This window comes from Mycobacterium sp. NGS40 (assembly GCF_059812735.1).
Genome location: NZ_JCALDG010000022.1, coordinates 1 through 56484, shown reverse-complemented (window position 1 = coordinate 56484; position 56484 = coordinate 1). Strand labels below are relative to the sequence as shown.

Below are 56484 nucleotides of genomic sequence, written 5' to 3'. Positions count from 1 at the left end.
GGGCGGGAAGCCGACCTCCTCGGTCAGGATCCGGTAGGCACGCCCGCAGATCTCCTTGCGGCGCTCCAGGTTGTCGGCCTGCCCCTGCTCGTCGAAGGCCATCACGACGACGGCGGCACCATACTTGCGGCACAGCCGTGCTTCGCGGATAAACTTCTCCTCGCCCTCCTTCATGGAGATCGAGTTGACGATCGGCTTGCCCTGCACGTTCTTCAGGCCCGCCTCGATGACCTCCCACTTGGAGGAGTCGATCATCACCGGGACGCGGCTGATGTCGGGCTCGGCCGCGATCAACTTGGTGAACCGGTCCATCGCGGCGACGCCGTCGATCATGCCCTCGTCCATGTTGATGTCGATGACCTGCGCGCCGACCTCGACCTGCTGCAGGGCGACCGACAGCGCGGTGTCGTAGTCCTCGGCCTTGATCAGGTTGCGGAATCGCGCCGACCCGGTGATGTTGGTGCGCTCACCGATGTTGACGAACAGGGAGTCGTCGGTGATGTTGAGCGGCTCCAGCCCCGAGAGCCGGGTGGCCACCGGGATCTCCGGCAACTCGCGCGGCGCTTTGCCCTCGACGACCTTGGCGATTTCGGCGATGTGCGGCGGCGCCGTTCCGCAGCAGCCGCCGACCAGGTTGACCAGGCCGGCCTCGGCGAAGTCGGCGATGTAGGAGGCCTGCCGCTCCGGGGACTCGTCGTACTCGCCAAAGGCGTTGGGCAGACCGGCATTCGGGTAGCAGGACACGAAGGTGTCCGCGATCCGCGACACCTCGGCGATGTAGGGCCTCATCTCCGGTGCACCCAGTGCGCAGTTGAGGCCCACCGCGATCGGCTTCGCGTGCCTGATCGCGTTCCAGAACGCCTCGGTGACCTGACCGGACAACGTCCGCCCGGATGCGTCGGTGATGGTGCCCGAGATGATCAACGGCCAGCGGCGGCCGCGCTCCTCGAACAGCGTCTCGACGGCGAACACCGCCGCCTTGGCGTTCAGCGAGTCGAAGATCGTCTCGATGATCAGCAGGTCGGCACCGCCGTCGACCAGGCCGTTGACAGCCTCGAGGTAAGCCGCGACCAGCTGGTCGTAGGAGACGTTGCGGGCGCCGGGGTCGTTGACGTCCGGCGAGATCGACGCGGTCCGGGTCGTCGGTCCGATGGCGCCGGCGACGTAGCGCGGCTTGTCCGGGGTGCTGTACTCGTCGGCGGCCTTACGGGCCAGGGCGGCGCCGGCGTAATTCAGCTCGTAGGCCAGGTCGGCCATGTCGTAGTCGGAGAGCGAGATCGCGTTCGCGTTGAAGGTGTTGGTCTCGAGGATGTCGGCGCCGGCCTCGAGGTATTCGCGGTGGATCCCCTCGATGATCTGCGGCTGCGTCAGGGTGAGCAGGTCGTTGTTGCCCTGAAGGGCGGTCGGCCATTCGGTGAAGCGGTCGCCGCGGTAGCCGGCCTCGTCCGGGCGGTCGCGCTGGATCGCCGTGCCCATCGCGCCGTCGATCACCATGATCCGCTGGCGCAGCGCCGTCGTCAGTTCGTCGGTGCAGTCGGGGCGGATGTTCGGCGCGAAGGTTTTCGACACCGTGCTCGATTCGGAGGCGCTCACGTACGTTCCTTCCATAGCGGAAGGCGTCCTTGACTCTGCCGAGCGTGGCGGCTACCGGCAGGAACCGGCAAACCGTTGCAACGCCTCTCGACCAGAAAAGTCTACGTCCTCCCCCGACGTCTGGACGCCCAGCTCGATCAGACCCACTCGGTGCTCGCGGATCGTGTCGGCAGTGTAGTAATTACCAATGGTAACCAGTTTGCTGCCGAGCGTATTTCGTGTCGACCGCGTCGGGCAGGCCCGTGACGCCGTCGTGTGCGCTGGTAGCAACCACGCCACAAGGATAGTCGGCCTATGCAATACCGAGGTGCGCCGGCCGCCCGCGCGGCTGGGAATCGTCGCGGGGCGGGCAGGCCTTAGGCTGATTCTGTGACTCCGCCGGATCGTGGCCCGGAAGCATCAGCGCTCCCCGACCTCCACAACACGATTGTTGTGGCGGCGTTCGAGGGCTGGAATGACGCCGGTGACGCGGCCAGCGACGCGTTGGAGCACCTCGACGCGATCTGGGAAGCCCACCCGATCGTGGAGATCGACGACGAGGCGTACTACGACTACCAGGTGAACCGCCCGGTCATCCGTCAGGTCGACGGGGTGACCCGCGAACTGGTGTGGCCGGCGATGCGGATCACCCACTGCCGGCCACCGGGCAGCGACCGCGACATCGTTCTGATGCACGGCGTGGAGCCCAACATGCGCTGGCGCACGTTCTGTGCCGAGCTGGTGGCCATCGCCGACAAGCTCAACGTCGACACGGTGGTGATCCTCGGTGCGCTACTGGCCGACACCCCGCACACGCGGCCCGTCCCCGTTTCGGGCGCCGCCTACTCCCCCGAGTCGGCGGAACGTTTCGGCCTGCAGGAGACCCGCTACGAAGGTCCGACCGGGATCGCCGGGGTCTTCCAGGACGCTTGCGTGGCCGCCGGGATCCCGGCGGTGACGTTCTGGGCCGCGGTGCCGCACTACGTGTCGCACCCGCCGAACCCGAAGGCGACGGTGGCGCTGCTGCGCCGGGTCGAAGACGTGCTCGATATCGAGGTTCCGCTGGCCGATCTGCCCGCCCAGGCCGAGGAGTGGGAGCTGGCGGTCACCGAGATGGCCACCGAGGACGAGGACTTGGCCGAATACGTGCTGTCGCTCGAGCAGCGCGGCGACGCCGAGGTCGATGTGAACGAAGCCCTGGGCAAGATCGACGGCGATGCGCTTGCCGCCGAGTTCGAGCGCTACCTGCGCCGCCGCCGCCCCGGATTCGGGAAGTAATCGACGGGCCTGTCCTGTTGCCGTCGGCGGCCGACTGCGAAAAAATCGCGGGCACCAACCGGATCAACAATCCCCGGTCTTGGCGATTCGGGGCCGCGCCGCAGGTTGGGCGAACGACGACGATGGGACCTCGATGACCGCCCTGCCTGACACGCCGCAACCCGACGTCCCGCCGGCCACTCTCAACGAGGAAGCCGGCTACCACAAAGGGCTCAAACCCCGCCAGCTGCAGATGATCGCGATCGGCGGCGCGATCGGAACCGGCTTGTTCCTGGGCGCCGGCGGACGCCTGGCCAACGCCGGGCCCGGGCTGTTCATCGTCTACGGGGTGTGCGGCGTCTTCGTCTTCCTGATCCTGCGCGCATTGGGCGAGCTGGTACTGCACCGTCCGTCGTCGGGTTCGTTCGTGTCCTATGCGCGCGAATTCTTCGGCGAGAAGGCCGCCTACGTCGTGGGCTGGATGTACTTCCTGAACTGGGCGATGACGTCGATCGTCGACACCACCGCGATCGCCACCTACCTGCGCCACTGGACGACGTTCGCGGTGGTCCCCCAATGGGTTCTCGCGCTGATCGCCCTCGTGGTGGTGTTGTCGATGAACCTGATCTCCGTCGAGTGGTTCGGCGAGCTCGAATTCTGGGCGGCGCTGATCAAGGTGTTCGCGCTCGTCGCCTTTCTGATCATCGCACTTGTGTTCCTGGCCGGGCGCTTTCAGATCCAGGGCCACGACACCGGGACCGGCATCTGGGACGACCATGGCGGTCTGTTCCCGACCGGTGCGATAGCCCTGTTGGTGACGACCTCAGGGGTGGTATTCGCTTATGCCGCAGTCGAATTGGTCGGCATTGCCGCCGGCGAGACCGCCGAGCCGGAGAAGATCATGCCGCGGGCGATCAACTCGGTGATCGCCCGAGTCGCGGTGTTTTACGTCGGTTCGGTCGCCCTGCTGGGGGTGATGTTGCCCTACACCGCATTCAAAGCCGGGGAGAGCCCGTTCGTCACGTTCTTCTCCAGCATCGGCTTCCACGGTGCCGGCGACTTGATGAACATCGTGGTGCTCACCGCGGCGCTGTCCAGCCTCAACGCTGGACTTTATTCGACCGGCCGCGTCATGCACTCGCTGGCGATGAGCGGCAGCGGCCCTAAGTTCGCGAAACGGATGACTAGCCGTGGCGTGCCGTTCGGCGGTATCGCGATGACCGCTGTCATCTGTCTTTTCGGCGTCGCGCTCAACGCCTTCAATCCCGGTAAAGCCTTCGAGATCGTGCTGCACAGCGCCTCGTTGGGCATCGTCGCGTCCTGGGCGATGATCGTGTTGTGTCAGCTCCGGTTCTACCAGCAGACCCAGGCCGGAATCCTGGAGCGCCCTCGCTTCCGGATGCCGCTCACCCCGTACAGCGGCTATCTCACCTTGGTGTTCCTGGTCTGCGTCGTGGTGCTGATGGCCTTCGACAAACCGGTCGGCATCTTCACCGTCGGCTCGTTGCTGGTGATCGGTCCGGCGCTGGTCGTGGGTTGGTTCGTAGTGCGCAAGCGGGTCGCCGCGACCACGACGCGCTGGTGAGCGGGCGCTAGGGCTGGCCCAGCTCCTGGTTGTAGGCGCTGGTGGAACGGCCGAGCGCGGCAACCTCGGCGTCCATCTGGGGCATCAGTTCCGCGGTGGTTCGGCGAATCGGCAGTTCGCCGGCGCGAGTGGACAGCACCGGCTTGAGCCAGCGGAACGCGGCCACCCAGCCCGGGCAGTAGACCCGGTCCTTGCGCCCCTCGATGCCTCTGACGAAGGTGGTCGCGCAACTGTCCACGTCGGTGGTCGTGTTCAACGGCCAGGGCAGTTTCCTGAGCAGGGTGGTGAACGCGGGCAGGTCGGCCTTGGTGTCGCGGACCAGAGCCGTGTCGATCCACGACATGTGCGCCACCCCGATGCCGACGCCGCGGTAACCCACCTCGAGTCGCAGCGCGTGGGCGAAGTGCTCGGTGCCGGCCTTCGACATGTCGTAGGACGCCATTCCCGGGGCCGCCGCGAACGCCGCCAGCGACGACACGATCAGCAGGTAACCACGCCGCTCAATCAACGCGGGCAGCGCGGCGCGCGCGGTGTGAAAGACGCCGAGCAGGTTGACGTCGAGCACCCGCTTGAATGCCTCCGGGTCGACCTGCAGCACCGAGCCGTAGCTGGCGATCCCGGCGTTGGCCACGGCAACGTCGAGCCCGCCGAAGCGTTGCACGCCGGCCTCGACGGCGGCCTGCATGGTGGGCAGGTCACGCACGTCGGCGACGGCCGTCAGCACGTGCTCGTCGCCACCGAGTTCGGCGGCCAGGGTGTCCAGCGCGGCCTTGTCGAGATCGGTCAGGACGAGTTTGGCGCCCTTGCCACGCAGCCGGCGGGCGACCTCGGCGCCGATTCCTCTTGCGCCCCCGGTGATGAGAACGACTTTGCCCTGTAGCGATGTCATGGCCGTCAACTACCTTTCACAGTTCCACGCCGAGCAGCGCGTCGATCGCGGTGGCCACCAACTTTGGCGCAGCCTCGTCGTGTCCGCCGTACTCGAGCGCGTCGGTGGTCCAACCATCAAGTGCCGCAATCGCTTTGGGAGTATCGAGGTCGTCGGCCAGGTACTTGCGCACCCGGGCGATGACGTCGGTGGCATCCGGGCCGGCGGGCAACGTCGTCGCGGTGCGCCAGCGCTGCAACCGCGCGGCGGACTCGTCGAGCAGCTGCTGGCTCCAGGAGCGGTCCGCGCGGTAATGCCCGGCCAGCAGACCGAGCCGAATGGCGGCCGGCGGGGCGCCCTGCGCGCGCAGCACCGACACCAGCACCAGGTTGCCGCGGCTCTTCGACATCTTGTGCCCGTCCCAGCCGATCATCCCGGCATGCACATAGTGCCGGGCGAATCGCCTTTCTCCCCTTACACATTCGGCGTGCGCGGCGGTGAATTCGTGGTGCGGGAAGATCAGGTCGCGGCCGCCACCCTGAATGTCGATGCCACTGCCGATGCGGCTGAGTGCGATCGCCGCGCACTCGACGTGCCAACCGGGCCGCCCGGCGCCGAACGGTGACGGCCAGCTGGGTTCGCCCGGCCGCTCGGCCTTCCACAACAGCGCGTCGAGTTGGTCGGACTTGCCGGTGCGGTCCGGGTCGCCGCCGCGCTCGGCGAACAGCCGCAGCATGGTGTCGCGGTCATAGCCCGACTCGTAGCCGAACTGCGGCGTGGCATCCGCCCGGTAGTAGACGTCCGGATATTCCCCGATTTCGGGGTCGACGACGTAGGCCGCCCCCGACGCCAGCATCTTTTCGACGAGCTCCACGACTTCGGGAATGGCTTCGGTGGCGCCGACATACTCGCGCGGCGGCAGCACCCGCAGCGCGGTCATGTCCTCGCGGAACAGCTGCACCTCACGATCGCCGAGCTCACGCCAGTCGATGCCGTCGCGCGCGGCCCGCTCGAACAGCGGGTCGTCGACGTCGGTGACGTTCTGCACGTAGTGCACGTCGTGCCCGAGATCAAGCCACAGCCGGTGAATCAGGTCGAAGGCGAGATAGGTGGCCGCGTGGCCCAGATGCGTGGCGTCGTACGGGGTGATCCCGCAGACGTACATGGTGGCGACTGAACCAGGACCGGACCCGGCCGCCACCGGGCGGACCTGGCGGTCGGAAGTGTCGTAAAGCCGTAGCTCCGGGCCGCGTCCGGGCAGCACCGGAACCTGTGCGGGAGACCACGACTGCATGCTGTCGACTTTAGGCCCGGTGACGATGCGGCCCGCGCAGCGGGCCGTTGTGGGGGTACCTCCCAGCCGCGCTGCGGCGAGGGGGCGAGGCGGGCAATCGGGCCGGCCCGGTGACGATGCGGCCCGCGCAGCGGGCCGTTGTGGGGGTACTTCCCAGCCGCGCTGCGGCGAGGGGGCGAGGCGGGCAATCGGGCCGGGCCGGTGGTCAGCGCCACGCGTCGCGGATGGCGCCGAGCAGGATCGGTGCCACCTCCGCGCGACACATCACGAAGTCGGGCAGGTATGGGTCTTCCTGGTTGTAGCGCATCGGCGAGCCGTCCAGCCGCGACGCGTGCATACCCGCCGCCATCACCACCCCGGCCGGCGCCGCCGAATCCCACTCCCATTGACCGCCGGCGTGCAGGTAGGCGTCGACGTCGCCGTCGATGATGGCCATCGCCTTGGCGCCCGCCGAACCGATCCCCACCGGCTGGATCGCCAGCGACTGCCGGATGCGGTGCAGCACGGCCGGCGGCCGGGTCGCGCTGACGGCGATGCGCAGTGTGTGCGGAATCCCGACCCGCGCCTGGCTGCCGTCCACGGTGTCGCTGCGATACACGACGTTGTCGCGCGCGGGCAAAGAGACTGCCGCATCGGTGATTTCGCGCCGGCCATCGACGGGACGCTGCCACAGCGCGATATGTACCGCCCAGTCGTCACGCCCCGGGGTGGAGAACTCGCGGGTGCCGTCGACCGGGTCGATGATCCACACCCGGTCGTGCTGGAGCCGCTTGAGATCGTCGTAGGCTTCCTCGCTGAGCACGGCATCGTCGGGACGCTCGGCCCGCAGCCGGCGCAGGATCAGCTCGTTGGCCAGGCTGTCACCCGCGTCGCCGAGCATCCACGGATGACCGAAGCCGACCTCCTCGCGGACTTTCAGCAGCAGCTCCCCCGCGTCGGCGGCGAGATCGGCGGCCAATTCGGCGTCCGTCATCTCCGCCGATTGGTCGTGGGAGGCCGGGCTCACCGTCTCAGTATCGCCGACGGCGATGCCGGAGCCTAAAAGGCTGGCCAGGGAATGGGGCGATGCCGGTTGGGGACGGGCATCACGGGGTTGTCCAGCAGCGCGTGCGCCCGCATGCCCAACGCCGCGATCTCGGTTCGGCTGATCTGCCCGGCCAGCGCGTCGCCGAATTCGCCGCCCAGCACGTCGCACAGGCCGGCGATGGCCTGGCACGTCTGATCGTCGATCGGCTTGCCGGCCCAGCCCCACAGCACCGTGCGCAACTTGTTCTCGACGTGCAGGGACACGCCGTGGTCGACGCCGTAGATGTGGCCCTCGAGGTCACGCAGGACGTGGCCGCCCTTGCGATCGGCGTTGTTGATCAGCACGTCGAACACCGCCATCCGCCACAGCCGAATGTCGTCGGCGTGCATCAGGATGACCTCGTCGCCGCGGTAATCCTGGGCGCGCAGCACCGGCAGATAACCCGGCTGCTGGCGGCCGGCGGGAAACAGGTCCACCAGATCCGGCCCCGGCCGCGGATCGCTGTCCACCTCGTCGCCCGGCTGCTTCACCCACAGCTGCAGCATGCCCGGTCCCGCCGGACCATGACGAATGATGGTGTAGGGCACCAGGTTCCAGCCCAGCTGCGCCGACACCTGGTACGCGGCAAGCTCGCGGCCGGCCAGCGTCCCGTCCGGGAAGTCCCACAGCGGCTGCTCACCGGAGATGGGCTTGTAGACGCAGTGCACGCTGGACTCGCCCAACGTGGCCTCGCACAGGAAGGTGGCGTTGCTGGCCGAGCGGATCCGTCCGAGAACCGTCAGCTCGCCGTCCCGCAAGACCTCTCGATCGTCATTCTTGTTATTCAGGCGGGTCATCGCTCGACCCGAGCAGCGCGCCGCGCTTGTATCCGTTCGTGCGCGCGCAAATGTGGCCCTCTGGGTCCAGCGGTTCGTCGCACAGGGGGCAGGGCGGCCGTCCCGCCGAAATCACGCGAGTGGAACGGGTGGCGAACTGCCGTGCCGATTCGGGGGTCAAGAACACGCGCACCGCGTCCGGGCCCTCGTCGGTGTCGTCGAGCACCACCGAGGCGTCGAACTCGGCGTCGGTGACGGCCAGCAGTTCGACCACGACCGTCTGGGCCTCCGAGTCCCAGCCCAGGCCCATGGTCCCGACCCGGAACTCCGCGTCGACGGGCGTGATGAGCGGGTTGAGGTCGTCCACCTCGGACGGTTCCGGCGGCACCGGCGTGCCGAACCGGCGGTTCACCTCGAGCAGCAGCGCACCGATGCGTTCGGCGAGCACCGCGACCTGTTGCTTCTCCAGGACGACCGACACGACCCGGGAATCGCCCACCGCCTGGATGTAGAACGTCCGATTTCCGGGCTGACCGACGGTCCCGGCCACGAAGCGGTCGGGAGTGCGGAATACATGGATTGCGCGAGCCATGGCACCTCCAAAATACCGGCTGTTGCCGTCGCAGGGCGATTCGATTCGGTTGCAGCAACCGACTTAGTCAGTGGATCCCCCGACGACCGCGTCGCTCGACGGCTCCGGGTCGGCCGGTTGTTGTTGCGGCTCTTCTGATTTGTCGCCCTCGTCGCCCATCTTGGCCGGCGGACCGGCCCGCAGCGCCGCCGCCAGCCGTCCACCGGTGTGGTTGACGTGTAACACGAACGGTCGCAACGGGGTGTACCGGATGACGCTCACCGACGCCGGATCGGCGGTGACGCGCTGGAAGCCGTCCAGATGCATGCCGTACGCGTCGGCGATCAACGACTTGATGACATCACCGTGAGTGCAAGCCACCCACAGCGCGTCACCGCCGTGCTCCTCGCTGAGCCGCCGGTCGTGTTCCCGCACCGCGGCCACCGCGCGCGTCTGCACCTGGGCCAACCCCTCGCCGCCAGGAAACACCGCCGCGCTGGGGTGCGCCTGCACGACCCGCCACAGCGGCTCCTTGCCCAGCTCGCCGATCTTGCGGCCGGTCCACTCGCCATAGTCCACCTCGGCCAGCCGGTCCTCGACGAACGGCTCCAGGCACAGCGACCCGGCCAGCGGCGCGACCGTGTTCCGGCAGCGCAGCAGCGGCGAGGTGATCACCGCACGGATCGGCAGGTCGCCGATCCGGTCGATCAGGCCCACCGCCTGCTCGCGGCCCTTGTCGTCGAGGTCGACGCCCTCGGAACGGCCGGCCAGGACGCCCGCGGTGTTCGAGGTCGAACGACCGTGGCGCAACAGGATCACCGTCACGTCGCGGCCACCGTTTGTGTCACGACGACGACCGTACCCGCTGCGAATCGCCGGGCTGGGAAGTGACTAGCGAGACACGGGGACCGCGGCGGCGACCGAGTCGCGCACCGCCGCGGTCAAACTGCGCTCGTCGGTGAGGTCGATGTCAACCAGACCGCGCACCGCCGTCGCGACCACGTCCTCGGCCTGCGGAACGGGCCCGGCAAGGCACGGCCGGTAAATTTCGACGACGAGCGAGCGATGCTCGATGTGGAACGAAAAACTGCGTCCGTCACCAACTTGTCCATACCCGCTGGCAAAGATGCCCGTCGAAATGTCTTCGACAGCAAACTCTTTGTCTGCGGTATGCCGGTCGGCGATGACGGTCATAGTCCGACCATACCTCTCCAGTACGGGCGCATGTCGGCAACATCGCCCTATTGGATGCGGAGCCGTTCCTTAGAATTTGTATTCCATGTCCACCGATTCAAGGTTGGTTGTTGCTATCACGTCGTGAGGCCAAGAAACGGACAGCTCAACGATCTTTTGTTGGCCTGATCACTTTGCTGGCATTGGTCGCTGGCTGTTCATCCAATCCGCTCGAGCGCGCGGGGCCGACCATCGAATCCGCGTATCCCGCCCAGTCACCGCCGGTGTCGCAGAATCCGGCCGGCACGGTGTGGCCGCTGGCCGCTCACGCCGCGGCGAGCGTCTTCGACGACGGCACCCGGCAGCTGGCGGTGCTGATCCCCGGCGCCGATCCGGCAGCGCCCGCCGGTGTCGCGGTGTTCGGCCCAGGGCAGCTCGCGCCGCGGGTGATCGCGCTGCCGGGCCCGGCGACCGCGCTGACCAGCGACGGCCACGGCAATGCCTACCTCGCCGCCCGCGGCGGCTACGTCGTGCTGGACCTGACGGGCGGCCACGCCAGGCAGGTCAATGTCGCCGATTCAGCCGGGGTGGACTTCACCGCGATCGCGCGCCGAGCCGACGGCAAGGTGATGCTGGGCAGCGTTGACGGTGCGGTGTACACCGTGGGCTCACCGAGCGGGGGCACTGCGCCGGTACAGAACCGGACGAAGATCTTCGCCCGGGTTGACGGGCTTGTGACACAGGGAAATACGACGGTGGTGCTGGATCGTGGACAGACCTCGGTGACGACGATCGGCCCCGACGGCCGTGTCGCACAGTCGCTGCGGGCCGGCGCGGGTGCGACCACGATGATCGCCGATCCGGCGGGGCGGGTCCTGGTGGCCGACACCCGCGGCGACGAACTGCTGGTATACGGCGTCGACCCGCTGATCCTGCGGCAGGCCTACCCGGTGCGGCAGGCCCCGTACGGACTGGCCGGTTCTCGGGATTTGGCCTGGGTGTCACAAACCGCATCGAATACGGTTATTGGTTACGATTTAGCAACCGGAATTCCCGTCGAAAAGGTGCGTTACCCAACTGTGCAGCAACCCAACTCGTTGGCCTTTGACGAGGCGTCGGACACCTTGTACGTGGTGTCGGGGTCCGGTGCGGGAGTCCAGGTCATCGAGCGCGCGGCGGGCACGCGTTGACGGCGCCGCGGTGGAGTCGCCTGCCCGCCGGCTGGGTCTCGGACATGTCCGACGACTACGAATGGGTGCCGTTGCGCCTGCCCCCCGAGGTGACCCGGCTCAGTGCCTCCATCCGGCTGTCCATCGAGGCCGAATACCGTGGCTGGGAGCTCACCCGGGTGCGGCTGTATAACGACGGCAGCAGACGGGTGTTGTTACGCCGCAAGAAAACACGTGTCAGCGACCGACGGCCCGATCAGCCGGAACTGTGACGGTGGACAACGGTCTGTACGGTCTGCTGCGCCGCCTGTTCTTCTTGATCCCGCCCGAGCGGATTCACACGCTGGTCTTCGCCGCGCTGCGCGCCGCGACCGGCGTAGGGGTGCCGCGCCGGCTGCTGCACCGGCTGCTGGGCCCGACGGATCCGGTGTTGGCCAGCACGGTGTTCGGTGTGCGCTTCCCCGCGCCGCTGGGGCTGGCCGCCGGCTTCGACAAGGACGGCATGGGGCTGCGCACCTGGGGCGCCTTGGGTTTCGGGTACGCCGAGGTCGGCACCGTGACCGCGCACCCGCAACCGGGCAACCCGGCGCCGCGCCTGTTCCGGTTGCCAGCGGATCGGGCGCTGCTGAACCGGATGGGTTTCAACAATCACGGTGCCGGCGAGCTGGCCACCCGGCTGGCCCGCCATCGGCCGGACGTGCCGATCGGGGTGAACATCGGCAAGACCAAGGCCACGCCGCCCGCCGATGCCGTCGACGACTACCGGGCCAGCGCGCGGCTGGTCGGCCCGCTGGCGTCGTATCTGGTGGTCAACGTCAGCTCGCCGAACACGCCGGGGCTGCGTGATCTGCAGGCAGTCGAATCGTTGCGGCCCATCCTGGCCGCGGTCCTCGCCGAGACGTCGGTGCCGGTGCTGGTCAAGATCGCCCCGGATGTCAGCGATTCCGACGTCGACGACATCGCGGACCTGGCCGTCGAGCTGGGACTGGCCGGCATCGTCGCGACCAACACCACGGTGTCGCGCGAGGGTCTGCGCACCCCGGGTGTCGACGAGCTGGGGCCCGGCGGCATCTCCGGGCCGCCGGTGGCACACCGTGCGGTCGAGATACTGCGCCGGCTCTACCGCCGGGTCGGCGGTCGGCTGGTGCTGATCAGCGTCGGCGGTATCGAGACCGCCGACGACGCGTGGCAGCGCATCACCGCGGGCGCCTCACTGCTGCAGGGCTATACCGGCTTCGTCTACGGGGGTGGCTTGTGGCCCAAGCACATTCACGACGGCATCGCGAGGCGGCTGCACGACGGCGGGTTCGCCTCACTGAGCGACGCGGTCGGGTCGGCGGCGGGCTAGCGCGACCTAGGCCGCCCCGGGCCTTTCGCCGGCTCGCAGATCTCCGGCAGATTCGCTGTCTCAGCCCGGCGATCGCTGTATGGTGGCCGCACCACAATCGATCCTCCTGAGGAGGCTTGCGGTGCGATTCAACCGATTGACGATTGTCGGAACGACTGGCATAGCAGTGGTCATCGCGGGCTGCTTCGGTGGCACGGCGAACGGCGAGCCGCCCGACACCGCGACGTGTTACGACCTTGGCAGCGCTAAGGACAACCTCATGGTCGCGTCGAAACCGGAGACCGCCCGTAAGGCTGCCGACACGCTGGAGCATTACAGCCCGCCCGACGCGGTCAAAGCCGCGATCGAGCATTTCGTCACCACGGTCGGCGCCCAACCCAGCGATCCCACTCTCGACGCCAATCGCAGTTCAATTGCCAACTGGCTCAAGCAAATATGCCCTATGCTGAACACTTACTGAAGGTACTCGGCGACGAAATCGACTGTGCGGCGCTGCCATTCACGGTACGGCCGCATCATCGAATGACCTGCACCCGCGATGCCCACCCATTGGGCGTCCAGACCGCGCTGACGGGCTCGTAACGTTTGGATCCTCGAGGCTTCGGGGTCGGTGCGGGTGTCGGCGGTGCCGTGTACCACCAGCAGCCGGGTCGACGGCGGAATCAGGTCGCCGTCGTCGCGGGGCCAATACGGTGCCAGCGCGACCACCGCACCGACCTGTCCGCCGGCGGCGAGCCGGGTCGCGACTCGACCACCCATCGAATGGCCAACCAGCACAATGCTTTTCGCGTCGAAACGATCCCGAACGACGTCAAGTACCGCGGTGGCGTCGGCGACCGCGTCGTAGCTCGGACTGTTCCAGCCGCGCAGTCGGTACTGCACGCGTCGCACCTCGACGTCGCGGCCCAGCCGCCATCGCAGGGCGGCAACGACCAACATCATCCGGACGTTGGCCAGCTGCCACCACCGCGACGCCTCGTCGCTGCGCACCCGCCCACCCGGGAGGACGAGCACACACGCGCGAGGTTTCACCTACTGCTGTTCGTAGGTGCCGTGGATGTAGGCCCGCGCGATCGCGTGCTGGAACAGGTTGAAGCCGAGGAACGCCGGGCTCGCGTCCTCGGAGAGGTCGAGCTTGTCGACGTCGACGGCATGCACCGCGATGTAGTAGCGATGCGGACCGTGTCCGGGCGGCGGCGCGGCTCCGATGAAGCGCCGCATGCCGGCGTCGTTGACCAGTTGCTGTGCGCCGCCGGGCAGCTCGCGCCCGTCCCCGGCGTCCTCGGGCAGCTCGGTGACATCGGCCGGCAGGTTGGCCACGGCCCAGTGCCAGAACCCAGACAGCGTCGGCGCGTCGGGGTCATAGACGGTGACCGCGAAGCTGCGCGTCTCCGCGGGGAATCCCGACCAGCTCAGCTGCGGGCTCACGTCTTCTCCTCCGGCGCCCATGATGCCGCTGACCTGCGGCATGGCCAGCGGTTGACCGTCGGTGATCGAGGTCGAGGTCACGGTGAATGTCGGTAGCTTCGGCAGCGCCTCATACGGGTCGGGCTTCACGCTCATGGCGATCCTCTCGTGTCGGTTCGTTCTAACAGTGGGTCAGGAAGTGGGCCAGCACGTCGGTGCCGAACCGCAGCGCGTCGACGGGTACCCGCTCATCGACGCCGTGGAACAGTGAAGCGAAATCCAATTCCGGCGGCAACCGCAGCGGCGCGAAGCCGAAGCAACGAATTCCTATGCGCGCGAAGGCTTTCGCATCGGTACCACCGGAGAGCATATAGGGCACGATGCGGCCGTCCGGGTCGACCGCCAGCACTGCGGCGTTCATCGCGTCGACCAGATCCCCGTCGAAAGTGGTCTCGTAGGAAGGCAAGTCCCGGATCCACTCCCGCGTCACGTCCGGGCCGAGCAACCCGTCGATCTCCGCCTCGAACGCGGCCTGCCGGCCGGGTAGCACGCGGCAGTCGATCACCGCCTCGGCGCTGCCGGGGATCACATTGGCCTTGTACCCCGCCTTCAGCATCGTCGGGTTGGCGGTATCGCGCACGATCGCCTTCAGCATGCGAGCCATCGGGCCGAGTTTTTCGATCACGCCCTCCAGATCGCCGGAGTCGGTGTCGAAGGTCAGGCCGGTCTCGTCACTGATGGCGGCCAGGAACTCGACCACGGTGTCGGTCATTACCAGCGGAAACTGGTGCCGGCCAATCCGGGCAACGGCCTCGGAAAGCAGCGTGACCGCGTTGCGGTCGTTGGCCATCGAGCCGTGCCCGGCCTGGCCCCGGGCGGTCAGCTTCATCCACTGGATGCCCTTCTCGGCCGTCTCGATCAGATACAGCCGGCGTTCACCGCCGTCACGACGCGGCACGGTCAGCGAGAACCCGCCCACCTCGCCGATCGCCTCGGTGACACCCTCGAACAGCTCCGGGCGGTTGTCGACCAGCCAGTGTGACCCGTACTTGCCACCGTGCTCCTCATCGGCCACGAACGCGAACACCAAATCGCGTGGCGGCACGATGCCGGCCTGCTTCAACTGGCGGGCGACGACGATCATCATGCCGACCATGTCTTTCATGTCGACCGCGCCGCGGCCCCAGACATAGCCGTCCTCGACCGCGCCGGAAAACGGATGCACGCTCCAATCGGCGGGTTCGGCCGGCACGACGTCGAGATGCCCATGGATCAGCAGTGCGCCGCGTGCGCTGTCGGCGCCCTTGAGGCGGACGAACACATTGCCCCGCCCCGGGGCGCCGGATTCGAGGTATTGGGGCTGGTAGCCGACCTCCGCGAGCTGTTCGGCAACCCAGTGGGCGCATTCGGCCTCGCCCTGTGTGGTCTCGGGGTCACCGGTGTTGGTGGTGTCGAACCGGATCAGCCGGCTGACGACTTCGACCACATCGTCGCTCGGATGGTTGGGAACTCCGTTCTCAACTGTCACAACCACCTTTCCTACCACTGCCGAGGATGCCCGGCTCAGGCAGCGGAACCCAGGCGGTCCGCGGACGGGCTGGGCACGCCGCGAGCCTCCGCTAGTACCCAAGGGGGGTATGGTATTTTCTGCGGATGCGGAGACTAGCGATCGTGGTGGCCGTGACCGTTCTCGGAGCCGCCGTCCTGGGGCTGGTTGAGGTGGCTACCGCCGCTCCCGGACGCGCCCAAGTCGCCGGGCGTGCGATAGAGGGTCATCAGGGCGGTTGTCTGCCCTGTCGCGTACGCCACCACCACCGCTAGCTCGCCGTCGATTCACACCGCCGTCGGCGAGCTAAGTTGGGCCGGTGCGGGCCGATCCGCTAGCCTTAGCTGCCAACTCTCGTTGGTCTGGTCCGAGTGGCGGAATGGCAGACGCGCTAGCTTGAGGTGCTAGTGCCCTACTAATGGGCGTGGGGGTTCAAGTCCCCCCTCGGACACGTCCGGCGACACGACTTAAGTCGGCAGTCGCCGTGACTCGCTGAAGATGCGGGTCGTAGTCGAGGCGCAGGCCCAGGCTTGCGTATACCTGAGCGCGTTCCGCCCCGGTTGCCTCACCAAGCACTGCTGACAGCCCGCCCAATTCCTCAACCAACTCGCTGATTTGTGCGGCAGTCATGACGCGAGGTCGCTCCGCTTGCTCAAGACGGACCTTCAGCTCGTCGCGCTCGGCGGTGCGGCGGCGCAATGCAACAGTCAAATCCTCAACGGCCACACCAGACTCCACGGCGGTAACCAGAGCAGCAACCTTCGCATTCGCCTCGCTGAGCTGGCGCCGCAAGGCCGCGTAGCCAGCCCCTGCTACCGGGTCCGCGTCTTGCCCGCGTGCCAAGTCGGCCGGATCGGCCAGGGTGGCGATCCATTCGTCAAGTCGCGCAGTCACCTCATCTTCACGGAGGTAGACGGTGCGCGGGTGATCACTCAGGTCCGCGGGTACCGAACGCGACTTACCGAGCTCACAACGGTAGAGGATGCGTGTTGTTCGCTTCCCGGCGCGGGCAGCGCCCTGCATCCGCCGTCCACATGCGGCACAGAACAGCAGCCCACGCAGTGCATATGGCACTGTTGACTCTCTGCTGCAAACAAGACCGGGACCCCGCCGCGCCTGCATCCGAAGACGAACAGCCTGCGCTAGTTCGTCACGGATCAGCGCTTCATGCGTGCGGCGTTCTGGTGCGATCCAGTCGGCCTCATCACGCCACCGCATACGAGTCTCATACCCCGCAGCGACATCATCGGGGTTGACCAGAACCTCGTATTTCTCCTGCTTGCCCCAAACACGGATACCGCGGTACGCCGGGTTGTCGAGTATCGCGCGGATCGCCGAATGGGACCATCCTCGTGGGTCACGATGCCGATTCCGTGCCGGGTCGTACTGGCTCGGTGACGGTACACCATCGTCGGTGAGCCGTTGCGCGATATAGCGCAGGCCCGCTCCGTCGGCGTACATGCGGTAGATCCGCTCGACGACCGAAGATGTCGCGGGGTCGGGTTCGAGGCGGTGAAGCCGCTGCCCAAGATTGGCCTTGGCAGGGTTTGGATGCGGGCCGGCATCGACGAGCCGGTAACCGTAGGGTGGTCGACCACCGAGATATCTGGCGGTGTCGTGCGCGAGTGCTGACATCGCCGTACGGACGCGCATCTGGATTCGAGCGCGCTCTCCCTTGCTCATGCCGCCGAACAGAGTCATCACCAGGTCGTGTGCCTCGGAGCCGGGATCGACCGCTCCGCCGACCTCGGGTACCCACAGGCCAACTCCGTAGTGCGTGAGGACAGGGAAGGTGAGCGCGAACTGCGGCCCGTAGAACGCACGGGCGGGTTCCCCAATCACTACGGCATCAAAGCTACGGTCCCGACAAGCGACATCAGCAAGCAGACGTGACGCCTCTGGCCTGCGCTTCCACGGCAGTGAACGGCTCTGTCCCACATCGAAGTAGTCGGCGGCGATGAATCCGCCGTGCGGAGTGATCAGGTCCATGGCACGCCGCTTCTGCCAGCTGCGGCTCGCCTCCGGGTCTTGAGCGTCCTCCGTGCTCACTCGGCCATAGAAGGCGAACCTCAGGCTCACGCCACTCCCCTCCCTGATCCAAGCATCCGGTCCCGCACAGCCATTATCACGTGTACCAGCGCGCGGTTGGCCTCGGACGGAAGTCGATATTGGTTGGGCACAACAATTTCAACACCCCCCTCTGACACCGTCGGCGCATCGGGACGAGCGTCACACCCGGAGCGAGCACGTGCTGCTCGGGACCTGTCAGCCATCGCTTCCCCCTGGCGGATCCCATTGTTGATTGCGGGCTTGGCCACGGACTTCGATCAGTCCGATGCGGCGGGTGTGGATGTGTTGGACGGCCGCGGAGTAGATGAGGGTCCGGTCGCCGAGGCTGGTGGGGCCGGCACGATCGAATTCCCATGCCACCAGATCATCGCCATCGGTGGAGTCGAGGCCGAGATCATGTTGGTGCGCAGTGCTTTTTAAACGTTGTTCACGGGTCCAGGCCGCGCGACGTTCGCGCAGCGCGGTCATCGTGGTGGAATAGCGGCGGGATTTGCTGGTGATGTGGCCCCGGTAGCCCAGGGTGTGCAGCCACCGACCGACACCGGCCAGTCCCTTATCGGCGAGTTGGCTGATGGCGGTCAGGATCGCCCGAACGTGGTCGCAGACATCGAGGTCAGCGATGGCCTCGGTGGAGATGCGTCGCGCGCTGATCCCGACGTCAGCTAAGGATTTGGTGACGTATTTCGCGAGGTAGCGAGCTACGCGGCGGCCTGGAAGAACCCCGCCGTGTGGTGAATCCTCCTGCACAGCAGAGCCGTCCGTGCCGGCGTGCCGGTTGTCGATGGGTTGGGTGTCGACTTGTGTGCCGAACCTGATCACCCGTGTCGCTGTATTTGAGGATGAGTCGGTGACCGTCACGGCCACGGTTCGAACGGCCTGTTGGATGATGGTGGCCAGTTCGGTTGCCGCAAGGGGCGCATGCCAGTCATGACCGCCAGAGTCATCGCTGTCGGGCGGGTCGAGGCGGATCAGGGCATGAATGTGCGGGATGAGCCGGGCTTGCAGTTCGACGACTTTGATGAAGCTGACCTGCACCGCATCCGGGTCGGCGCCCGAAGCACGTAGCTCTCGGCGCAGTGTGCGTCGCAGGGTGATGGTGAAGCGTCGCCACAGTTCGGGCAGGTGCCATGTGAACAGGACATGCCCGGTGTAGTCGTAGCAGTCCGCGCAGATCGGCTGTCCCGCATAGATATCACCTTCGCCGTGGGTTGTGCTGCACCACAGTGGTTTTCCATGCGGGCATCGGCGGTAGCCGCCAGTGTGGTGGTGGTCGCGACACACACGCTGCTTCTTGTCGCCTGCACGCGCGGCGGCGTGAACAGGCCCGTAGCTAGGTGCGGTGAGGGTGACGAACACCTGCGGACGATCGGCCACTGCTGCGGGGATGTTGTGGTGGCCGCCGGCGGTGCCAGCGTGCACGAGCTGCCACGTGTCGCGGGCGTACAGGTCTGAGCACGATGGGCATACCTGTGCGCGGCGGTTGTTGCACCGTGTCCACACCACCCGATCGCGGCCTATCTCGTCGGTACCTCTGAGTTGGATGGGGTGGGCGCAGAAGCCAACAGATTCCGCGCGCCGCCACCACGATTCGAACCCCGTCGAGGACGCGCGGCGCACCATCTGATCCACCACCGCATTGGTGTCGATCGAGCCGGGAACCCCGGGCAACACCAGCGTGGGGGCTGTCGTTGCAGTAGTCACCGTTGACCCCGGGCGGTGTCGGTGCGCCCGCTGTTGGACTGGTTGGTTCGGGTCGCGGCACGAGGTGGCCGGAATCGTGCTGCCAGAGTGGCGATGTCGTGGTCGGCGACGTGAAATGCCCGTACCCGCACCGGTTGGGCCGTGCCATCGATCATCATGTAGCCCACACCGGGAGTGGTGTCGGGGATGTGATCGCAGTCGGCCCCCGCGTCGCGGGCGCCCTGGCCCAAAACCATGGTGGTTTGGGTGGCTTCGGTCAACCGCAACCCGATTCGCACGGTAAACAGCTGCCGCACCGGCAGGGTGTCTTTGGCCGGATCTTGCACCGCTGCCACCACCGAAATGCCGACGGCCCGGCCTTGGGAGAGCAGCAGGCCCAACAGCTGTTCAATTTCGCTGCGCACCTTGCGGTCGGTCACATACGCAGTCAGCGCGGCGATCTCATCGATCACCACCACGAATAACGGCTCAGTCGGAGTCGGGGTGTGCATGCGCGTCTTGCCCCGTAACCGATTGGCGCGGGCGTGCATCACCTCCACTAGTTGCCGCAGCAGGTACAGGGTGGTGCCAGTGGCGTCGTGGGTGAACACCGTGAACATGGGTGCTCCGGCGCCCAGTTCCATGCCGCCTTTCGGGTCGATGACGCAGAGCCGCACTTGTCCGGTTTTCACGGCGGGGGCGAGGCCAGCGATCAGTGACCACAACACTGAACCTTTCCCCGCGCCGGTCGCGCCAGCCACGAGCAGGTGGTGGCCAAGCAGAGGTAGGTGCCACCAGTGGCGGGTTTCGGTGATCCCGACCCGCACCGACCCCACATCCACCGCAGTCGCCGTCGTGGGCATGGGCAGGGCAATCGGGTCGGCCAGCACGTCGCCGCGCATCAGGGTGATGCGTAGCTCTCCGGGCGCGGTCGCGCGGATGGCGATCCGGTCGGCACGCCAGGCGGCGGCTAGCGCCTCGGATTGCTTGTGCCAATCAGCCAGGGAGTGGCCGGTGACCACTCGCAGCGCCAGGACGTCGGTCGTCTTGCCGATGCGCACCGACTGCAAGGTCGGCACCAAGGTGCGTTCGCCAAGTGTGGCGGTCAGGCCGTGCAGGGTGCACACCGATTGCCAGGTGCGGGTGTAGCGCGACCAGGTCAACCAGCGCCGCCGCACCGGCTCGGTGACCCATCCGTGAAACGATCGCGGGTCCAGCCACGCCCAGCCCGCATACGCGGCAGCGAAAGCAATACCGATGATCAGACCCGCGCGTGAGCCATGGGTAATGGCCATCGCCACGCTGGCGATGATCGGGATGCTGATGGCCGGGAACAGGACCGCCCACCACAGCAGATACCCGGCCGCTTTGAACAGTGAGAGGATGAGGTCGGTGATCCAGTCGTCGTCGTTGGATTGAGAGTTCTTGCTGTTTTTGTAGTTTGATGCCATGACAGGCGTCCCTCTGGTGAGTGAATGGTCGATAGCAGCTCACGTGCTGGGGCGCGACACCCACGAGCGCCGCGCCCCAGCAAATGGGGTTATTTCTGCGCGCGGGACGCTTGATCGCTCGGCGCAGCCGCGGGGTTGGTGGGGGTGATGGCGTCGGCACGGAACGCCACGCCGCTGCGATCACCTTGAGCCCAAGGGATAGCAACCAGACCCGCGACTGAAACAGGTTGGGTGACTGTCACTTTCGGATCCCCGGCGACGGTGACGTTGAGCACTTCACCACCGGTGTCATCCAACGCCAACAGCTGCGCGGCATACAGTGGCACGCCGGTGGCGGTGTCCACTTTTGGGCTGCCGGTCTCGAAGTTCAGCCGCGGCTCGGCCGCTCGGGTGACGATGAACCGTGTGCCTGATGTGTCGATTCTTAAACGCATTGTCCCGCTGTTCCTTTCGTGATCTGTTTGCGCCCGTTGCGGCGCTGGGCTCAGTTCACGTGGACATCGCGGACGTAGCGAGGGACGTTGGCAGGCATTGCCGACACTGCCGCAGACATTTCGGACACGACAGGGACATGCCCGTGGGCATCGGACGGGCATCACCGCCGCGGGGCGGCGGCAGTCGCATGGCAAACTAGGAACCACGCGCTGAGGATGGACAGGGATGACACGGAAAGATGTGCGCTGAGACGACGGGCGATCAGGACGGCGACGCCGAGGCCGCCACGATCCCCAACGATCGCCTCACCCAACGGCTGCACGCCAAGGGACTCTCCCCACAGAGGTTCGCCACTGCGGTGGGCGTGGATATCAAGACGGTGCGCCGCTGGCTGGCCAACATCGACTACAACGTCCGCGAGGACAACGCCCGCCGCGCCGCTAAGCTGCTTGGCTGCACACCGCACAACCTGTGGCCCAACCAGTATCCTGCCCCTACCGCGAGCGCGCTGGCGACGACGTCGCTGGGTGGTCCGTTCACCGCGACGCTGTATGCCAGCCGCACCCAGCTGCCGATCACGACGTGGCAGCAGCATTTCGGCGACGCCACCACCGGCATCGACATCCTCGTCCTGGCGGCCACGTTCCTGTTTGACACCCTCGACGGCTTCCTCGACATTCTGCTCGACGCCGCCGCCCGCGGTGTGGCGGTGCGGTTTCTCGTCGGGGATCCTGACACTGCCACCACGATCCTGCGCGGCAAGGAGGAAGGCATCGGCGAGGCCGTCATCGCCCGCTGCCGCACGTCCGTGGAGTTGCTCGCCCCGCATGCCGATACCCCGGGGCTGGATATCCGCACCCACGACACCACGCTCTACACGTCGATCTTCCGGGTCGACGACGCCATGATCGTCAACTTCCACATCTACGGCTCACCCGGGCGCAACAACCCCGTGCTTGTGCTGTCGCGCCACCACGAACCACGGCTCTGGGCCACCCTCGAAGACGCTTTCACCCAGGTCTGGGATCGCGCCAGACCGCTCAGCGCGAAAGGCTGAACCCTATGCGAACCGACTACTACAACGACCCCAACGCCCCGCTGCCCAACAGCGTCGTTCCGTCAGCCTCGGCCATCGTCACCGACGAACAGGGTCGTATCCTGCTGATCAAACGCCGCGACAACACCCTGTGGGCGCTACCCGGCGGCGGACACGACATCGGCGAAACGATTGCCGACACCGCCGTCCGGGAAGTCAAAGAGGAAACCGGGCTCGACATTGAAGTCACCGGCCTTGTCGGTGTCTACACCAACCCGCAGCATGTCGTCGCGTTCACCGATGGCGAAGTCCGCCAACAGTTCTCTCTGTCCTTCACCACCAAGGTTCTCGGCGGTACCCTGGCCATCGATCACGAAAGCACCGACATCGCCTGGACCGATCCCGACGACATCCCCAATCTGGACATGCACCCGTCGATGCGACTGCGCATCGAGCACTACCTGCAACACCGCGACAGCCCCTACCTCGGCTAACCGGCTGGGTTTACAGCCAATCGCGTACCCGTCGGACCGCCGCCAACAGTTCGTCGCGCCCCGCGTCGACCGCGCGGTGCACCGGGTCCTCGGGTCCATAGCGGCCCAACACCTCGATCAATCGATCTCGCGGTGATACCGGCGCCCCGTCCGGCCCGGTCGTCAGATCGCAAAAGGTCAACACATCCAGAACATCGCTGGGCGGATCGCTGAACGCCGCTAAACCTGACAAGCCGCGCTCGGCAGCTTCCGCGTGCGCCCCAGTATGGAACGCCACCAGGGAGGCGACCAGCTCCCGAAAACCCGCCGCCCGGGCAAACTCTGCGCCATCGAGCGGATGAAACCCGGTCCGGCGCAACGACGGTGCGTAGCCGATATCGTGCAGCCACGCCGCTGCCACCAAAGAGTCCGCTGTCTGGGCATCGAACCGCCGACTCAGCCGCTCGGCAGTCGTCGCGACACCCCGCACATGCGCCAACCGCCGCAGCTGCCCCACCAGTCGCGTCTCGGCCTCTCGCCGTGCACGCTGCGCCAGCATCCCGCTCACAACCGCCATCCTACGAGTCCCATCGCCATGGCGCAGACCCGCAACTGATGCTCAGCGGAGCCCGGGCCGCCATAGCCCGCGAGGAACCGGCGGCTACCTGCGGGCTTCGCTACACTCCCTCTGCTCCCGTCCGCTGGCGCTCCCGTCCGCGCCGCTCGCTACGCTTCGCCCTCCGTCCGCCGCCACACAAGCTTGCACACGACGACGAGCGCTGTACATCTCAACGGCCACGGCATCCTGGCACCACGACAAGCCAGGACTGTCCTCGCTCCTCGCCGCATCGAGACGCCGCGGGCAGCAGGCGCGACCAACGCCCGCCTGACCGCCGCTGGCCTGCGATGTGAGAACTTTCTTTACTGCTATCAAGTCGATGGCGGCACGTTGCCACCAGCTCGACACCGCAGCCGCCCGACTCGAACGCCACGTCGACACCATCACCGCCACCGCCGCACCCGAGCTACAGCGTCGGGCCCGACACCGCTGCCACGCTGCTGACCGCCCTCGGCGACAACCCCGCTCGGATCGGCAGCGACGCCGCTTTCGCCAAACTCTGCGGGGTCAGCCCACTGGAAGCCTCCAGCGGCAAAACGATCCGCCACCGGCTCAATTGGGGAGGCAATCGCGACGCCAACCGTGCCCTGCACGTCATCCTGGTGGTGCGCATGCGCCGTCACCAGCCCACCCGCGACTACTTCGTTCACCGCCTGGCCGAAGGCAAAACCAAGAACGAGATCATGCGCTGCATCAAGCGTACATCGCCCGCGAGATCTACCACGCCCTCCGCCAACCCAGCAGAAGAACCAACGAACTCATTGCCTGAAGAACTCATTGCCTGAAGATAGGAGCATCTGGTATCAACTCCCGAAGGGCACCCGATCCGCAATGTCCACCCATTTCGTGGCGATATGGCACCTCTGTAGATGCCATCAATCCTCCCAGGTGAGTAATGTGCAGGTGGCTAATCGTTCAGGGTCATAGGGAACGCGAGATGATTTCCTTCATCACCTCATTTGTGCCGGCGTAGATTTTCTGCACGCGCTGGTCCACCCACAATCTCGAGATGGGGTACTCGGTCATGTACCCATATCCGCCGTGGAGCTGCAAACAGTCATCGAGCACCTTCATCGCTCGCTCAGTGGTCCACCATTTCGCCATGGCGACGGTCTGGACGTCGAGTTGGCCCGCGAGGTGTAGGTCGATGCAGTAGTCCAAAAATACTCGTGCGATGCGCGTTTCGGTTGCAGCTTCGGCCAAGATGAATTTCGTGTTCTGGAAGCCGAAGACGGGCCGTCCGAACGCTTCCCGCTCACGGGTGTATTTGAGTGTCTGCTCCACGGCAAGTTCCATCGCCGCGACCGCCCCAACCGCGACGATGAGCCGCTCTTGAGGTAGCTGCGTCATCAGCTGAATGAAACCCTGACCCTCGGTCTCGCCCAGGAGGTGCGAGCGGGGCACTCTTACGTCGTCGAAGAACAACTCGGAGGTGTCTTGTCCGCGTTGGCCGATTTTGTCGAGGACCTTGCCGCGCCGGAATCCGGGTCGATCGGCTTCGGCGACGATCAGCGAGATGCCGGCGGCGCCCTGACTTGGATCTGTCTTGGCGACGACGATGATCAGGTCGGCTTGCTGACCGTTGGTGATGAAGGTCTTTGCGCCGGTGATCACGTACTCGTCACCGTCAAGAATTGCTTTGGTCTTGACACTCTGCAGATCAGAACCGGTCCCTGGCTCCGTCATGGCGATAGCACCGATCATTTCGCCTGAGGCCATCTTGGGCAGCCACTGCCTCCGTAGTTCTTCGGCCGCATACTGGAGGATGTAGTGCGCGACGATTCCGCTGTGCAGCCCTGCGCCCCATGAGCTGTCCCCGACTCGGGCTTGCTCTTCGAGTACGACGGCTTCGTGCGCGAATGTGCCGCCTCCCCCGCCGTATTCTTCGGGTATGGACATGCAGAGCAGGCCTAGTTCGCCGGCTTTGTGCCACAATTCTCGGTCAACTTGGTGCTGGTCTGCGAAACGTTGCGCATGTGGGGCCAATTCGGTCGAGAAGAACTTCGCGGCAAGGTCACGAAGCTCGAGCAATTCGGCGCTCATCCAGGGAGAAATTGATGCTGTCACAGGATTCCCTCTCGGCTGTTCAATATCAATGGGTTTGATTTCTTAGGACGTTTCGATCTGATACTCGCCGGCGGAGTGACGCGCGCGTATGGCCTTCTTGTCGTATTTCCCGACGCTTGTTCGGGGAATCTCAGACACGAAGCTCCACCGCTCCGGGATCCACCACTTGGCGACCTTGTCCAACAGAAACGCGCGCAGTCGGTCGATGTCGACCTCGGCTCCACGGTGAACCACGACCAGGGCGAGCGGTCTTTCCTGCCATTTGTCGTCGGGAACTGCCACCACCGCAGCCTCGTAGATCGCCGGGTGACCAATCAGCGTGTTTTCCAGCTCGACTGAGGAGATCCATTCTCCACCTGACTTGATGACGTCCTTCGCACGATCGGTCAGCGTGAGATACCCGTCCGGGTCGATCCGGCCGACGTCGCCGGTGCGCAGCCACCCTCCGTCGAACTTGTCCGGATCATCGTCGCCGAAGTAGGCGCCGGTGATCCACGGGCCTCGCGCCTGTATTTCACCCGCTGATCGACCGTCCCACGGCACTGTCTTCTTGTGGTCGTCACGCAACCGGATCTCGACACCGCACATCGGCCGACCCTGGCTTTCGCGCATCTCCCACGCACGGGTCTCGCCTACTCCGTGCGCTGCGCGTGCGACGGTAGCCAGCGGCGAGGTTTCGGTCATGCCCCATGCCTGCACGATAGGCACGTTGTACTTGTCTTCGAATGCCCGCATCAGCGAGACGGGGACTGCCGATCCCCCGCAGGCAACCAGCCGAAGTGAGGAGATGTCCCGGGCGGGATTCGATTCCAGGTATCGATCGACATCGTTCCAGATCGTCGGCACTGCACCGGCGATAGTCGGCTGAGTCTCTTCGATGATCGACACCAGCGGCGCGGCTTGCAGATGGCGATCGGGTAATACCAAGTCCGCACCAGACATCAACGCCGCGTAGATCAGTCCCCACGCATTGGCGTGAAACATCGGGACAATGGCCAGGATACGGTCGGCCTCGCTCACTGCCAGGGCGTTCGACGTGCAGGCGGTCAGTGCATGTAGGTAGGTCGAACGGTGGCTGTAGACAACACCTTTGGGATTTCCAGTAGTCCCGCTGGTGTAGCACATGGCCGCGGCGGAACGCTCATCGATCTCGGGCCAATCGAAAGTCTCCGGTTGCTGCGCCAGGATCTCCTCGTAACGCAACACCGTCTTCCCGCATCGCTGCAGCGGAGCGAGGTCGCCGCCCCCGGTGGCGATGACCGTATGCACCGACTCCATCGCTGGTAGCGCACTAGCCAACAATGGCGCAACCGACGCATCCACCAGGATGATCTGATCGCTGGCATGGTTGGCGATGTACGCGAGTTGCTCTGGAGCCAAACGAATGTTGAGGGTGTGCAGCACCGCGCCCATGGAGGGAACCGCGCAGTAGGCCTCGAGATGTTCTTGGTTACTCCACTGAAAAGTGGCCACCCGTTGATCTGCCGTTATTCCGAGCCCGCGCAACGCATTGGCAAGTCGGCCCGCTCGCCCCAGGACGCTACGGTAGGACATACTTCGGTATCCAATTCCGTCGGGGGTGATCACCTCGCTGTTTCCGTGAATGGAGGCGGCATGGCGGACAATTGCCGAGATTGTGAGCTGGACGTCTTGCATCGTGCTGTGCATTACGCATCGGCCCTTCAGGCGAACAGGTCTGGATGGCGACTCGCATCGCCTATGAGCGTCCCGTAGTGGGTTCTGAGCGCTTGCAGGATCTCTGCCAGCGGTAGATCGTCGAAGGCGCCTCGATCCCTCAGATATTCCATGTGTTGTGTGCCGTCACCGGCGAACCCGTGCAGCAGGGCGTCTGTGCGCCCGTCGAAATCAATTGGCGGGACGCCGAACCGTGCGCATAGCTCGCGATTGAACGCCGGAGTTGCCTTGACCCAGACACCGCAGAGATGCATGAGGCTGTATCCGTGGTAGACGAAGACGTCGGTACCGCCCATCCGCTCACGCAATGTCTCGGTCTGAAGGTGGTTTCGGACATCGGCGAACCCCAGCCGCGCTGGGATGCCTGCTGCTCGGCAGGCCGCCGTCAAGAGCACCGCCTTCGGGACGCAGTAAGCGCGGTCTGCAGTTGCGATGGTGCTGGCGCGATACGCATGCGGGTCATCGGTCACGGTGTAGGGGTCATACCAAATCGAGTCGCGGACCGCAGTGAAGATGGCTATGGCCTTCGTGGTGTCGTCGACCGCGCCGCGGGTCGCCGATGCAACGAAGTCGCGTACCGATTCATGTTGCCAATCGAGGAACTCCGTGGGCTCCAGGTAAGGCGAGTTCTCACCGCTCATCGGTGCCGCAACGTCACAGGCAGTCCGTCCACGGGAATGGGCAGCGAGGTGTTGTCCCAACGCACGTGATAGTCGTTTGGGACCGTCCAAGTGTAGGTACGCAACATCTGGTGCAGGATTGCCTTCACCTCGAGTGTGCCGAACTGCATCCCAATGCATTTGTGCGCCCCCCCGCCGAACGGCACCCAGGCGAATCGGTGCTGTTGGTCCTCGCGCCGGGGCTCATCGAAGCGCGACGGATCGAAACGGTCCGGGTCGCTCCATATTCTGCGGTCGAAGTGATTTACGGCGGGTGTGATTGCGCACAAGGTTTCACGGGGGATGTGATAGCCGTCGATGGCGACATCGCGGACGGTCTTGCGCATCACCAGCGGAACGGGCGCCAGCAGACGCAGAGCTTCTTTGAGGATCAGATCGAGGACCGTCATCCGCTCCAGTTCGTCGATATCTGGCGAATCGTGACCGAAGGACCGCGCCTCCGCCGCTGCCTTCTCCTGCCACTCAGGATGTTTAGCGAGGAAGTAGGTGACAGCAGTGGTGGTGATCGTGGAGGTGTCATGGGCGGCCATCATGAGAAAGATCATGTGGTTGATCACATCCTCGTCGGAGAACCGTTCACCGTCTTCTGTGGTCGCCTGGCAGAGGGCGGCGAATAGATCGTCGGTCTCGCCTGCACGCGCGGCCGGCAGGTGTCGGGAGAAGTAGTCCTCCAACACGCGCCGCCCATGCACGCCGGCGCGGAACCTGGTGCCCGGGAGTGGAACTCGCACAAAGGAACTCGCCGCGCGAACAGTGGACACGAACGCCTCGTTGACAGCAGCGCTCTCGTCCTTGCCGCGGCCACCCATGAAGACATCCGTGGCAATATCGAGGGTGAGATTCTTCAACAACGGGTAGATCCGGACCGACGGACCGGTCGGCCACGCGGGCACGGCTGCGCGAACGCACGGGGCCACCTGCCCGACATATCCGGTCAGGCGAGGACGCGTGAACGCCTCCTGCATGATGCGCCGGTGCATCAAATGTTCGTCGAAGCTCATGAGCATCAACCCGCGATGGAAGAAAGCATCGATCAGGAAGGACCAGCCATCTTGAGAAAAGGCCTTGGCTTCGCTTGTGAACGCCTCACGCGTTGCGTCTGGACCGGCGATGACCACCATTTTGGTACCGAATGCGCCCATCCACGACACCGAGCCCAAACGTTCGTAACGCTCCCGACTGAATTCTGAACCAAATCGGATGTAGTCGACAGTGTGCCCCAGCAACGGGAGTCCAGCGTCCCCTAGGACGGCTCTCAGCCCAGATCCGGCGGGGGCCGGCGCAAGTTCCCGGACTCTCCAGTCCCGACTCCACTGTCGCCATTTGTCATCGACGACGCGGGGGGCGGGCGCCAACAGGACAGACGTCAACCGCTCCTTGGGGTGACGCGTGATTGCGAGAAGCTGATTAGCCACGATGCCTCCTGGGCGCTCTGCTGCACGGGTATCTGGTAATAGTTTACATAGATGTGCTGAATGTCAATATTCGAACAGTTAACAGTGAAATGTTAGACACCGCCTGCGACCCGGATCATCTGCGCAGCCTCGCGCGGTTCTCACTCGGGCCGTCTAACTGAAGGCGTTCAACGTGCCTGAATAGATAATCGTGACTGCGTGGTTTGCGGGTGAGGATCCGGTAGGCAAATGTAGGCCCAGGCCAGTTCGTCGGGATCGCGCCACTCGAGGTCGTGTACCAGCTCGCGCAAAGCGCCCACACCGACCTTCGCAGCCGCCGGCTCAATCGTGTGTTGTAGCTTTGCTCGATGTCTGGCCTGACGTCGACCGTACGCCCTGGGTCACTCGCCAAAATCTTGATGAGGGCACCGACATAGCGGACCTGAGACTCGATCATGTAAATGATCGACCCGGAACCGACATTCGTGTTCGGGCCATAGAGGAGAAAGAGATTCGGGAACATCGGGACTGTAATGCCCAGGTATGCGTGCGCCTGCGTCCCCCACACCTCGTCCAGAGTCACTCCGCCCCAGCCGCGAACACGCATCGGGGCGAGGAAGTCGGTAGCGCGGAAACCTGTTCCGTAAATGACGACATCCGCGCGATGGAGTACGCCATCGTCGGTCACGACTCCCTTGTCGCAAAGCTTCGCAACCGCGTTGGTCACCAACGAGACTTCACCGTTGGCAATCGCGGGGTAGTAATCATTCGAGAACAACACCCGCTTGCACCCCGGCGCATCTGATGGCGTGAGTTGCCGGCGCAGCATTGGATCGGCAACCTGCCGATGGAGGTGGTAGCGGGCGACCGCGCCGAGAATGCGTGACAAGGGCTTCGCGTCGACCAACGTCACTGCGAGCACTTCAAAAATCAGCCATACCGCGAAACGCTCAAGACGCAGCCACAGCGGCAGAACCTTAATCAGCTGTTGGTGAAGACGTCCGTACCTGCTGTCCCACTTCGGCAAAATCCAAGGCGCCGTGCGCTGATACAGCGTTACGCGCTGTGCCTCGTGTGCGATCCGTGGCACAAACTGTATCGCGCTTGCGCCTGTCCCGATGACGGCTACTTCCTTGCCGCGCAGCGATACCGAATGGTCCCAACGCGCCGAATGAAAACGCGGCCCCTCGAAGGTGTCTTCGCCGGCAATATTCGGCGTATGAGGTCGCGAGAGCTGCCCCACGGCCGAAATCACGACATCGCACCAGATCGTCTCGCTGGATCCGGTCACCAAACGCCAACGGCCGGCCTGTTCATCGAAGGTCATCTCGACGACTTCGGTCCGCGTGCGCAAATGCAGGTCCATTCCGTCGGCCAGGACGAGTCGGCGAAGATATTGGAGTATCTCGGGCTGTTCTGCATAACGTCTCGACCAACGAGTGTTGGGCTTGTCCGAGAGTGAGTACAACGCTGACGGCACGTCGCAAGCCGCTCCTGGATAGGTGTTGTCGCGCCAGACGCCGCCGATGTCTGCAGCCTTTTCCACCATGGTGAAGTTGGTGAATCCGTCCCTCTTCAGCTGATGGGCCATGGCGATACCCGCGACGCCGGCCCCGATGATCACTATCGACGGATCGTGTCCTCGAGGATCCCTCGCAAAGCCGCCTGTCATGAGACAGCTAAGAAGCAGTTGATGGCGCGGTGGCAGTGGAGCATCCACGGTCCCAACACTTTCACCGGTGGGCCGAAGCTTTCAGGAAGTTTCCAGCGCGGTGGATCGCCTCACGAGCCTCGGGCAGGATTCGGAACATGGCTTGGAACACGTGGATCTGTCCCCGGTACACCTGTATCTCAACGCTTGATCCGGCCGATCGGAGGCGGTCGGCAAGATGCCTCGAGTCATCGATCAACATTTCTCTTCCGCCTACCTGAATCAGGATCGGTGGCATGGACCTGAGGTCTGCGTCGAGCACGCTGATTCGCTCATTGCGGTGATCTGCACCAGCCACGTACAGGTCAAGAGCGCGGGCCGCGGACCGAGCAGAGGCGAAAGGATCACGGCGGCGAAGTTCGCGTGCCCTCGCGAGTTCACATGTCAGATCCAGGACCGGAGACATGAGAAGCATCGAATCCGGCAGCGGCAGTCCGTCACTACGTGCGCCAAGGGCGGTGGCCATCGTGAGCTGGCCGCCCGCCGAGTCCCCGGCCACCGCAACACCGCGTTCGCCGGAAGCCGAAGGCTGCCCTGTGACGAGCCAGCGGTATGCGTTCAGTGCATCGTCGGCGGCAGCGGGAAAGGGATAGCGTGGAGCTAGCCGATACCTCACCGCAAAGATGGGCCGACCGCTCGCGGAGGCAAGTTCACCGAGCAGGCCGCGGTGGGTAGCCGGTGAGCACATGGAGTAGGCGCCGCCATGAATGTAGAGCAACGGAACCGCGTGTGGATCGACTGCAGGAGAAGTGATCCAATCCCCGCGTATCTGATTCCCGGCGAACTCGGTATCTATTGTGCGAACCGCCACGCTTCGGCGGGGCCGCGATCCCACAAGCGCCATCCGGAGTACGCGATCCATCACCGCGAGGCCGTGGGCGCTCGACGGGATGAGTTGCGACAGCGGACGCAGTGTGTTTCGCGAAGTCATTGCCACGAAATGACTTGCAAGACTGGGGCGCCGGTCCGCCGCATCAGTGTTGGTCACCGTGCGCCAACGGATTCTGCGCGACGTTCAAATCGGTAATCGGAGAGCCGGAAGGTGCGGCTACGCCAGTAAGTCTCCAGGGTAGTTGACGGACGCAACGGAACATCGCCGTGTTTGTCGAAATAGTAACTGTTGGCATTGGAACAGCTCGGCTGCCAGAAAACCTGTCGATGTCGGCGGCTAACCATGTCACCGAAGTAGCGATCGTTCGCCTGCTGTCTGACCTCTACGTAATCAGCCTTCAGCGTGCGCGCACGACGAAGACAGCGGACGATATGCCGACTTTGCGCCTCGATGAGTGTGAAGTACGAGGAGCCGTTGTAACCATAGGGACCGAAGATATTGAAGTGATTCGGGAACCCTGGGACGCTCACACCCTCGAAGGCTTGGAGGCGGTGCTCATCCCACCAGGCAGACTGCTCCACTCCACCGCGTCCCTTCAGCACATAAGTCGGCATATTGCCCGACTCCATCACTTTGAACCCGGTGGCCAAGACCATGACATCGATCGGATAACTCTTGCCATCTTCAGTGTGAACCGAGGCATGGTCGACATGGGTGATGCCGCTGGTCTCGAGCGAAACATTGCGACGGTTGTACGTTGCGAGATAGGAATTGTGGAAACTCGGTCGCTTACAACCCAACGAATAGCGAGGAATGAGTTGGTCTCGAGTCACCGGATCGTCGACCGCCCGACGCATATAGCGTTTCGCCGCCTCTTCCATGAGGTCCGACACAGGGATCAACGAGTGAAAATGAGCTGCGATGGGAAATGTGAACTCGACGAACGCCTGACTCGCAGTGCGCGTCATCAGTTGTGCCCCTGGCACCAACCGCATCACTGTCGCGGCCCAGCTCGGTATGGAGAAATCCGGCTTCGGCAAGCAGTAAATCGGCGTTCGCTGGAAGACCGTCAGACTTGATGCGATCTTCGCGACTTCGGGAATCAGCTGCACCGCAGATGCCCCAGTCCCGATCACCGCCACCCGCTTACCGGTGAGATCTTTCGTATGGTCCCATCTGGCCGTATGCAGCGTCACGCCGGCGAAGTCGCGCACTCCTGGAATATCAGGCCACTTCGGCCGACTGAGAACGCCAGAGCAATTTATCACAAAACGCGCGGTCAGATTCTGACCAGAGGAGCAGCTCAGCCGCCATAGTGCGGCGCCTTCGTCGAAACAGGCTTCGTCCACAGTCGTGTTGAACCGGATGTAATTTTGGAGTCCGTATTTTTCTACACACCGCTCTGCATAAGCCTTCAACTCATCCCCGTGAGCGTAAGTACGTGACCAGGATGTTCGCATCTCATAAGAGAACTGGTAACTATAGGACGGAATATCGACCGCTATTCCCGGATACGTATTCCAGTGCCATGTACCGCCGACGCCATCGGCGTCATCGACTATAAGAAAGTCCGCAAATCCGGCCTTCAACAGGCTGATCGCTGTACCAATCCCAGAAAACCCGGCTCCGACTATTACAATTTCGTAGTGCTGCCCAGACTCAGAACCCATTACTTCCTCACGTGCGCTTTGATGTTTACCCTATCCGCTGCTGCAGTTCAGCGTGTTTGTGTCAACTTCAGGTCAGCATCGTCACGCCGAGTGATATCGTAATCCCGCATATCCAGACGGGACAGTTCCCTGGTGAACTGAGTCGCAAAGCCCGGATACATCGTGCCGTTATAGCCATCCTCTGTTAAATACCAGCTGCTGCAACCCGAGTTCCATGTCGTGCGTCGTAACCGCCGCTGAATATTGGAGTGGTACGCGTTTTGGCTATTCTCTTTCACATCCAGGGTATGGACTCCGTTACCTTGGTCGCGCAAGAGCTCGATCGCTTTTACGATGTAATCGATTGCCGCCTCCATATATAGAAGAGCGGAGTTGTGGCCAGGACCGGAATTAGGCCCGAAAGTGAAGAACAAATTCGGATACCCGGCCACACTCACGCTCTTGTAGGCAAATCTCCCCTCAGACCACGCGTCTTCGAGTTTTCGCACGCCGTCGCGCCCCAGGATCGGAAATGGCGTACCGCGTTTACACACATCGAAGCCTGTCGCGAATACTATGCAGTCCACCTCATGCTCGATGCCGTCGGCGGTTCGAATTCCGTTCGGAGCCAGTGTGGCGATCGGCCAGCTGACGAGTTTGCAGTTATCGGCCTGGAGAGCAGGGTAATAGTCGTTAGTCATAAGCATGCGTTTGCACCCAGGTCTGAACTGCGGTGTTAGCTGACGTCTCAACCAGGTATCCTTCACCTGCCGACGCAGATTCGCCTTCGCGGCCGCTTGGATGACAGATGTGGCAGCGGTATCCCAAACCATGCCCACGGCCATGACCTCATGCGCCCAAAACCACGCACCTCGTAGGGCCTGTTCGGTTGCCGGCATGCGCTTGAAAGTCGAACGCGCCCAGGCCGGATGCCGGAAATTCACCCTCGGTAGGACCCAGCCGGGCGTCCTCTGAAACACCTTGACCGACGCCGCCAACTGGACCAATTCGGGAACGATCTGCACAGCGCTCGCCCCGGTCCCGATAACCGCCACCCTCTTACCGCTCATGTCATAGGAGTGGTCCCACCGAGCACTGTGAATCTTTTTCCCCTCGTACGACTCGATGCCACGAATATCCGGGAAACTGGCGTCAGCAAGTGGTCCGCTAGCCATCACGACTGAACGGCCCCGATACCGCCTGCCGCCGGTCGTGTCGACAACCCACTCTCCGGCATCCTCGTCGAATTCCAGTGCACTCACGTCCGCACCGAAATGAATGAACCTCCCAAGATCGTATTTCGCGACAATCGCGTCGATATAGGCGAGGATCTCTGCGCTCCCCGAGTATGCGCGAGTCCAGCCTGGGTTCGGCTCGAACGAGTAGGAGTACAGCAATGACGGAATGTCGCAGGCGGCGCCGGGGTAAGTGTTGTCACGCCAGGTGCCCCCGACGCGATGTGATCGCTCCAAGATGACAAAGTCGTTAACGCCCGCTTGAAGCATTCTCATCGCCGTACCGATACCCGCGAAGCCGGCGCCGACGATCAAAGTCGTTACCGTGTCCGTCATTTAGCGACCGGTTCATAGGTCAGTTCATCCGTCCATGAAGGCGGTCGCCCGAGTACTTGCACGGGGAAGATGTCGATCGCATTGCCTAAGCGCTGGGAAACGAAGTGAAGGGGTTGGGACCGCTTGATCGAGGAGGACATGTGGGCCTTCAAGATGTGATATCCAGGCACCCTCCGCGTGTGCTCACTGCGGTCCCCGACATTGCCATATCGCGTCACCGCGTTGTACAGCTTCTCTTCGGATAGCCCCATCGCGTTGAGATTCATCAACATGCGCGTGAGAAGCGGTATATACAGCAACGCGCCAGTGAGAATACGGGGGTCCATCACAGCGCCGACCGTTTGGATTGCATGGATTCGCATGGGACTGGCGCCGAGGTCATTCAGGACTTGAAAACCTACTGCAAGGTGCCGCGATTCGTCGCTGTTGACCTTATTGAATACTTCCCCGCAAATTGGGTCGTCGACCTCATCAAGGAGAAATTTCAGCAGGGCCCCGTCCAGCGCGGTCTCCAGTGCGGGAATCGCGGCGCCGATGACAGTCAGAGGAAGAGCCTCAGCGTACCGATCTAGCCACTCGATCACGAGACGGATGTTCTTATTCGGTACAGGCTTTTCGCCTTCCTCGATCATGCCCCAGCGACGCATCAGAGCAAGTTCGGCGTTGGCGTGACGCTGCTCCTCGGCGTGAAAGTAACGGTAAATGTCTCCGAGCGCTTCGAAGGGCGCCTTCGGGGCCATCGCAGCAAAGGCGCGCGCTCCGACATGCTCAATCCACACCACGTCGGACATGAATTGCTTGAGTTTGGGACGCTGTTCGTCGGTGATCAACTCCGCACCAGGGGCGCCCCAATCGATATCGGCGAGAGCCCATTGCTTGTTCTTGATCGTCTCGAGCATGTCGCTATATGCGAACGCCATTTCACTGCTCCCTCTGTTCGGCTGGATCGTTCCATGAGGCCACGCGCTCCACCAGCCCCAACGCCCGCGTAAACTGACCGGGTAAAGCTCTTTTCAGTTGCCACAAAATTTTCGCGTCCAGTTGGGGCACTACATAGATTTGTCCGCGATCGTGCGCGTTCAAGGTCGTTCGAGCCACTTGATCCGGCGAAATGCCGGTCCACCTCATCAGGTTGGTCGCGAGTTTCGCCGCCGACTCCTCAATCTGAGGATTTTTGGCGATGTTCGTCTTGACGAAGGTGGGGCAAAGCACTGTGACATTGACGTTAGTACCGCTCAGTTCGGCCGCCAAGGTCTCGGACAGAGCGAGCACTCCGGCCTTACTCACGTTGTATGCCCCCATTCGGGGCGCCGAGCCGAAACTCGCGGCGGACGCCACATTGATCACTCCGCCACGGCCGTTGCTCCGGAGCCGGGGAACGAAAGTCTCGCACCCGTAGATAACACCCCAAAGGTTGACAGAAATCGCAGCGTTCCAGTCCTCGACCGACGTAGCGCCGATGCGATTGCCGCCCGCACCGATTCCGGCGTTGTTGATCACCAGGCTCGCCGCCTTGCCAAACCAGTCTTCACTGGCATCAGCGAGGTTACGGACCTGCTCAAGGTCGGTGACGTCGCATACGACGTCGAAACCCTCGCCGCCGGCCTGCCTCACCAACTCGGCCGACTCTTTCGCAGTGATGGGGTCTTTGTCCGCACACACAACACGTCCACCTCGGCGTGCAAGCTCAACGGCGAACGCGCGGCCGATACCGCTCCCTGCGCCTGTGACTACTGCGTGGGCGCGGTGGGTTCTACCTGGTGAACTACCGAACGGCAAGAACCTCATCTGCTTGCCTTTCGGATCGCGACACTGATTTCCGGTGCGGGAGACCATTGATTTGGGGGCATCAGCCACCATTGGTGTCGCATGCCACCAGTTTGGTCGTGAGCCCGACGTTTTGTCAAGATGTTTGATGTGCGGTCGAGAAACACGCGCTGGGGTGGTCGGACCGGTGCTGAGCGTCGAGCAGAGCGACGGCAGCAATTGATCGAGGCTGCGACCGAGATTTGGAGTGAGAGCGGTTGGGCCGCAGTGACTATGCGCGGCGTGTGCGCCCGGACAGGGCTCAACGATCGATACTTCTACGAGGACTTCAAGACGCGCGAGGATCTTCTCGTCGCAGCGTGGGATGGCGTTCGCAATGACATGCTCGGCGAGGTTTCCGCGCTCTTCGACGAGCGTGTGGATCGGCCGCCGATCGAAACCATCACCGCGGCGATCGCCATCGTGGTCGACCGGATCGCACGCGATCCTGGCCGGGCGCACATCCTCCTCGCTCAGCATGTAGGTAGCTCACCGCTGCAAGATCGCCGCGCTGTGGCGCTGCAGGAGGCAACGCAGTTGGTCGTCGAGGCAAGCCGGCCACATCTCAGAGAAGACGCCGACGAGACGGCCCTTCGTATGGACACTTTGGTTGCGGTGGGGGGGTTCGTCGAAGTCATCACGGCCTGGCACTCCGGTTTGCTCGCGGTGACCGAAAAGGAAGTGGTCGCGCACACGAGCCGACTGGCTGAAACCTTGGCTCAACGCTACGTCGTCAGCGGCTGAGGCTTAACCTTTCCGTGAGTTTCGAGGCCGACTGCACTTGTCTGTATGACTGTCGCCTTGACCCGCCACCGGGCATCCAATCCGTGACGACAGGCGCGCTGTCGATTGTTTGGAGGAACGACGCAGAAACAGTGTCTTTCTGCGTCGCCCTCCTCACGCACTTTTGCTACCCCGGCTGAGCGATGACCTTCTGTGAGCCGTCTTGGTCGAACAGTTCCTTGCTCCATCGCTCCAGGACCGCGGTGCTGTCCCAATCATCAGGGTGGAAGCCGGGGCGGTTGTACGAACGGAATCGCTGCAGCGCATCGGCGGTGAACATCGGGGTGCGACTGAAGCGACGTAGGCTACGCACCAACGTGACCGGGTTATACGAGGCCTTGTCAGAGGCCATCGACAGCGCAGTCTGCAGAATGAGTTCGCCGAACAGAATTGCAGAGGCGATCCGCATGCCCCGTACGCGGGTGCGCTCGGTGCCTCCAATCAGCCGATAGGCGTCGAAGGCGACGGCTTTGTGCTCCGACTCCTCGAACGCATGCCACAGCAGAATCGGTCGAACCTCTGTCTGTCCGATGAGCTTCTGCGCGTCATCGCTGGTGAGAATGATTTCAGCGAGCGTCGCGGTGTAGTGCTCCAATGCAGAGGTCATCGACAGCCGCATTTCTGGCGAAAAGCGCCGCTCCAATCGCTTGATCAGGCGTGCGACGTGGCGGTCGATCCGCGCGGTCGGATAACCCATGGCCTGGAGCCGTTCGTTGAGGAGCCGATGCTGGTGTCGGTGTGTGGCCTCTTGCCCGATGAAACCCTTGACCGCTGTCAGCAATTGGGGATCGTCGATGGAACTCTGGAAATACTTGACCGAGCGGATGAAGAAGTCTTCCCCTTCCGGGAAGGTCGCAGAAAGCACCGAGATGAAATGGCTCATCACCAGGTCGCCATCCACGAAGTGTCGCCGCTTCGTGGAGGTGGGCATGGGGAAACGAACGCGCCGGGGTTTTGGCAATACACGGCTCTTGGTCGAGGCTCGATCTTCCGGCATCTTGACGGGGTCCTTCCTCCGTTGCGTGATCTGACTTTAGGCCTTGTCACATGAGACTGCCAGAATGTAGGGCATGAGTCCAGCACGTGTTTATGGCGGGCTGTCCGCAACTCAACGCGATGCGCAGCGCCGCGCACTGCTGATTGACGCCGCGGTCGCGCTCATGGGCAAGCAGGGAGCCGCCGCGTGCACCGTGACCGCTGTGTGTACGGAGTCAGGAGTGACGAGCCGGTACTTCTACCAGCAGTTTCGCGACAGAGACGCGCTCCTGCGTGCGATGTTCACCAAGATCTCCACCACCTTCCAAGCCGTGATCACCAAGGCGATACCGGATGACACCGTTGCTCCTCAAGAACTCGCTTACGCTCCGATAAAGGCCCTGGTTCAGATGATCGAGAACGATCCCAGCATGGCCCGCATATTGTTTGTCGAATCGGGCGCTGAACCCCTGCTTCGGCAGCTGCGAAGCGAACTGATGTCCGAATTTGCGGAGCTCGTCCTCAGAGAGGCCCGCCTGCATCTCGATATACCCAGCGAGGTGATTCAGGTCGCAGATCTCGCCGCTACCTACGGTGTCGGGGGCCTGTTCGAGATTCTCCGTCGCTGGATAGACGGACAACTAAACCTATCGACCGAAGTGCTTATCGAGCATTGTGCGGGTTTTCTCGGCAGTCTTGGCCTGTATACCCTCGGCCAGAAACCTGACCCGGCCGCTTCGCACATCCAGGTCGATATCAACTCCCCGGCGGGCCACAACAGATGAGACCGGCGGTATTTTCGCCGACACGCTGCGGCGTCACGCTACCGAAGGCTGGTACACCACGATGTGGTCGAGTACGCGTTTGCTTAGCAAACCCCCTGTCGGCCCCGGTTCAATCCTGAGCAGCCTGCGCCGGTTGAAAAATGAGCAGATTTACGGGTTGAGTCATCCTTCCCAGGGTGGTCGCGCAGTGCAGCGTATTGACGACGCCTTCTGTATGGAGCTAGTGAAGTGATCCAGCGTGACGACGACGAATAACCCGGACGCGGACGCGACCAGCTGGCCGGTGGCTTCCTCGCGCAATTCTGTCCGCACTTCGAGTTTCCGGCCGGTTCTGGACACGAGCTCCGCGCTGACCTCGTAGGGAACCCCCAGCAATACCGGCGCGAAGAACTCGGTGTCGAGCTTACGGGTGACGGCCATCTCACCGACGACGTAGAGCAGCATGCCCACCGTGTCGTCAAGAACCGTCATGACTGCGCCGCCATGTGCGATCCCGGGTGCGCCGCGATGTCGGCCGTCGAAGATATGCCTGGCGCCCACCCCGTCGCCACGCCGACGCGCTCGCAGGCGATGACCGTGCGGATTGTCTGTGCCGCAACCAAGGCACCACGGATGGTGCGCATCGAGGTAGTCGCCGTCGGCGGCGATAACACGATTCTGAAAGTTATGCCACCACGCGATGGCCGAATCTTCTTCCGCTTGCTCGTCGATGACGAAATCCTCCTAAATAGGACCACGCAGTGCATGGACCACCATGCGACTGAAGAACTGCGCCGACGTCGGCTGGGCTGATCGCCCGAAGACAGTATGTAAAGGACTCGTTAGCCCGCCGAGATCATCGCTGCGGTACACCTTCCAGTTCCGTCACTATCAGCCATTTGGTCCTGCCCCGCAATACGCCCTCGACGCTGTCGCCGCATAGCTCGCCCGATAATGCTCGGGGTCGTCGTCGGTGCTATAGGGGTCATACCAAATCCTGTCCCCCACAGCGGTGACGGTCAACCTCGCCTTCTGCACAAGGGTCACGAACGTCACCGACCGCGTTCTGGGCGAAGCGCTGAACATCGTCATGCTGCCAATCGAGAAACCAGTAGTCTTCAGGAAACTCGATTGATTTGAAGTGCCACTCACAGATAGCCTTTCAGATGAGCTTCGATGCCGGTATCGACAGTGCCAACGGATCGACTGGCCGTTTCGAGGGCTTCGACGAGGCGCGTTTCGGCGTCCGGGATCGTCGCGGCGACTTTGGCCGCAGCTAGACTACGACTCCGTAGCGATGTGCCGGCATCCGTGGCTGCGGCCGCAAGCGTAGACCACGCTTTGGAAGCATGTCGGGCCGCGGCAGCCGCTTCGGCAGTGGCGGCGTCATCTAGGAGATCGGCGATGTTCTGGCAACCGTCTGCCTGCAGCGTACGAAAGAGCCCGCCGCCGGTACCGGCTTTCTCGATGAACGCCCCGAGCCCGAACAATGCCGCGGTCAGGGCATCGTCATCGAACAGCGTTGGCCAATGCCCTACGTCATCGGCGAAGTCCTGCACACCCTTCAAACCGGAAGATTCGACTTCAGCTGCCTCGATGCGCAGTAGCGGCGCACCTACGGCACCGCCGCGCATGAACGCTGCGCTCGCGGCGAGTGCAGCGGCCGCGATCGGCCCAAGGTCTGGCACTCGCTCTGGCCAGTCGACGTGATATGTGGTGTGCCGGGTAGGTGTGGGAAACCCGACCGAGGACCGCGCCCGGCGTAGGTCGTCGTAGGCCACCGTCTGGGTTGTCTCGCGGTCATTATCGACCACATAGGCGACCCGTTGTTCGTCATCGTATCCGGTGATGACAATGTCGTGACGGCTCATGTGCAATCGGACGCGCAGGTAAGGAAGTTCGCCGATGTCAGCCCAGACCATGACGGGTCGACCTTTGTCGATTTCGTCGGTCACAAATGCCCATCCCACGTCCGGGTCATCGGTCGATCGCACGACGAACTTTGCGCCAACCCGGGAGAGGTAATCCTGTTCCAGGTCGCTTCCTCGTCCTACCAGGTACACCTGGGGGAACAACTGCGTAGAGCGGACGTACGAGAAGTCCAAGGCTCCGCCGAGGGTGAAGACCAATCCTTCACTGAGTGCTTCTGTCCCCCATCCGAGTTGGGCCCATTCAGTAAGGTCACGAAGCGCACCGGAACCACAGTGCCCTCCCCTCCTATGGGGATAGGGAATTTGAATCCTCGTCATCGCCGCTTCCTTCCTTGTCAGTAGCACTGTTGAGACTCGTCAAAAGCTACGTTTCATCACGGCTTCCCGGCTGACAGTAGGTGCCAACACCAACACGCGTGACCGCAGCCAACCTCAGCCGCGCATCTCGACCGCCTATGGCGATGGGGCACATTGACTTTCGATCGCTAGTCCTGCATCAACACGTCAACGGTAAGAGCCACAGACGCGCAGCACTCAACCGTTGTACTCAGCTCGCTTGCTCCCGTGGTCGCGCTCCCGCGCTTCGGCTGCTTTATCAGAATCGGATGAGTCCTCGGATGTTGCGGCCCGATCGCATATCCGCGTAGCCTTCGTTGATCTGATCGAGGGTGTACTCACGGGTGATCAGCTCATCCAGCTTGAGGTGTCCGGCGTTGTAGAGCTCGACGAGCCGCGGGATGTCGTGGGCGGCGTTCGACGAACCGTACAGAGCGCCGCGGATCTGCTTTTCATACAGCGTCAATTCCAGCAGTGAACCCGACATCGAGGTGTCTTCGGGGTGCCCGATCGCGGTAACGACCACACGGCCGCGTTTACCGACCAAGGACAGCGCCTCGCCGATGTAGGACCCTTCGGCGACATCGGTGGTCAAGACGCAGACATCGGCGAGTTTGCCGCGGGTGATGTCACTGATCAGTGACCAGGCCTCGTCGATCGTGGCAACGGCATGCGTCGCACCGAAACCGCCGGCTTGTTCACGCTTGAACGCCACCGGATCGACAGCCACGATGTTCAACGCGCCCGCGATGCGGGCACCCTGAATCGCATTCATGCCGATGCCACCGGCTCCGATCACTACCACGGTATCCCCGGCACGCACCTCACCGGTGCGCACCGCCGACCCGTACCCGGTCGTCACACCACACCCGATCAACGCCGCCTTGTCCAGCGGTGTCCCCTGGTCGATTTTGACCAGAGACGCCTTGGGGACCACGGTGTATTCCGAGAACGTGCCCAGCAGGCACATCTGGCCGACGTCCTCACCCCGGGCATGGAAACGGTAAGTGCCGTCGATCTGGGGTCCCATCATGAGCGCGGCACCCAAGTCGCACATGTTCCCCATCCCCCGCGCGCAATAGGAACAGTGCCCACACGACGGCAGGAACGTCAGGATCACCGAATCGCCCTCGGCGACGTTCTCGACACCCGCACCCACTTCGACCACGGTGCCGGCACCCTCGTGGCCACCGACGACGGGCAGCGGAATGGGCAGGTCGCCGGTCACGAGGTGTTCGTCGGAATGGCACAACCCGGTCGCGGTCAGCTGGACGAGCACTTCATCGGGGCCGGGAGGATCCAACTCGATGTCCTCGACTTCCCACTTTTCTCCTAGGCCCCACAGCACTGCAGCACGTGTCTTCATGTGTGTCTCCTTAACGTCAGTGTTTCGGTCGCAGTGGATTGATGATTCACGCCAGCGTCTCGATGATGAGGTCACCGTCGCCGAACTGGCGGCGCAGCTTCTTCTTGTCGAACTTGCCAGTGGAAGTCAGCGGAATGTCGGTGACGAACGCCCACCGTTCCGGTAGCCACCACTTGGCCACCCGCGCACGCAGAAATTCGGTCAGCTCCGCCGCGGTGGCGGTGCGGTCGGCAGCCAGGACGACCACCGCCAGCGGCCGTTCCTGCCACTTGTCGTCGGGCACTCCAATCACCGTGGCGGTGCGCACCGCAGGGTGAGCGGCCAACTCGTTCTCCAATTCCACCGAGGAGATCCATTCGCCCCCGGACTTGATGACATCCTTGGAGCGGTCGGTCAGCGCGATGAACGCGTCCGCGCTGATCGTCCCGACGTCCCCGGTACGCAACCACCCGTCCGGCGACGCCGCCGGACTGTCATTCTCGTAATACGACTGAGTGATCCACGGGCCGCGGACTTGAATCTCCCCCACCGATTTTCCGTCCCACGGTTGTTCTGCACCGCTGTCATCGACGATGCGGGCCTGCACACCGGCCACCACCCGGCCTTGGGTTGCGCGCAGGTGAAGCGACCTCTCCGGGGTATCAGAACTCCGCGGCAGAGCGACCGAGGCCAGCGGGGAAGTCTCAGTCATCCCCCAAGCCTGCACAATGCGGATGCCCAGCTCGTCATAGGCGGTCATCAACGACCGCGGAACCGCCGAACCACCGCAGGCCACCATCTTCAGCGAACTCACGTCATGGCCGGGATTGTCGCGCAGGTAGTGCAGAACATCGGTCCAGATCGTCGGCACCGCCCCCGCCATCGTCGGTCGCACCGCCTCGATCATCTCCACTAGAGGCCCCGCCTGCAGGAAACGGTCAGGCAGCAGAAGCTGCGCGCCGGCCATCATCGCCGCATACGGCAACCCCCACGCGTTGGCGTGGAACATCGGAACGATCGCCAACACCGTGTCGTCATGACCGATGCCCAAGGCATTCGAGGTGCACGCCGCCTGCGAGTGCAACCACGTCGAACGATGGCTGTAGACAACACCTTTCGGGTGCCCGGTGGTACCGCTCGTATAGCACATCGCTGCGGCCGACTGCTCGTCGACGTCGGGCCAGTCGAACGTACTCGACTGGGCGGCCACCACATCGTCGTACCGTAGGACGTCCTTTCCGCACCCCTCGACCGCGGCAAGATCGCCGGTTCCGGTCACTAGCACCGTGCGCACCGAGGTCATCGACGGCAACGCCGCCGCCAAAAGGGCCAGCACCGTACTGTCGACGATGATCACCCGATCCTCGGCATGATTGGCGATCCACGTCAGCTGTTCCGGCGGCAGCCGCAGGTTCAACGTATGCAGCACCGCGCCCATCGACGGCACCGCCGCGTAACAGTCCAGATGCTCCTGGTTGCTCCACTGTAACGTCGCGACACGCTCATCTCCACGGATGCCGATCTGGCGCAGAGCATTTGCCAACCGTGCCGCACGCTCACCCACCTCGCGATAGGACACCCCAGAGATCTGCCGGGGTCCGCGCGCAGTCAGCACCTCGCGATCGCCATGAACTGCCGAAGCATGGGCCACGATCGCGGGCACAGTCAACGCAACGTCCTGCATCGTGCTCCTCATCGCACACCCGCCCTACAGCCCGCGGTGAGGCGAGGGTCACGCATCGATGAGGTCCTGCCGATTCTGGCTCTCCAGCATCAACCGGTACTCGGGGAACAGGTTCTTGGCCTGCGGGATCAACTTGATCAACTTCGGCACCGGACCTTTCGCACGTACCGTTCCCTTGGCCATCGCCATCGTCAAGTTCACCTTCCCCAACCAGAACTTGTTCCCCGTGTCTGCCGACATGAACAACTCCACGTTGGGCACCGCGGTACTGGCCGCTCCGGTCTCCACCACCTTGTTCGGCATGTCCACCGTCACAACCGCATCCGGATCTGTGTAATGCACCCGCAACACCACACCCGAATTCGCGAGCTTGTCCGCCAGACCTTCCTTCTCCAAACCCCGCCGAAAGATCCCGCCCAGGAAGGCATAGACCTCGTCCTCGTCCCTAAATACCGCCACCGTCAACCTCAACTAACCTCATTGTCAGAACAGAACAGAACAGAACAGGCACCGACTTCTGACGCTGCTCCTCCGGATAGAATCGTCATGCTCGTTGGGAAACCCCACTAGGTCCTGATGCGCTGCGCCAAGGCGACCGCCGGGCAGCCGCTAGCGTTCCTTTGCCAGCGGGGCTGGATGGCAATTGTCACTGAAGTACCTCTCCAAGACACGCGTCGCATCCGCCGTCGTCGTTCCCACCGCCTACGCACCGCCGGCACCTCAGTCCGAGCCGGCGAGCACCAGTTCGGCCCGTTCGACGGCGACTTGCTGCGTGATGACCCGCTTGCTGAACATGAAGTCGCGGGGACGGTTGATGCAGTCGGCGGCAATGAGCTCGCCGGCACGGAGGTAGAAGCAGGTGAAGTCGCGGTCCCGGGTCGGGTCGCCGCTGAGGACGACCTCGTCGTACCCGGTGTTGAGACCGGCGATCTGGAGCTTGAGGTCGTATTGATCTGACCAGAACCATGGAAGGGCCGCAATCTTCTTGGACTTCCCACAGACGGTCGCGGCGGCGACCTTGGCCTGCTCGGCCGCGCTCGGCACGGACTCCAGGCGGATGCGACGGCCGTAACGGGCCATGTCGTGGCTGGCGCAGTCCCCGGCGGCCACGATGTCGGGGTCGCTAGTCCGGGCCCGATCGTCGATCACGACGCCGTTGTCGACGACCAGGCCCGCGGTGGCGGCGAGCTCGGTGTTCGGCTCCACGCCGATGCCGACAATGACGAGGTCGGCGGGAATTGATTCGCCACTGGCCAGGATTACTTCGCGGACCCTGCCGTCGCCGGACAGAGCCTCGACCAGCGTGCCCGTCCGGATGTTGACGCCCTCCTCCCGGTGGATCCGGTCGAAGAACTCCGATACCTCCGGGGCGGTGACCCGTTCAAGGACGCGCCCGGTCGCCTCGAGCAGGGTGACCTCCAGACCCAGTGCACGCAACGAGGCGGCTGTCTCCAGTCCGATGTAGCCGCCGCCCACGATCACCGCCCGACGCCCGGGGCCGGCGGCCTCTCGGATCATCTCGCCGTCCGCGGCGGTGCGTAGGTAGAAGACTCCGGCCAGGTCCGCTCCCGGGGTGGGGAGCCGACGAGGCCGGGCGCCAGTGCACAGCGCGAGCTTGTCGTAGGGCAGTGCGTCGCCGGTACTCAGCACGACATGACCAGACGAGCGGTCGATCGCCGCCACCGTCGCATCCAGGAGTCGGATCCGCTGCTTGGCGTAGAAATCCGAGTTGCGGATCGCGAGTTCGGCCAGTTCGCATTTGTCGGCCAGGTACGACTTGGACAGCGGGGGCCGCTGGTAGGGCAACGCCGACTCATCGCCGACGAGGACGATCTCGCCGTCCCACCCTTCTCGGCGAAGACTGGCGGCGAGCTGGGTGCCCGCGTGGCTGGCCCCCGCGATGACCGCTCGCTGCACGGTCATGCGCCACCTTTCGGGATGAGGCGGACCATCAGCTTACTGATCCCCCTCACGAAGTTGGACTGCACGTACTCGGGCTCACCGACGACCTCGATGTTCTCGAACCGCGGAAGCAGCTCCTCCCACAGGATCCGCAACTGCATCTCGGCCAGCCGGTTACCCATACAGCGGTGCACGCCGAAACCGAAGGAGATGTGGTTACGGGCGTTGGCCCGGTCGATAATCAGGTCATCGGGCCGATCGAACACGCGCTCGTCGCGGTTGCCCGAGGCGTACCACATCAGGACCTTATCGCCCTTGCGGATGAACTGCCCGTTGAGCACAGTGTCGGCCTTGGCGATCCGGCGCATATGCGCGAGCGGGGTTTGCCACCGGATGATCTCCGAGACCATGTTGGGGATCAGCTCGGGGTTCGCCTTCAGCTTCTCAAACTGGTCAGGGAACTCGTTCAGCGCCAGAACACCACCGCTCATGGAATTGCGGGTCGTATCGTTGCCACCCACGATCAGCAATACCAAGTTGCCCAAGAACTCCATCGGGCGATCGATCAGGTCCTTGGTGCTCTCGTCGCTCTGCAACATGGTGATCAGATCGAAGCCGGGCAGCTCTCCGGCAGCTGTCCGGGCTGCCTTGTCCCGCCAGTGAGCGCTGAGACCTCTAGCCATATCGACCATGCCGCGAAATATCTCGTCGTTGTCCGAGGGCCCACCGTTGGCTTGCTCCATGGAGGTGGCGAGATCGGACCATTGGACGAGCTTGCGCCGCTGCTCGAACGGGAAGTCCAGCAGCGTGGCCAGCATGCGCGCGGTTAGCTCGATCGAGACGTGCTGCACCCAGTTGAACGGTTCGCCAAGCGGCAGAGCGTCGAGCACGTCTACCACCCGCTCGCGGATGAGGCCCTCCATCTCACGCAGGTTCTTCGGTGCGACCACACCCTGGACAGCCTGCCGTTGCCGGTCGTGTTTTGGGGGGTCCATCGCGATGAACATCGCAATGTCGAGGAAGCGCGGCGGGCTCCCGATGACGATGAACGGCTCGGAGGAGAAGACCTCGTGGTTCTTGTCGACGGCCACGATGTCGGCATGCCGCGTCACCGACCAGAACGGGCCGAACGCGCTGTGGGCCTGATAGTGCACGGGAGCCTCGTTGCGTAGGCGCTCGTAATAGGACTTCCAGCGACCCTGACGATAGAGGAAAGGATTGCTAAGGTCGATGTCGGTCAGTTCAACCTCGTCAGCCGGCGGGATCGGTCGCTCGATGAAGATTTTTTCACCGTTGGTGCCGGTGACCCAGCGCCGCGTTCTGTCGTAGAGGTGGGCGCCCTGGATTATTCGGTCCATCGGAATTGTTGCCTGAGCCTTGGCAGTGACTGCCTCGCGAATATTGCTCACGTCTCACCTCTCTTTCGTCATCACAGTTGGAACTCGGGCAGATGGACGATCAAACCGTCCCACGCCTCAGAGACCTGCATCTGGCAGGACAGCCGGGAGGTCGGCTGACGCTCGGGGTTCATCGCGAGCATCTCCTCTTCATTGGCCCCGGAGAGGCCGACCCGATCGGACCATTGCGGATCGACGATCACATGGCAGGTGCCGCACGCGGCTTCGCCTCCGCAGTCGCCGTCGATGCCGGGCACCGCATTGTTGGTCGCGACCCGCATCAGTGACTGACCTTCCTCGAGAGGCGCCTCATACTTCTCGCCGCCGTGGGAGACAAATGTGACAACTGCCATAGCCAGGCTCCTTGCGTGTCCTCAGTTACTTGACACAAGTCTTGCGCCAGATGAGCGCTGCGGCTATGTTCGCCGGAGTCAGAAACTTGTGATTTCGGCTCAAAGGGGCCATGGTCAGTGAACCCCAATGACGCGGGTGTGCCCCCACTCGCATTCGTGCAAATGCTCGAGAGCCCGGCGTTTGACCCAGACGCCGTCGCGCGGCTTCGCAACATCATGGCTCGCGAAGGAACCGACGAGGCGACGCTGATTCAGCGTGATATCCAGGCCCCGTTACGGTGGTTTCGTGAGGCGTACCCCGGTCTAGACATCGATCAGGCAACGCTGCTCGGATTTGCGTTAGCCGAACAGGCACAGTTGACGTCCTTCGGCCCGCTGAGTGTTCCGCTGGTCAGCGCGGGCTCAGTGGCCGAGATCGTAGAGCTGCTGACTTATCTGCCGTTGATCACGACGGCTGTCAAAGCACAGTTTCATCCAGATGACCAAGGCCTCACCGTCGGGCTCTGGGGACACACCAGCGATCGTGCCCTGGACTGCCTCGCCGTCACGTACGCCGGGTTGGCGTTGTTGCGACTGCTGGACATGCTCGTCCGTGCGGCGCCGACCCTCACACTCCACTTGAGTTGGCCAGCGCCCGCCGCCTTGAAAGATCGCGAGGACGACCTTACCGCCGGGCGCCTGTTCTTCGACGCTCCGATGTCCTTCCTCCATGTTCCCGCGGACACGCTCAACGAGGTGTGCCGGTTCTCCGATCCCGTCGCATACCGACTCGCCATCGTCGATCTGCAGCGAACTCTCGACCAGCGGAGCGAAACCACGTCGTTCTCGGAGAAGGTGAGACGGCTGCTGCAGAAGGAGCCCGGACGCCGAAGTAAACATTGGTTCGCACATGAGCTGTCGATGTCCACCAGCACACTCAAGCGGCGCCTCTCCGAAGAGGAGACCACCTTTCGCGAGTTGCGCCAAGCATTCCTGCGCGAGCGCGCGATGCTGCAGCTACTCGACCGATCCCTATCGGTGAGTGAGATCGCCACGGATCTCGGATACAGCGACCTCGCCAACTTCTCACACGCCTTCAAGCGATGGACCGGCCGCTCTCCGAGCGAGTTTCGGCTCTCACCACATTGAGCTGTCCCGGCGGGTCCGGAGATCCCGACCTTTGCGGCGTCTTTCTGCAGCGTCGCCTCTCCCCGGGTGTTCGATGAAGGCCCGAGCCTGCGCGCCGGGCAGCAGATTCACCCGGTCACACAAGCCGGCCAGATGCTCGGCCAGCACCGAATCCAATTGGCGGGCATAACCGAAAGTGAACTCCCGCAACAGCGTTCCCATCGTTGACGGGGGATACACCCGGCGGAAAAAGGGTTTTTATGCCGCCAGCGCGGACCAGGTCGACATCATCGATGTAATCCGCGCCCGCGTACATGCTCGCGATCAGGGTGGCCAGTTTCGGAGCCGGATTGGCCGACCTCGACTTGACCCTGGGAGCTGCGATGTGAATCTTGTTGGCCAACAACTCCGATAGGCCTGCCTGCTCAGCCAGCGCCATCACCGGCACCAGGCCCGCGCACGACACCAGATGTCCTCATCGAACACATCGGACCGCGGGGTGAACGTGTGGGACACTCGCGCCGGAAGTGCCGTTCTCGAACTGGACCGATTGTTGCCTGAACAATATCAATCTTCCCAGCTCAGAACGCACTTTCCTTATCCCGACACCCCGACAAACAGTCCATTGTCAGTGGATCGAGGCTAAGACCGCTCAAGTCACAGCTATCTATAGCCAACGCCGAGGTAGCGGAGCGCCACCCGCGAGATCCGCGCACCCGTGGTGGCGATGTCCGCGGAGGGAAGGACGACGTGACTCACGGTGAGCCGCACCAGAACGTCTGCGACCTCCTCGACGTCTTCGGAGTCGAGATCGGCGAAGTGGTCGTGAAACCACGCGACCAAAGCCGCGGAGGAGAGCTGGAGCAGGGACGCCGATGTCGGCAGGAGAGGAAGAACGCCCGTCGTCGGCGCACCGGCGCGATCATCCCCTGAGTGGCTGGACGTCAGCACCGACTTCAGGAGCGGACTGGCTTCTGCTTCACGCAGGGTGAACCGCACCGCTGCGGTGATGCCGCCCTGAACGTCGCCGGTGTGTTCGGCGAGGATGGCGTGGATACCCTCCAGGAAGCGCTGACCCTCGGCCACCACGAGCGCGTCACCAAGTCCCTGCTTATCGCCGAACTCCTTGTATAGCGTCGGTCGGGAGACGCCGACAAGTTCGGCGACCTCACTCACTCGGACTTGTTCCCAGCCCTTCTCAATGGTGAGTTCCCGTGTCGCCCTCAAGACCTGCTCGCGGATATGTCGGCGAAACGACATCCGCGCCGAATCAGTTGGCATACGAGCAGAATAGGTGGCGAACTGGGATCTCCCGCGCAGCCCGACGACTGGCGTCAAACGGTACGGTCGAGAAAGTCGACGACCGCCGTCGAGAATGCGTCGTTGTTGTCGCCAGCAACCATGTGGCCCGCGCCCGACACGTCAACGGTTTGCGCGTGGGGAACCAAGGTGAGGAAATCCTTCACTGTCTCTTCGGAGACTATGTCCGACAGCAGGCCGCGGACCAGCAGCGCCGGCGCGGACACCTGTCGCGCGCCATCGACAAGGAATGCGCTCATCATCTCGAACTCCTCTGCGCCGTCGTCTGAATCACTCTGCAGGAACTGAAAATTCGACGTCGCAAACGCCGGATCCCATCGCCAGGCCCAGCGACCGTCTCCACGTCGGCGGAGGACTTTTTGAAGGCCGTCGACGTTTTCGGGGCGAGGGCGGTGCGGGTTGTAGGCGGCGATCACGTCAGCGGCCGACTCTAGGCTGTCGAAACCTTCGGGATGGGCCGACATGAACGATAGGACTCGGCGGGCGCCGTGCATCTGCATTCGCGGAGTGATGTCAACCAGGACGACGGCCTGCCATAGCTCCGATGGGGCGAGCAAGTGCGTGCCGAGGATGGTCAAACCGCCCAACGATGCCCCGATCGCGGCAACTGGGCGGGCGGAGCCGGCGTACGCGCGCACGGCCAACAGGTCGGACCCCAGCCGTTCGATGTCATAGCGTCCGTCTGGATCCCAGTCGCTGTCACCATGTCCCCTTGCGTCGTAGGCGGCAACGGTGTAGCCCCGCTGATGCAATCGTTGGGCGGTGACATCCCAGGCGTGCCGGCTCTGACCACCGCCGTGAAGGAGCAACACGACCGCCCGCGGTCCGTCACAGCGGTAGAAGTCGACCGCCAGCGAGAGCCCATCCACCGTGGGCACGCGCTCGACGACAGGAGCGGACGAATCATGTGCTCTGTTTGCAGACATCAAGAGATGGCCTTCGGTGCGACGACGGTGACGGTGCCCTGCGCCGCACACACCGCTCTGCCGTCGTTGCAGATGTCGATACGTGCCACACCGCTGGTTCTGCCCAGCGAGATGATCTCAGCCGTGGCTACACAGGTTCCGCTGGAGACTGGACGAAGCAAATTCAGTTTGAACTCCGTCGTCGCGACCCAGGATCCCATCGGAATCACGGGATAAAACACCACTCCAAGGCAATGGTCGACCATGGCCGACAAGCAGCCGCCATGCAAGTTGCCGAAAGGCGTCTTCAGGTCGTCGCGTGCGTCCATCTCCGCGACGAGCCGTCCAGCAGTGAATTCAGTGTGCCGGAAGCCGAGGTAACCGGCCAGCCCGCCCGTGGTTTCTGCTGCGCTCTGCAGTTGTTCAGCGACCTGCTGGTTGAACGCGGTGAACTGCACAGACATGTCCGGCCTCCTACCTCAGCTGTGGTTGAGACATTACGCCTTGTCTGTCACATCGGTCGACAATGGTCGCTCGCCAGGATTGCGGGAAGGAGAAACCTTGAAAGAAATGTCCGGAGCCCGTCACGACTGCGCTCCCGCGGTCCTCGAACAGTCAGCAGGCTCAGTATCGTGCGGAGAACCCACTCGGCGGCGTCGTCGACGGAGACGCCCGGTTCTACGTAACTCCAGTGTCTCCTGAAGATGGGACGGAGAAACTCGGTGACGAGTTCGAAGAGTGACGTCGAGGTCCCCGCCGCGAGGCCAACGCCGGCGAGTTCCTCGTCGCTGCCGAACAACAATCCGATGATCTCTTCGCGGCGCGCGGCCTCAACTGTGTATTCCACGAAATCGACGAGAGCGGAGCCCAGATCGGTGTGCTCCGCGATCCGGGGGTTGATGCGATCGAGATAGCGCTCGGCGGCGCGAATGATGACGCCCGACATCACCGCCTCCCGATTAGGGAAGTAGCGATACACCGTTGCCCTGGAGACACCCGCTGTTCTGCCGATGTCCTCCATGGTCGTGCCTACCACGCCGCAACTCTCTAGGCACCGCTCGGCAGCATCTAGCAATCGGTCGCGAGCGGAATCACGATCTGACGGCGCGGCGGCACCCCATCGCACCAACTTCGTCGACACAACAGCCAGTATGCCGCGGGCGCACACCATTGTGGCTTGACTGCAGATATGACACCATCGCATTCGTGTCTCACAACAGCCCGTGGCCCTGAGCGAGTGATCGATTGTCGGTAGAAGCGCGTACTCCGGTGGCGGTCGGCGTAGGCGAAGTCACCCATCGCGGGGACGACGTCGTCACCGGCCTCGGTTGGTATTCGACGAAACATTCGGTCGGTGTGTGGTCGGCCACCCCTCCACCAACCGGGTGGCGACTGATCGACACGGCAGACGAACAAACTCCGATCGATTCATCGCGGCTGGCCGTCGCAGGCGTCGACGAGGCGACCGGTCGCGCGACAGTGGACGGGTACACGGTCGAATACGACCGAGACGGGCGACCTCGATGGACACCGACCATCGCGCACCTGTCCGACGGGCGAAGAGTCGTCGCACGCAGCGACGATCCGCAGATTGCCGAGGCGATGGCGGGCGAGATGTACGTTGGCAGAACGGTTTGCCTCCGAAACACAGGGTCGTCCACGGGATTCGAGCTTCCATGATCGCCGAGGCCATGGTGTTGACCGGACCGCGGAATCTGGAGCGGCGCCAGATGACCATCCCCGACGTCGGTGACCGCGGTGCGATCCTGCGAGTTGAAGCATGTGGTCTATGCGGTACAGATCACGAACAATTCACCGGACACCTGCCTGCCGGCTTCTCATTCGTTCCAGGTCACGAAATCGTCGGCATCGTCGAACATGTCGGCAATGCGGCCAGCGAACGCTGGTGCGTCCGGGCCGGCCAGCGCGTGGCCGTCGAGGTGTTCCGGTCCTGCCGAGACTGCCCGGAGTGTCGCCGCGGCGAATACCGGCGATGTGCGGTGAACGGCATCGCCACCATGTTCGGGTTCGTCGACGTGGAGATCGGCGCCGGGTTATGGGGCGGATACGCCACCCATGTGGAGCTTCCGTGGGACGCGATGCTACTCCCGATTGCCGAAGACATGGACCCCGTTCTCGCCACGTTGTTCAACCCTCTCGGGGCCGGTATCCAATGGGGGAAAACTCTTCCCGACACCAAGGCGGGGGGTATCGTAGCGATACTGGGACCGGGCATCCGCGGGATCTGCGCGGCGGTGGCGGCGAAAGAGGCGGGAGCCGCTTTCGTCGCGATGACCGGCATCGGTCCACGCGACGATCAGCGACTGGCCATAGCCAGATCATTCGGTGTCGACCTGCCCATCGACGTATCGCAGGACGATGCAGTGACAGCGCTCCAGCGTGAGACAGGCGGACAGCTTGCCGACGTGGTCATCGATGTCACCGCCAAAGCACCCTCCGCGTTCGCCGACGCCGTCGCCCTTGCCAGGCCTGGCGGCAGGGTCGTGGTTGCTGGCACCCGCGGCGGAGGCGGCGCGCCCGGCTTTGAACCAGACACGCTGGTGTATAAGGAATTACACATCGCCGGTGCACTCGGCGTGGAGTATCCCGCCTACCGGGCAGCCCTCGAGATTCTGGCCACGCGCCGCTGGCCGTTCGACCGGATCACAAGAGAATCAACCGGATTCGCTGGTCTCGCGCCGCTGCTCAGTTCGCTTGCAGATGAAAATGCCAAATCGAGTGCGGCCCTGCACAACGTCTTCGTGCCCACGCCCTCACAGCATGCGGAGCTTCAACAGAGGAAGGTCACACGTGACGAGAACGGAACGCGTACCGATGCTCGACCTTGAGCAGGCCCGGCTGCGGGCTGCCGAGTGTGGGCTGCCCGCAGAGATGGCAGAACTGTCAGTATTTCGCGTGGCACTTCACCAGCCGAGCCTCGCAGTGGCCCTGTACGGAATGCTTGAGGCGCTGCTATTTAACGGTGTGCTCGACGCCCGGCTACGCGAATTGATCATCATGCGCATCGGCTGGGTAACGGGGTCGGTATATGAGTGGACACAGCATTGGCGAATCGCGACGCTGCTCGGTGTGGCTTCGGATGACCTTCTGGCGGTGCGTGACTGGCAGAGTTCCAATCGTCTGGGCCATGCCGAGCGTGCGGTCCTGGCGGCGACCGATGATGTGGTACGTGACGGGGTCATTGCCGAGGAAAACTGGGCCGCGTGCCACAAGGCATTCAATGGCGATCACGCGGTTTTGGTCGAACTTGTCGGAGCGATCGCCAATTGGCGGCTCTTTTCGATCCTGCTTCGATCCTTGAATATTCCGCTTGAGTCGGGTACCGACTCCTGGCCGCCCGATGGGCGAGCCCCTCGACGTGACGATTGAGTAAAAACGGTTGTTCAGCAATCGCACCCAAGTTGAAGCTCGGTTACCCCTTATGTTCCTAGTCAGTTGTGGGCTATTGAATTTCAAACGGGTAGTTGTGATTTCGGTCTCTTAGCCACGGTCTCGGGGTAATGCCACCAACTGGACATGTGGAGCCAACTGTTCTGGGACGCCTACACCAGCTTGAAGCACGCTCCGTCATACGAATACGATCCAAGGGATGTCGAGGTTCTTCGCGACTCAGGCCAACTGTTACTACTGGGAGAGTCGTTCAATCGGGTCGCTGGCAACAGAACGCCAATGAAGGCGATCGTCGGCAGTCACCGCACACAGCACCTCACGCAGAGAATTCAAGAGCCCGCTGCTGCAAGCTAGACCCGGCGTCCGACACCGAGGCGCTGCCGTCTTCATACAGCTGACCACGAACGCCAGCCGCGCCGAAGTCCCACCGGGGACGGCAAACACCTTCCGCCGCAACACCTTCGGATGCAGCTTGGACGGAAGGCCACCAGCCACCATAATATCGACCGTCTCGGCGTCGCCAGCACCGCGGACGAATCGGTGTACCGGCCCGTTGCCACCTCGCCTCCGGCTTGCGCGGGTCAATCTCTCAGGTCGTCGTTGCCACACTCAGAAGTGACATGTACAAATCACGGTTCAGCGAGTGTACAGTTCACGGTGTGGAGGTATCCGTGACCGAGTTGCGCGCGCACCTTAGCGATTGGCTCGATCGAGTTCGGGCTGGTGATGAGGTCGTCATCACCGACCGCGGGATTCCGGTCGCGCGACTCGCTGCGCTGGACAGCGCAGGCACCTTGGAGCGTCTCACGGCCGAAGGCGTGATTGCCAGGGCCACCGCGCAGCGGCCCGTCGCTGCGGGACGGTCCCGGCCCCGACCGCGGCGGCCGGTGTCTGACCAGGTCAGCGACCAGCGGCGCTGACCGGTGCCGCTCGTCTACTTCGACGCCAGCGCCTTCGTTAAACTTCTCACCACCGAGACAGGAAGCTCGCTGGCATCCGCGCTGTGGGACGGCTGCGACGCCGCATTGTCCAGCCGCCTGGCCTACCCCGAAGTCCGCGCCGCACTCGCTGCAGCAGCCCGCAATCACGACCTAACCGAATCCGAGCTCGCCGACGCCGAGCGTGACTGGGAGGACTTCTGGGCCGCCACCCGCCCAATCGAACTCACCGCCACGGTTGAACAGCACGCCGGCCGCCTCGCCCGCGCCCATGCCTTGCGCGAAGCCGACGCTGTCCATCTGGCCAGCGCGTTGGCAGTCGGCGAACCCGGCCTGATCGTCGCCGTTTGGGACCGACGCCTGCACGCCGGAGCCCAAGCCGCCGGGTGCCGACTCGCCCCCGCCCAACTCGACCCCTAATCCGACCGCTCGACGTCAGAGGTGGGTCGACCCCGGCATGGATGACGATCAGGTACCGATTCGCCAGGTCAGAACCCGTGTCGTAAGTGGCCAAGTCCCCCCTCGGACACAC

At 63.7% G+C, this 56484-nt stretch carries 55 protein-coding genes, 1 tRNA gene and 3 pseudogenes (1 of these 59 only partly in view); 19 read left to right on the top strand and 40 right to left on the bottom strand.

All coding sequences use genetic code 11. The features are described 5' to 3' along the window. On the bottom strand, positions 1–1608 hold the 5' end (the start) of the coding sequence (metH, locus tag AC5Y5O_RS26030; RefSeq protein ID WP_500028036.1) for a methionine synthase. It extends 2169 nt beyond the left edge of the window; only the first 1608 of its 3777 coding nucleotides appear in the window; its start codon is at positions 1606–1608; its stop codon lies off the left edge, out of view. A gap of 354 nt (positions 1609–1962) precedes the next feature. On the opposite strand from metH, the gene AC5Y5O_RS26025 reads away from it, so the two are divergent. Both AC5Y5O_RS26025 and AC5Y5O_RS26020 read left to right on the top strand, forming a co-directional pair. Next, entirely contained in the window at positions 1963–2850 is an 888-nt protein-coding gene (locus tag AC5Y5O_RS26025; RefSeq protein WP_096288465.1) for a PAC2 family protein, read from the top strand. Positions 2851–2983: 133 nt separating this feature from the next. Continuing rightward, a complete protein-coding gene (locus AC5Y5O_RS26020) occupies positions 2984–4414 on the top strand; it encodes an amino acid permease (RefSeq protein WP_096291201.1) in 1431 nt (476 codons plus the stop codon). Positions 4415–4421: 7 nt separating this feature from the next. On the opposite strand, the gene AC5Y5O_RS26015 is transcribed toward AC5Y5O_RS26020, so the two are convergent. The 7 genes from AC5Y5O_RS26015 to AC5Y5O_RS25985 all read right to left on the bottom strand — a co-directional run bounded on the left by AC5Y5O_RS26015 (position 4422) and on the right by AC5Y5O_RS25985 (position 10183). After that, positions 4422–5303, bottom strand: coding sequence for an SDR family oxidoreductase (locus tag AC5Y5O_RS26015; RefSeq protein WP_500028033.1), 882 nt, complete (start codon positions 5301–5303; stop codon positions 4422–4424). A 16-nt stretch (positions 5304–5319) separates the two neighbouring features. After that, complete coding sequence (gene mshC, locus AC5Y5O_RS26010; RefSeq protein ID WP_096288469.1) at positions 5320–6576, bottom strand: cysteine--1-D-myo-inosityl 2-amino-2-deoxy-alpha-D-glucopyranoside ligase; 1257 nt, start codon at positions 6574–6576, stop codon at positions 5320–5322. A gap of 205 nt (positions 6577–6781) precedes the next feature. After that, on the bottom strand, positions 6782–7549 hold the full coding sequence (locus AC5Y5O_RS26005; RefSeq protein WP_096291202.1) for a 3'(2'),5'-bisphosphate nucleotidase CysQ: 768 nt from the start codon (positions 7547–7549) through the stop codon (positions 6782–6784). A 65-nt stretch (positions 7550–7614) separates the two neighbouring features. Beyond that, the gene (locus AC5Y5O_RS26000; protein ID WP_096288471.1) at positions 7615–8439 is read right to left on the bottom strand and encodes an SCO1664 family protein; all 825 of its coding nucleotides are present in this window, start codon (positions 8437–8439) and stop codon (positions 7615–7617) included. Then, a complete protein-coding gene (locus tag AC5Y5O_RS25995; RefSeq protein ID WP_096288472.1) occupies positions 8423–9010 on the bottom strand; it encodes a DUF3090 domain-containing protein in 588 nt (195 codons plus the stop codon). Before AC5Y5O_RS25995 ends, AC5Y5O_RS26000 begins: the two co-directional genes overlap by 17 nt. Positions 9011–9073: 63 nt before the next feature. Beyond that, positions 9074–9814, bottom strand: a complete 741-nt coding sequence (locus AC5Y5O_RS25990; protein WP_500028030.1) for a histidine phosphatase family protein — start codon at positions 9812–9814, stop codon at positions 9074–9076. A gap of 66 nt (positions 9815–9880) precedes the next feature. Continuing rightward, positions 9881–10183: a hypothetical protein gene (locus AC5Y5O_RS25985; RefSeq protein WP_342929352.1), complete on the bottom strand. Its 303-nt coding sequence runs from the start codon at positions 10181–10183 to the stop codon at positions 9881–9883. Positions 10184–10293: 110 nt separating this feature from the next. Between AC5Y5O_RS25985 and AC5Y5O_RS25980 the strand changes: the two genes are divergently transcribed. The 4 genes from AC5Y5O_RS25980 (at position 10294) to AC5Y5O_RS25965 (ending at position 13139) form a co-directional block, all read left to right on the top strand. Next, the gene (locus tag AC5Y5O_RS25980) at positions 10294–11352 is read left to right on the top strand and encodes a YncE family protein (protein ID WP_500028025.1); all 1059 of its coding nucleotides are present in this window, start codon (positions 10294–10296) and stop codon (positions 11350–11352) included. Beyond that, on the top strand, positions 11349–11603 hold the full coding sequence (locus tag AC5Y5O_RS25975) for a DUF5703 family protein (protein WP_096288478.1): 255 nt from the start codon (positions 11349–11351) through the stop codon (positions 11601–11603). Before AC5Y5O_RS25980 ends, AC5Y5O_RS25975 begins: the two co-directional genes overlap by 4 nt. A gap of 14 nt (positions 11604–11617) precedes the next feature. Then, positions 11618–12679: a quinone-dependent dihydroorotate dehydrogenase gene (locus AC5Y5O_RS25970; protein WP_500028056.1), complete on the top strand. Its 1062-nt coding sequence runs from the start codon at positions 11618–11620 to the stop codon at positions 12677–12679. Positions 12680–12758: 79 nt separating this feature from the next. Beyond that, on the top strand, positions 12759–13139 hold the full coding sequence (locus AC5Y5O_RS25965) for a hypothetical protein (RefSeq protein WP_133160866.1): 381 nt from the start codon (positions 12759–12761) through the stop codon (positions 13137–13139). On the opposite strand, the gene AC5Y5O_RS25960 is transcribed toward AC5Y5O_RS25965, so the two are convergent. From AC5Y5O_RS25960 to AC5Y5O_RS25950, 3 genes are read right to left on the bottom strand one after another with little or no spacing between them, the layout of a single operon-like run. Beyond that, complete coding sequence (locus tag AC5Y5O_RS25960; RefSeq protein ID WP_279304523.1) at positions 13133–13693, bottom strand: dienelactone hydrolase family protein; 561 nt, start codon at positions 13691–13693, stop codon at positions 13133–13135. The genes AC5Y5O_RS25965 and AC5Y5O_RS25960 overlap by 7 nt on opposite strands. Before the next feature lie 18 nt (positions 13694–13711). After that, positions 13712–14242, bottom strand: coding sequence for a YbhB/YbcL family Raf kinase inhibitor-like protein (locus tag AC5Y5O_RS25955; protein ID WP_096288485.1), 531 nt, complete (start codon positions 14240–14242; stop codon positions 13712–13714). Between the two features lie 25 nt (positions 14243–14267). Beyond that, entirely contained in the window at positions 14268–15614 is a 1347-nt protein-coding gene (locus AC5Y5O_RS25950; protein ID WP_096291205.1) for a M20/M25/M40 family metallo-hydrolase, read from the bottom strand. A 383-nt stretch (positions 15615–15997) separates the two neighbouring features. Between AC5Y5O_RS25950 and AC5Y5O_RS25945 the strand changes: the two genes are divergently transcribed. After that, positions 15998–16083 (top strand) — tRNA-Leu (locus tag AC5Y5O_RS25945). Here the strand turns inward: AC5Y5O_RS25945 and AC5Y5O_RS25940 are convergent. The 4 genes from AC5Y5O_RS25940 to AC5Y5O_RS25925 all read right to left on the bottom strand — a co-directional run bounded on the left by AC5Y5O_RS25940 (position 16065) and on the right by AC5Y5O_RS25925 (position 21267). Beyond that, positions 16065–17711: a recombinase family protein gene (locus AC5Y5O_RS25940; RefSeq protein WP_012394803.1), complete on the bottom strand. Its 1647-nt coding sequence runs from the start codon at positions 17709–17711 to the stop codon at positions 16065–16067. The genes AC5Y5O_RS25945 and AC5Y5O_RS25940 overlap by 19 nt on opposite strands. A gap of 186 nt (positions 17712–17897) precedes the next feature. Beyond that, positions 17898–19403 (bottom strand): replication initiator, encoded by a 1506-nt coding sequence (locus AC5Y5O_RS25935; RefSeq protein WP_012394804.1) that lies wholly within the window; start codon positions 19401–19403, stop codon positions 17898–17900. Next, positions 19400–20833 carry an FtsK/SpoIIIE domain-containing protein gene (locus tag AC5Y5O_RS25930; protein WP_012394805.1) on the bottom strand — a complete coding sequence of 478 codons (1434 nt, stop codon included), beginning with the start codon at positions 20831–20833 and terminating at the stop codon, positions 19400–19402. Before AC5Y5O_RS25930 ends, AC5Y5O_RS25935 begins: the two co-directional genes overlap by 4 nt. An 89-nt stretch (positions 20834–20922) precedes the next feature. After that, the gene (locus AC5Y5O_RS25925; RefSeq protein ID WP_011893911.1) at positions 20923–21267 is read right to left on the bottom strand and encodes an SCO3933 family regulatory protein; all 345 of its coding nucleotides are present in this window, start codon (positions 21265–21267) and stop codon (positions 20923–20925) included. Positions 21268–21506: 239 nt separating this feature from the next. Here AC5Y5O_RS25925 and AC5Y5O_RS25920 point away from each other — a divergent pair, with 239 nt between their 5' ends. Next, positions 21507–22325, top strand: a complete 819-nt coding sequence (locus AC5Y5O_RS25920) for a hypothetical protein (RefSeq protein ID WP_012394806.1) — start codon at positions 21507–21509, stop codon at positions 22323–22325. Positions 22326–22330: 5 nt separating this feature from the next. Further along, a complete protein-coding gene (locus AC5Y5O_RS25915) occupies positions 22331–22798 on the top strand; it encodes an NUDIX hydrolase (RefSeq protein ID WP_012394807.1) in 468 nt (155 codons plus the stop codon). Between the two features lie 10 nt (positions 22799–22808). Here the strand turns inward: AC5Y5O_RS25915 and AC5Y5O_RS25910 are convergent, their stop codons facing one another. Continuing rightward, positions 22809–23345 (bottom strand): HD domain-containing protein, encoded by a 537-nt coding sequence (locus AC5Y5O_RS25910; protein ID WP_012394808.1) that lies wholly within the window; start codon positions 23343–23345, stop codon positions 22809–22811. A 356-nt stretch (positions 23346–23701) separates the two neighbouring features. Between AC5Y5O_RS25910 and AC5Y5O_RS25905 the strand changes: the two genes are divergently transcribed. Next, positions 23702–24181 carry a transposase gene (locus AC5Y5O_RS25905; protein ID WP_078321963.1) on the top strand — a complete coding sequence of 160 codons (480 nt, stop codon included), beginning with the start codon at positions 23702–23704 and terminating at the stop codon, positions 24179–24181. 136 nt (positions 24182–24317) lie between these two features. Here the strand turns inward: AC5Y5O_RS25905 and AC5Y5O_RS25900 are convergent, their stop codons facing one another. From AC5Y5O_RS25900 to AC5Y5O_RS25855, 10 genes are all read right to left on the bottom strand, one after another. Then, entirely contained in the window at positions 24318–25439 is a 1122-nt protein-coding gene (locus AC5Y5O_RS25900) for an acyl-CoA dehydrogenase family protein (protein WP_016889182.1), read from the bottom strand. A gap of 66 nt (positions 25440–25505) precedes the next feature. Then, positions 25506–27131: a fatty acid--CoA ligase gene (locus tag AC5Y5O_RS25895; protein WP_016889183.1), complete on the bottom strand. Its 1626-nt coding sequence runs from the start codon at positions 27129–27131 to the stop codon at positions 25506–25508. Between the two features lie 14 nt (positions 27132–27145). Beyond that, the gene (locus AC5Y5O_RS25890; protein WP_012394811.1) at positions 27146–27799 is read right to left on the bottom strand and encodes a transglutaminase-like domain-containing protein; all 654 of its coding nucleotides are present in this window, start codon (positions 27797–27799) and stop codon (positions 27146–27148) included. Then, complete coding sequence (locus tag AC5Y5O_RS25885; RefSeq protein WP_012394812.1) at positions 27796–29253, bottom strand: cytochrome P450; 1458 nt, start codon at positions 29251–29253, stop codon at positions 27796–27798. The genes AC5Y5O_RS25890 and AC5Y5O_RS25885 overlap by 4 nt, the downstream gene beginning before the upstream one ends. A gap of 115 nt (positions 29254–29368) precedes the next feature. Next, complete coding sequence (locus AC5Y5O_RS25880; protein WP_012394813.1) at positions 29369–30904, bottom strand: flavin-containing monooxygenase; 1536 nt, start codon at positions 30902–30904, stop codon at positions 29369–29371. A 61-nt stretch (positions 30905–30965) separates the two neighbouring features. Continuing rightward, complete coding sequence (locus AC5Y5O_RS25875) at positions 30966–31931, bottom strand: alpha/beta hydrolase (protein ID WP_012394814.1); 966 nt, start codon at positions 31929–31931, stop codon at positions 30966–30968. Beyond that, positions 31928–33445 carry a flavin-containing monooxygenase gene (locus AC5Y5O_RS25870; protein WP_012394815.1) on the bottom strand — a complete coding sequence of 506 codons (1518 nt, stop codon included), beginning with the start codon at positions 33443–33445 and terminating at the stop codon, positions 31928–31930. Before AC5Y5O_RS25870 ends, AC5Y5O_RS25875 begins: the two co-directional genes overlap by 4 nt. Positions 33446–33492: 47 nt before the next feature. Next, entirely contained in the window at positions 33493–34995 is a 1503-nt protein-coding gene (locus AC5Y5O_RS25865) for a flavin-containing monooxygenase (RefSeq protein ID WP_500028015.1), read from the bottom strand. Continuing rightward, positions 34992–35915 (bottom strand): hypothetical protein, encoded by a 924-nt coding sequence (locus AC5Y5O_RS25860; RefSeq protein WP_012394817.1) that lies wholly within the window; start codon positions 35913–35915, stop codon positions 34992–34994. Before AC5Y5O_RS25860 ends, AC5Y5O_RS25865 begins: the two co-directional genes overlap by 4 nt. 1 nt (position 35916) lies before the next feature. After that, complete coding sequence (locus AC5Y5O_RS25855) at positions 35917–36783, bottom strand: SDR family NAD(P)-dependent oxidoreductase (protein ID WP_012394818.1); 867 nt, start codon at positions 36781–36783, stop codon at positions 35917–35919. 129 nt (positions 36784–36912) lie between these two features. Between AC5Y5O_RS25855 and AC5Y5O_RS25850 the strand changes: the two genes are divergently transcribed. Continuing rightward, complete coding sequence (locus AC5Y5O_RS25850; RefSeq protein ID WP_074319847.1) at positions 36913–37545, top strand: TetR/AcrR family transcriptional regulator; 633 nt, start codon at positions 36913–36915, stop codon at positions 37543–37545. A 166-nt stretch (positions 37546–37711) separates the two neighbouring features. Here AC5Y5O_RS25850 and AC5Y5O_RS25845 read toward each other — a convergent pair whose 3' ends face one another. Further along, positions 37712–38581, bottom strand: coding sequence for a metal-dependent hydrolase (locus AC5Y5O_RS25845; RefSeq protein WP_012394820.1), 870 nt, complete (start codon positions 38579–38581; stop codon positions 37712–37714). Positions 38582–38654: 73 nt separating this feature from the next. On the opposite strand from AC5Y5O_RS25845, the gene AC5Y5O_RS25840 reads away from it, so the two are divergent. Next, complete coding sequence (locus tag AC5Y5O_RS25840; protein WP_012394821.1) at positions 38655–39344, top strand: TetR/AcrR family transcriptional regulator; 690 nt, start codon at positions 38655–38657, stop codon at positions 39342–39344. A gap of 162 nt (positions 39345–39506) precedes the next feature. On the opposite strand, the gene AC5Y5O_RS25835 is transcribed toward AC5Y5O_RS25840, so the two are convergent. Beyond that, complete coding sequence (locus AC5Y5O_RS25835; protein WP_016889187.1) at positions 39507–39884, bottom strand: PaaI family thioesterase; 378 nt, start codon at positions 39882–39884, stop codon at positions 39507–39509. Here AC5Y5O_RS25835 and AC5Y5O_RS25830 point away from each other — a divergent pair. Continuing rightward, complete coding sequence (locus AC5Y5O_RS25830) at positions 39852–40136, top strand: hypothetical protein (protein ID WP_012394823.1); 285 nt, start codon at positions 39852–39854, stop codon at positions 40134–40136. The two genes, AC5Y5O_RS25835 and AC5Y5O_RS25830, sit on opposite strands and share 33 nt — an antisense overlap. Before the next feature lie 335 nt (positions 40137–40471). Here AC5Y5O_RS25830 and AC5Y5O_RS25825 read toward each other — a convergent pair whose 3' ends face one another. The 7 genes from AC5Y5O_RS25825 to AC5Y5O_RS25795 all read right to left on the bottom strand — a co-directional run bounded on the left by AC5Y5O_RS25825 (position 40472) and on the right by AC5Y5O_RS25795 (position 48271). Continuing rightward, complete coding sequence (locus tag AC5Y5O_RS25825; protein WP_070188808.1) at positions 40472–41572, bottom strand: BtrH N-terminal domain-containing protein; 1101 nt, start codon at positions 41570–41572, stop codon at positions 40472–40474. Positions 41573–41849: 277 nt separating this feature from the next. Then, on the bottom strand, positions 41850–42956 hold the full coding sequence (locus AC5Y5O_RS25820; protein WP_046188899.1) for an NDMA-dependent alcohol dehydrogenase: 1107 nt from the start codon (positions 42954–42956) through the stop codon (positions 41850–41852). A 46-nt stretch (positions 42957–43002) separates the two neighbouring features. After that, positions 43003–44619 (bottom strand): fatty acid--CoA ligase, encoded by a 1617-nt coding sequence (locus AC5Y5O_RS25815; protein WP_081288818.1) that lies wholly within the window; start codon positions 44617–44619, stop codon positions 43003–43005. A 48-nt stretch (positions 44620–44667) separates the two neighbouring features. Next, positions 44668–45078, bottom strand: coding sequence for an SCP2 sterol-binding domain-containing protein (locus AC5Y5O_RS25810; protein ID WP_016889191.1), 411 nt, complete (start codon positions 45076–45078; stop codon positions 44668–44670). A gap of 261 nt (positions 45079–45339) precedes the next feature. After that, positions 45340–46542 carry an NAD(P)/FAD-dependent oxidoreductase gene (locus AC5Y5O_RS25805; protein ID WP_500028012.1) on the bottom strand — a complete coding sequence of 401 codons (1203 nt, stop codon included), beginning with the start codon at positions 46540–46542 and terminating at the stop codon, positions 45340–45342. Next, positions 46539–47879, bottom strand: a complete 1341-nt coding sequence (locus AC5Y5O_RS25800) for a cytochrome P450 (protein WP_500028054.1) — start codon at positions 47877–47879, stop codon at positions 46539–46541. The genes AC5Y5O_RS25805 and AC5Y5O_RS25800 overlap by 4 nt, the downstream gene beginning before the upstream one ends. Positions 47880–47950: 71 nt before the next feature. Continuing rightward, positions 47951–48271: a 2Fe-2S iron-sulfur cluster-binding protein gene (locus AC5Y5O_RS25795; protein ID WP_012394830.1), complete on the bottom strand. Its 321-nt coding sequence runs from the start codon at positions 48269–48271 to the stop codon at positions 47951–47953. Positions 48272–48433: 162 nt separating this feature from the next. Here AC5Y5O_RS25795 and AC5Y5O_RS25790 point away from each other — a divergent pair, with 162 nt between their 5' ends. Next, a complete protein-coding gene (locus AC5Y5O_RS25790; protein WP_046188922.1) occupies positions 48434–49399 on the top strand; it encodes a helix-turn-helix transcriptional regulator in 966 nt (321 codons plus the stop codon). Positions 49400–49468: 69 nt separating this feature from the next. Here AC5Y5O_RS25790 and AC5Y5O_RS25785 read toward each other — a convergent pair. From AC5Y5O_RS25785 to AC5Y5O_RS25765, 5 genes and pseudogenes are all read right to left on the bottom strand, one after another. Next, positions 49469–49894, bottom strand: a pseudogene (locus tag AC5Y5O_RS25785) (IS1380 family transposase); the annotation flags it as partial. A gap of 147 nt (positions 49895–50041) precedes the next feature. Beyond that, positions 50042–50620: a TetR/AcrR family transcriptional regulator gene (locus AC5Y5O_RS25780; RefSeq protein WP_172827193.1), complete on the bottom strand. Its 579-nt coding sequence runs from the start codon at positions 50618–50620 to the stop codon at positions 50042–50044. 92 nt (positions 50621–50712) lie between these two features. Continuing rightward, positions 50713–51624 (bottom strand): alpha/beta fold hydrolase, encoded by a 912-nt coding sequence (locus AC5Y5O_RS25775; RefSeq protein ID WP_012394833.1) that lies wholly within the window; start codon positions 51622–51624, stop codon positions 50713–50715. Next, entirely contained in the window at positions 51624–52061 is a 438-nt protein-coding gene (locus tag AC5Y5O_RS25770; protein ID WP_041325313.1) for a PaaI family thioesterase, read from the bottom strand. The genes AC5Y5O_RS25775 and AC5Y5O_RS25770 overlap by 1 nt, the downstream gene beginning before the upstream one ends. Positions 52062–52114: 53 nt before the next feature. After that, complete coding sequence (locus tag AC5Y5O_RS25765; protein ID WP_008256180.1) at positions 52115–52639, bottom strand: TetR/AcrR family transcriptional regulator; 525 nt, start codon at positions 52637–52639, stop codon at positions 52115–52117. A 275-nt stretch (positions 52640–52914) separates the two neighbouring features. Here AC5Y5O_RS25765 and AC5Y5O_RS25760 point away from each other — a divergent pair. The 5 genes and pseudogenes from AC5Y5O_RS25760 to AC5Y5O_RS25740 form a co-directional block, all read left to right on the top strand. Next, a pseudogene (locus AC5Y5O_RS25760) lies at positions 52915–53283 on the top strand (TLP1 C-terminal extension domain-containing protein); the annotation flags it as partial. Continuing rightward, positions 53280–54452: a zinc-dependent alcohol dehydrogenase gene (locus tag AC5Y5O_RS25755; protein WP_012394837.1), complete on the top strand. Its 1173-nt coding sequence runs from the start codon at positions 53280–53282 to the stop codon at positions 54450–54452. The pseudogene AC5Y5O_RS25760 and the gene AC5Y5O_RS25755, both read left to right, overlap by 4 nt. Continuing rightward, entirely contained in the window at positions 54415–54993 is a 579-nt protein-coding gene (locus AC5Y5O_RS25750) for a carboxymuconolactone decarboxylase family protein (RefSeq protein WP_012394838.1), read from the top strand. The genes AC5Y5O_RS25755 and AC5Y5O_RS25750 overlap by 38 nt, the downstream gene beginning before the upstream one ends. Positions 54994–55479: 486 nt before the next feature. Next, positions 55480–55934: pseudogene (locus AC5Y5O_RS25745) on the top strand (type II toxin-antitoxin system Phd/YefM family antitoxin). Between the two features lie 3 nt (positions 55935–55937). Next, the gene (locus AC5Y5O_RS25740) at positions 55938–56372 is read left to right on the top strand and encodes a type II toxin-antitoxin system VapC family toxin (RefSeq protein ID WP_012394840.1); all 435 of its coding nucleotides are present in this window, start codon (positions 55938–55940) and stop codon (positions 56370–56372) included. Positions 56373–56484 lie beyond the last annotated feature (112 nt).

Excerpts from the sequence above, each read along its gene's own strand:
- AC5Y5O_RS25985 (WP_342929352.1), bottom strand. The coding sequence starts at position 10,183 with ATGACCGTCATCGCCGACCGGCATACCGCAGACAAAGAGTTTGCTGTC.
- AC5Y5O_RS25845 (WP_012394820.1), bottom strand. The coding sequence starts at position 38,581 with ATGCCGGAAGATCGAGCCTCGACCAAGAGCCGTGTATTGCCAAAACCC.
- AC5Y5O_RS25755 (WP_012394837.1), top strand. The coding sequence starts at position 53,280 with ATGATCGCCGAGGCCATGGTGTTGACCGGACCGCGGAATCTGGAGCGG.
- AC5Y5O_RS25815 (WP_081288818.1), bottom strand. The coding sequence starts at position 44,619 with ATGCAGGACGTTGCGTTGACTGTGCCCGCGATCGTGGCCCATGCTTCG.
- AC5Y5O_RS25855 (WP_012394818.1), bottom strand. The coding sequence starts at position 36,783 with ATGAGGTTCTTGCCGTTCGGTAGTTCACCAGGTAGAACCCACCGCGCC.
- AC5Y5O_RS25860 (WP_012394817.1), bottom strand. The coding sequence starts at position 35,915 with ATGGCGTTCGCATATAGCGACATGCTCGAGACGATCAAGAACAAGCAA.
- AC5Y5O_RS25820 (WP_046188899.1), bottom strand. The coding sequence starts at position 42,956 with ATGAAGACACGTGCTGCAGTGCTGTGGGGCCTAGGAGAAAAGTGGGAA.
- AC5Y5O_RS25805 (WP_500028012.1), bottom strand. The coding sequence starts at position 46,542 with ATGACCGTGCAGCGAGCGGTCATCGCGGGGGCCAGCCACGCGGGCACC.
- AC5Y5O_RS25825 (WP_070188808.1), bottom strand. The coding sequence starts at position 41,572 with ATGACGAGGATTCAAATTCCCTATCCCCATAGGAGGGGAGGGCACTGT.
- mshC (WP_096288469.1), bottom strand. The coding sequence starts at position 6,576 with ATGCAGTCGTGGTCTCCCGCACAGGTTCCGGTGCTGCCCGGACGCGGC.
- AC5Y5O_RS25795 (WP_012394830.1), bottom strand. The coding sequence starts at position 48,271 with ATGGCAGTTGTCACATTTGTCTCCCACGGCGGCGAGAAGTATGAGGCG.
- AC5Y5O_RS26015 (WP_500028033.1), bottom strand. The coding sequence starts at position 5,303 with ATGACATCGCTACAGGGCAAAGTCGTTCTCATCACCGGGGGCGCAAGA.
- AC5Y5O_RS25955 (WP_096288485.1), bottom strand. The coding sequence starts at position 14,242 with ATGAGCGTGAAGCCCGACCCGTATGAGGCGCTGCCGAAGCTACCGACA.
- AC5Y5O_RS25895 (WP_016889183.1), bottom strand. The coding sequence starts at position 27,131 with ATGCACAGCACGATGCAAGACGTCCAGCTCACAATCTCGGCAATTGTC.
- AC5Y5O_RS25920 (WP_012394806.1), top strand. The coding sequence starts at position 21,507 with ATGTGCGCTGAGACGACGGGCGATCAGGACGGCGACGCCGAGGCCGCC.
- AC5Y5O_RS25865 (WP_500028015.1), bottom strand. The coding sequence starts at position 34,995 with ATGACGGACACGGTAACGACTTTGATCGTCGGCGCCGGCTTCGCGGGT.
- AC5Y5O_RS25925 (WP_011893911.1), bottom strand. The coding sequence starts at position 21,267 with ATGCGTTTAAGAATCGACACATCAGGCACACGGTTCATCGTCACCCGA.
- AC5Y5O_RS25965 (WP_133160866.1), top strand. The coding sequence starts at position 12,759 with ATGGTGGCCGCACCACAATCGATCCTCCTGAGGAGGCTTGCGGTGCGA.
- AC5Y5O_RS26000 (WP_096288471.1), bottom strand. The coding sequence starts at position 8,439 with ATGACCCGCCTGAATAACAAGAATGACGATCGAGAGGTCTTGCGGGAC.
- AC5Y5O_RS25890 (WP_012394811.1), bottom strand. The coding sequence starts at position 27,799 with ATGAGCGGTGAGAACTCGCCTTACCTGGAGCCCACGGAGTTCCTCGAT.
- AC5Y5O_RS25870 (WP_012394815.1), bottom strand. The coding sequence starts at position 33,445 with ATGGGTTCTGAGTCTGGGCAGCACTACGAAATTGTAATAGTCGGAGCC.
- AC5Y5O_RS25790 (WP_046188922.1), top strand. The coding sequence starts at position 48,434 with ATGCTCGAGAGCCCGGCGTTTGACCCAGACGCCGTCGCGCGGCTTCGC.
- AC5Y5O_RS25800 (WP_500028054.1), bottom strand. The coding sequence starts at position 47,879 with ATGGACCGAATAATCCAGGGCGCCCACCTCTACGACAGAACGCGGCGC.
- AC5Y5O_RS26020 (WP_096291201.1), top strand. The coding sequence starts at position 2,984 with ATGACCGCCCTGCCTGACACGCCGCAACCCGACGTCCCGCCGGCCACT.
- AC5Y5O_RS25880 (WP_012394813.1), bottom strand. The coding sequence starts at position 30,904 with ATGACAGGCGGCTTTGCGAGGGATCCTCGAGGACACGATCCGTCGATA.
- AC5Y5O_RS25930 (WP_012394805.1), bottom strand. The coding sequence starts at position 20,833 with ATGGCATCAAACTACAAAAACAGCAAGAACTCTCAATCCAACGACGAC.
- AC5Y5O_RS25915 (WP_012394807.1), top strand. The coding sequence starts at position 22,331 with ATGCGAACCGACTACTACAACGACCCCAACGCCCCGCTGCCCAACAGC.
- AC5Y5O_RS25830 (WP_012394823.1), top strand. The coding sequence starts at position 39,852 with ATGTCGGCCGTCGAAGATATGCCTGGCGCCCACCCCGTCGCCACGCCG.
- AC5Y5O_RS25840 (WP_012394821.1), top strand. The coding sequence starts at position 38,655 with ATGAGTCCAGCACGTGTTTATGGCGGGCTGTCCGCAACTCAACGCGAT.
- AC5Y5O_RS26005 (WP_096291202.1), bottom strand. The coding sequence starts at position 7,549 with ATGACGGACGCCGAATTGGCCGCCGATCTCGCCGCCGACGCGGGGGAG.
- AC5Y5O_RS25775 (WP_012394833.1), bottom strand. The coding sequence starts at position 51,624 with ATGTCTGCAAACAGAGCACATGATTCGTCCGCTCCTGTCGTCGAGCGC.
- AC5Y5O_RS25900 (WP_016889182.1), bottom strand. The coding sequence starts at position 25,439 with ATGAGCGCCGAATTGCTCGAGCTTCGTGACCTTGCCGCGAAGTTCTTC.
- AC5Y5O_RS25995 (WP_096288472.1), bottom strand. The coding sequence starts at position 9,010 with ATGGCTCGCGCAATCCATGTATTCCGCACTCCCGACCGCTTCGTGGCC.